Source organism: Pararhodobacter sp. CCB-MM2, from assembly GCF_001691415.1.
Lineage (GTDB): Bacteria > Pseudomonadota > Alphaproteobacteria > Rhodobacterales > Rhodobacteraceae > Pararhodobacter.
The window spans coordinates 109,395-164,256 of sequence record NZ_LRRR01000008.1 but is presented as its reverse complement, the minus strand read 5'-3'; the positions used below and the strand labels follow the sequence as shown (position 1 = coordinate 164,256).

Annotated in this window: 56 protein-coding genes, 1 tRNA gene and 1 riboswitch (2 of these 58 only partly in view); of the genes, 38 read left to right on the top strand and 19 right to left on the bottom strand. The window is 67.5% G+C overall.

What is annotated here, in order from left to right; translation table 11 throughout:
• A protein-coding gene (locus BCY78_RS11125) for an AI-2E family transporter (RefSeq protein WP_068301461.1) crosses the window boundary here: on the top strand, positions 1–344 show its 3' end. Its footprint begins 697 nt before the window's first position; only the last 344 of its 1,041 coding nucleotides appear in the window; the start codon falls outside the window, past its left edge; its stop codon occupies positions 342–344.
• Between the two features lie 77 nt (positions 345–421).
• On the opposite strand, the gene BCY78_RS11120 is transcribed toward BCY78_RS11125, so the two are convergent.
• Genes BCY78_RS11120 through BCY78_RS25560 form a run of 3 tightly spaced genes read right to left on the bottom strand, consistent with a single transcriptional unit; the run spans position 422 to position 2,869 of the window.
• Positions 422–2,095: a sensor histidine kinase gene (locus BCY78_RS11120; RefSeq protein WP_158515921.1), complete on the bottom strand. Its 1,674-nt coding sequence runs from the start codon at positions 2,093–2,095 to the stop codon at positions 422–424.
• A 53-nt stretch (positions 2,096–2,148) separates the two neighbouring features.
• On the bottom strand, positions 2,149–2,724 hold the full coding sequence (locus BCY78_RS11115; RefSeq protein WP_068301456.1) for an RNA polymerase sigma factor: 576 nt from the start codon (positions 2,722–2,724) through the stop codon (positions 2,149–2,151).
• Positions 2,714–2,869: a NepR family anti-sigma factor gene (locus BCY78_RS25560; protein ID WP_158515920.1), complete on the bottom strand. Its 156-nt coding sequence runs from the start codon at positions 2,867–2,869 to the stop codon at positions 2,714–2,716. Before BCY78_RS25560 ends, BCY78_RS11115 begins: the two co-directional genes overlap by 11 nt.
• Before the next feature lie 114 nt (positions 2,870–2,983).
• Here BCY78_RS25560 and BCY78_RS11110 point away from each other — a divergent pair, with 114 nt between their 5' ends.
• Positions 2,984–3,796: a response regulator gene (locus BCY78_RS11110; RefSeq protein WP_068301453.1), complete on the top strand. Its 813-nt coding sequence runs from the start codon at positions 2,984–2,986 to the stop codon at positions 3,794–3,796.
• Positions 3,797–3,948: 152 nt separating this feature from the next.
• Here BCY78_RS11110 and BCY78_RS11105 read toward each other — a convergent pair whose 3' ends face one another.
• Entirely contained in the window at positions 3,949–4,449 is a 501-nt protein-coding gene (locus BCY78_RS11105; RefSeq protein WP_068301530.1) for a Dps family protein, read from the bottom strand.
• An 89-nt stretch (positions 4,450–4,538) separates the two neighbouring features.
• Entirely contained in the window at positions 4,539–4,712 is a 174-nt protein-coding gene (locus BCY78_RS24605; protein ID WP_083194970.1) for a DUF1328 domain-containing protein, read from the bottom strand.
• A gap of 173 nt (positions 4,713–4,885) precedes the next feature.
• Between BCY78_RS24605 and BCY78_RS11100 the strand changes: the two genes are divergently transcribed.
• Complete coding sequence (locus BCY78_RS11100) at positions 4,886–5,233, top strand: DUF883 family protein (RefSeq protein ID WP_068301450.1); 348 nt, start codon at positions 4,886–4,888, stop codon at positions 5,231–5,233.
• Positions 5,233–5,550 (top strand): hypothetical protein, encoded by a 318-nt coding sequence (locus BCY78_RS11095; RefSeq protein WP_068301447.1) that lies wholly within the window; start codon positions 5,233–5,235, stop codon positions 5,548–5,550. The genes BCY78_RS11100 and BCY78_RS11095 overlap by 1 nt, the downstream gene beginning before the upstream one ends.
• Positions 5,551–5,610: 60 nt before the next feature.
• Here the strand turns inward: BCY78_RS11095 and BCY78_RS11090 are convergent, their stop codons facing one another.
• A complete protein-coding gene (locus BCY78_RS11090; protein ID WP_068301444.1) occupies positions 5,611–6,639 on the bottom strand; it encodes a zinc-binding dehydrogenase in 1,029 nt (342 codons plus the stop codon).
• A gap of 186 nt (positions 6,640–6,825) precedes the next feature.
• On the opposite strand from BCY78_RS11090, the gene pobA reads away from it, so the two are divergent.
• Both pobA and BCY78_RS11080 read left to right on the top strand, forming a co-directional pair.
• Entirely contained in the window at positions 6,826–7,995 is a 1,170-nt protein-coding gene (pobA, locus tag BCY78_RS11085) for a 4-hydroxybenzoate 3-monooxygenase (protein WP_068301441.1), read from the top strand.
• Positions 7,996–8,060: 65 nt separating this feature from the next.
• Positions 8,061–8,777, top strand: coding sequence for an alpha/beta fold hydrolase (locus tag BCY78_RS11080; protein WP_068301438.1), 717 nt, complete (start codon positions 8,061–8,063; stop codon positions 8,775–8,777).
• Here the strand turns inward: BCY78_RS11080 and BCY78_RS11075 are convergent, their stop codons facing one another.
• Positions 8,778–9,749, bottom strand: a complete 972-nt coding sequence (locus BCY78_RS11075) for a threonine dehydratase (protein WP_068301436.1) — start codon at positions 9,747–9,749, stop codon at positions 8,778–8,780.
• Between the two features lie 63 nt (positions 9,750–9,812).
• Between BCY78_RS11075 and BCY78_RS11070 the strand changes: the two genes are divergently transcribed.
• Positions 9,813–10,187: a lysozyme inhibitor LprI family protein gene (locus BCY78_RS11070; protein WP_068301434.1), complete on the top strand. Its 375-nt coding sequence runs from the start codon at positions 9,813–9,815 to the stop codon at positions 10,185–10,187.
• Here the strand turns inward: BCY78_RS11070 and BCY78_RS11065 are convergent.
• Both BCY78_RS11065 and BCY78_RS11060 read right to left on the bottom strand, forming a co-directional pair.
• Positions 10,184–10,912, bottom strand: coding sequence for an NAD(P)-binding domain-containing protein (locus BCY78_RS11065; RefSeq protein WP_068301431.1), 729 nt, complete (start codon positions 10,910–10,912; stop codon positions 10,184–10,186). The two genes, BCY78_RS11070 and BCY78_RS11065, sit on opposite strands and share 4 nt — an antisense overlap.
• On the bottom strand, positions 10,912–11,409 hold the full coding sequence (locus BCY78_RS11060; protein WP_083194969.1) for a cytochrome b: 498 nt from the start codon (positions 11,407–11,409) through the stop codon (positions 10,912–10,914). Before BCY78_RS11060 ends, BCY78_RS11065 begins: the two co-directional genes overlap by 1 nt.
• 103 nt (positions 11,410–11,512) lie before the next feature.
• Here BCY78_RS11060 and BCY78_RS11055 point away from each other — a divergent pair, with 103 nt between their 5' ends.
• Positions 11,513–12,052: a GNAT family N-acetyltransferase gene (locus BCY78_RS11055; protein WP_083194968.1), complete on the top strand. Its 540-nt coding sequence runs from the start codon at positions 11,513–11,515 to the stop codon at positions 12,050–12,052.
• 65 nt (positions 12,053–12,117) lie between these two features.
• Here the strand turns inward: BCY78_RS11055 and BCY78_RS11050 are convergent, their stop codons facing one another.
• Positions 12,118–12,465, bottom strand: a complete 348-nt coding sequence (locus BCY78_RS11050) for a RidA family protein (RefSeq protein ID WP_068301425.1) — start codon at positions 12,463–12,465, stop codon at positions 12,118–12,120.
• A 114-nt stretch (positions 12,466–12,579) separates the two neighbouring features.
• Here BCY78_RS11050 and BCY78_RS11045 point away from each other — a divergent pair, with 114 nt between their 5' ends.
• The 3 genes from BCY78_RS11045 to BCY78_RS11035 all read left to right on the top strand — a co-directional run bounded on the left by BCY78_RS11045 (position 12,580) and on the right by BCY78_RS11035 (position 14,668).
• Positions 12,580–13,311 carry a glycosyltransferase family 25 protein gene (locus BCY78_RS11045; RefSeq protein ID WP_068301524.1) on the top strand — a complete coding sequence of 244 codons (732 nt, stop codon included), beginning with the start codon at positions 12,580–12,582 and terminating at the stop codon, positions 13,309–13,311.
• Positions 13,312–13,335: 24 nt separating this feature from the next.
• A complete protein-coding gene (locus BCY78_RS11040) occupies positions 13,336–13,998 on the top strand; it encodes a nitroreductase (protein WP_068301422.1) in 663 nt (220 codons plus the stop codon).
• Positions 13,999–14,062: 64 nt separating this feature from the next.
• Positions 14,063–14,668, top strand: a complete 606-nt coding sequence (locus tag BCY78_RS11035) for an inner membrane-spanning protein YciB (protein ID WP_083194966.1) — start codon at positions 14,063–14,065, stop codon at positions 14,666–14,668.
• On the opposite strand, the gene BCY78_RS11030 is transcribed toward BCY78_RS11035, so the two are convergent.
• Complete coding sequence (locus BCY78_RS11030) at positions 14,637–15,755, bottom strand: hypothetical protein (protein WP_068301420.1); 1,119 nt, start codon at positions 15,753–15,755, stop codon at positions 14,637–14,639. The two genes, BCY78_RS11035 and BCY78_RS11030, sit on opposite strands and share 32 nt — an antisense overlap.
• A 327-nt stretch (positions 15,756–16,082) precedes the next feature.
• The gene (locus BCY78_RS11025) at positions 16,083–16,523 is read right to left on the bottom strand and encodes a hypothetical protein (RefSeq protein ID WP_158515919.1); all 441 of its coding nucleotides are present in this window, start codon (positions 16,521–16,523) and stop codon (positions 16,083–16,085) included.
• 175 nt (positions 16,524–16,698) lie between these two features.
• A riboswitch (SAM riboswitch) is annotated at positions 16,699–16,775 on the top strand.
• Between the two features lie 74 nt (positions 16,776–16,849).
• Here BCY78_RS11025 and metZ point away from each other — a divergent pair.
• The 5 genes from metZ to BCY78_RS11000 all read left to right on the top strand — a co-directional run bounded on the left by metZ (position 16,850) and on the right by BCY78_RS11000 (position 22,358).
• Positions 16,850–18,037, top strand: a complete 1,188-nt coding sequence (gene metZ, locus BCY78_RS11020; RefSeq protein WP_068301414.1) for an O-succinylhomoserine sulfhydrylase — start codon at positions 16,850–16,852, stop codon at positions 18,035–18,037.
• A 122-nt stretch (positions 18,038–18,159) separates the two neighbouring features.
• Positions 18,160–19,260, top strand: coding sequence for a GTP cyclohydrolase FolE2 (folE2, locus tag BCY78_RS11015; protein WP_068301411.1), 1,101 nt, complete (start codon positions 18,160–18,162; stop codon positions 19,258–19,260).
• A 93-nt stretch (positions 19,261–19,353) separates the two neighbouring features.
• Positions 19,354–20,316, top strand: coding sequence for a 1-phosphofructokinase family hexose kinase (locus tag BCY78_RS11010; protein ID WP_068301409.1), 963 nt, complete (start codon positions 19,354–19,356; stop codon positions 20,314–20,316).
• A 54-nt stretch (positions 20,317–20,370) separates the two neighbouring features.
• Positions 20,371–21,819: a TrkH family potassium uptake protein gene (locus BCY78_RS11005; RefSeq protein WP_068301406.1), complete on the top strand. Its 1,449-nt coding sequence runs from the start codon at positions 20,371–20,373 to the stop codon at positions 21,817–21,819.
• A gap of 71 nt (positions 21,820–21,890) precedes the next feature.
• Positions 21,891–22,358, top strand: a complete 468-nt coding sequence (locus BCY78_RS11000; protein WP_068301519.1) for a DUF1203 domain-containing protein — start codon at positions 21,891–21,893, stop codon at positions 22,356–22,358.
• 202 nt (positions 22,359–22,560) lie between these two features.
• Here BCY78_RS11000 and BCY78_RS10995 read toward each other — a convergent pair whose 3' ends face one another.
• Positions 22,561–24,471 carry a serine protease gene (locus BCY78_RS10995; protein ID WP_068301516.1) on the bottom strand — a complete coding sequence of 637 codons (1,911 nt, stop codon included), beginning with the start codon at positions 24,469–24,471 and terminating at the stop codon, positions 22,561–22,563.
• 315 nt (positions 24,472–24,786) lie between these two features.
• Between BCY78_RS10995 and BCY78_RS10990 the strand changes: the two genes are divergently transcribed.
• From BCY78_RS10990 to glyS, 3 genes are read left to right on the top strand one after another with little or no spacing between them, the layout of a single operon-like run.
• Positions 24,787–25,740: a glycine--tRNA ligase subunit alpha gene (locus BCY78_RS10990; RefSeq protein WP_068301403.1), complete on the top strand. Its 954-nt coding sequence runs from the start codon at positions 24,787–24,789 to the stop codon at positions 25,738–25,740.
• Entirely contained in the window at positions 25,737–26,243 is a 507-nt protein-coding gene (locus tag BCY78_RS10985; RefSeq protein ID WP_068301401.1) for a DUF6446 family protein, read from the top strand. Before BCY78_RS10990 ends, BCY78_RS10985 begins: the two co-directional genes overlap by 4 nt.
• A gap of 48 nt (positions 26,244–26,291) precedes the next feature.
• On the top strand, positions 26,292–28,349 hold the full coding sequence (gene glyS / locus BCY78_RS10980) for a glycine--tRNA ligase subunit beta (protein WP_068301398.1): 2,058 nt from the start codon (positions 26,292–26,294) through the stop codon (positions 28,347–28,349).
• 99 nt (positions 28,350–28,448) lie between these two features.
• On the opposite strand, the gene rnpA is transcribed toward glyS, so the two are convergent.
• Complete coding sequence (rnpA, locus tag BCY78_RS10975) at positions 28,449–28,790, bottom strand: ribonuclease P protein component (RefSeq protein ID WP_068301395.1); 342 nt, start codon at positions 28,788–28,790, stop codon at positions 28,449–28,451.
• Between the two features lie 134 nt (positions 28,791–28,924).
• A complete protein-coding gene (gene rpmH / locus BCY78_RS10970) occupies positions 28,925–29,059 on the bottom strand; it encodes a 50S ribosomal protein L34 (protein WP_068301392.1) in 135 nt (44 codons plus the stop codon).
• Between the two features lie 228 nt (positions 29,060–29,287).
• Between rpmH and BCY78_RS10965 the strand changes: the two genes are divergently transcribed.
• The 5 genes from BCY78_RS10965 to BCY78_RS10945 all read left to right on the top strand — a co-directional run bounded on the left by BCY78_RS10965 (position 29,288) and on the right by BCY78_RS10945 (position 33,948).
• Positions 29,288–30,001 (top strand): TVP38/TMEM64 family protein, encoded by a 714-nt coding sequence (locus BCY78_RS10965; protein ID WP_139103142.1) that lies wholly within the window; start codon positions 29,288–29,290, stop codon positions 29,999–30,001.
• A gap of 1 nt (position 30,002) precedes the next feature.
• The gene (locus tag BCY78_RS10960) at positions 30,003–31,424 is read left to right on the top strand and encodes an NAD(P)/FAD-dependent oxidoreductase (RefSeq protein WP_068301386.1); all 1,422 of its coding nucleotides are present in this window, start codon (positions 30,003–30,005) and stop codon (positions 31,422–31,424) included.
• A 23-nt stretch (positions 31,425–31,447) separates the two neighbouring features.
• Entirely contained in the window at positions 31,448–32,836 is a 1,389-nt protein-coding gene (locus tag BCY78_RS10955) for a HAMP domain-containing sensor histidine kinase (protein ID WP_068301383.1), read from the top strand.
• 130 nt (positions 32,837–32,966) lie between these two features.
• Positions 32,967–33,043 (top strand) — tRNA-Arg (locus tag BCY78_RS10950).
• A 161-nt stretch (positions 33,044–33,204) separates the two neighbouring features.
• A complete protein-coding gene (locus BCY78_RS10945; RefSeq protein ID WP_068301380.1) occupies positions 33,205–33,948 on the top strand; it encodes a heparan-alpha-glucosaminide N-acetyltransferase in 744 nt (247 codons plus the stop codon).
• Here the strand turns inward: BCY78_RS10945 and modC are convergent.
• The 4 genes from modC to BCY78_RS10925 all read right to left on the bottom strand — a co-directional run bounded on the left by modC (position 33,945) and on the right by BCY78_RS10925 (position 36,892).
• Positions 33,945–35,021, bottom strand: a complete 1,077-nt coding sequence (gene modC, locus BCY78_RS10940) for a molybdenum ABC transporter ATP-binding protein (protein ID WP_068301377.1) — start codon at positions 35,019–35,021, stop codon at positions 33,945–33,947. The genes BCY78_RS10945 and modC overlap by 4 nt on opposite strands.
• On the bottom strand, positions 35,018–35,710 hold the full coding sequence (gene modB / locus BCY78_RS10935; RefSeq protein ID WP_068301373.1) for a molybdate ABC transporter permease subunit: 693 nt from the start codon (positions 35,708–35,710) through the stop codon (positions 35,018–35,020). Before modB ends, modC begins: the two co-directional genes overlap by 4 nt.
• On the bottom strand, positions 35,711–36,463 hold the full coding sequence (modA, locus tag BCY78_RS10930; RefSeq protein WP_068301370.1) for a molybdate ABC transporter substrate-binding protein: 753 nt from the start codon (positions 36,461–36,463) through the stop codon (positions 35,711–35,713).
• 63 nt (positions 36,464–36,526) lie between these two features.
• Entirely contained in the window at positions 36,527–36,892 is a 366-nt protein-coding gene (locus BCY78_RS10925) for a winged helix-turn-helix domain-containing protein (protein WP_068301514.1), read from the bottom strand.
• A 197-nt stretch (positions 36,893–37,089) separates the two neighbouring features.
• Here BCY78_RS10925 and BCY78_RS10920 point away from each other — a divergent pair, with 197 nt between their 5' ends.
• The 14 genes from BCY78_RS10920 to rnd all read left to right on the top strand — a co-directional run.
• Positions 37,090–37,695, top strand: coding sequence for an ANTAR domain-containing response regulator (locus tag BCY78_RS10920; protein WP_068301367.1), 606 nt, complete (start codon positions 37,090–37,092; stop codon positions 37,693–37,695).
• Entirely contained in the window at positions 37,692–38,864 is a 1,173-nt protein-coding gene (locus tag BCY78_RS10915) for an ABC transporter substrate-binding protein (protein ID WP_068301364.1), read from the top strand. The genes BCY78_RS10920 and BCY78_RS10915 overlap by 4 nt, the downstream gene beginning before the upstream one ends.
• A 276-nt stretch (positions 38,865–39,140) precedes the next feature.
• Positions 39,141–40,493: a CmpA/NrtA family ABC transporter substrate-binding protein gene (locus BCY78_RS10910; protein ID WP_068301362.1), complete on the top strand. Its 1,353-nt coding sequence runs from the start codon at positions 39,141–39,143 to the stop codon at positions 40,491–40,493.
• Between the two features lie 86 nt (positions 40,494–40,579).
• Positions 40,580–41,656, top strand: coding sequence for an ABC transporter permease (locus BCY78_RS10905; RefSeq protein ID WP_068301508.1), 1,077 nt, complete (start codon positions 40,580–40,582; stop codon positions 41,654–41,656).
• Between the two features lie 5 nt (positions 41,657–41,661).
• The gene (locus tag BCY78_RS10900; RefSeq protein WP_068301511.1) at positions 41,662–43,389 is read left to right on the top strand and encodes an ABC transporter ATP-binding protein; all 1,728 of its coding nucleotides are present in this window, start codon (positions 41,662–41,664) and stop codon (positions 43,387–43,389) included.
• A complete protein-coding gene (locus BCY78_RS10895; RefSeq protein WP_068301359.1) occupies positions 43,389–44,321 on the top strand; it encodes a GAF domain-containing protein in 933 nt (310 codons plus the stop codon). The genes BCY78_RS10900 and BCY78_RS10895 overlap by 1 nt, the downstream gene beginning before the upstream one ends.
• 9 nt (positions 44,322–44,330) lie before the next feature.
• Positions 44,331–46,763 carry a nitrite reductase large subunit NirB gene (gene nirB, locus BCY78_RS10890; RefSeq protein ID WP_068301357.1) on the top strand — a complete coding sequence of 811 codons (2,433 nt, stop codon included), beginning with the start codon at positions 44,331–44,333 and terminating at the stop codon, positions 46,761–46,763.
• Between the two features lie 10 nt (positions 46,764–46,773).
• Positions 46,774–47,112, top strand: coding sequence for a nitrite reductase small subunit NirD (gene nirD, locus BCY78_RS10885; RefSeq protein ID WP_068301354.1), 339 nt, complete (start codon positions 46,774–46,776; stop codon positions 47,110–47,112).
• Between the two features lies 1 nt (position 47,113).
• Positions 47,114–49,744 (top strand): nitrate reductase, encoded by a 2,631-nt coding sequence (locus BCY78_RS10880; RefSeq protein ID WP_068301351.1) that lies wholly within the window; start codon positions 47,114–47,116, stop codon positions 49,742–49,744.
• Positions 49,741–50,724, top strand: coding sequence for a glycosyl transferase family protein (locus BCY78_RS10875; RefSeq protein WP_068301348.1), 984 nt, complete (start codon positions 49,741–49,743; stop codon positions 50,722–50,724). The genes BCY78_RS10880 and BCY78_RS10875 overlap by 4 nt, the downstream gene beginning before the upstream one ends.
• A 24-nt stretch (positions 50,725–50,748) precedes the next feature.
• Positions 50,749–52,134, top strand: a complete 1,386-nt coding sequence (cysG, locus tag BCY78_RS10870; protein ID WP_068301346.1) for a siroheme synthase CysG — start codon at positions 50,749–50,751, stop codon at positions 52,132–52,134.
• A 39-nt stretch (positions 52,135–52,173) separates the two neighbouring features.
• Complete coding sequence (locus tag BCY78_RS10865; RefSeq protein ID WP_068301343.1) at positions 52,174–54,294, top strand: RND family transporter; 2,121 nt, start codon at positions 52,174–52,176, stop codon at positions 54,292–54,294.
• A complete protein-coding gene (locus tag BCY78_RS10860; RefSeq protein WP_068301339.1) occupies positions 54,291–54,758 on the top strand; it encodes a hypothetical protein in 468 nt (155 codons plus the stop codon). Before BCY78_RS10865 ends, BCY78_RS10860 begins: the two co-directional genes overlap by 4 nt.
• A gap of 93 nt (positions 54,759–54,851) precedes the next feature.
• Positions 54,852–54,862: the 5' end (the start) of a ribonuclease D gene (gene rnd / locus BCY78_RS10855; protein ID WP_068301336.1), read on the top strand. The gene runs 1,153 nt beyond the window's last position; only the first 11 of its 1,164 coding nucleotides appear in the window; its start codon is at positions 54,852–54,854; its stop codon lies off the right edge, out of view.

Sequence of the window (54,862 nt, the reverse complement as noted above, 5' to 3'; positions counted from 1 at the left end):
TTGCGAATTTCGTCATCTACCTTGGCCCGGCAGTCACGGCCGGTGCCTTGGTGCTGGCCGGGACGGTGGCCTTCGATGGCGTTGCGGTGATCGGTCCGGCGGCGATCTATCTGACCATCAACCTGATGGAGGCTCAGTTCGTCACGCCGATGCTGATCGGCCAACGCATGCGCCTCGACCCGCTGCTGGTGTTCCTTTCGCTGACGATCTGGCTGTGGCTCTGGGGCCCGGTCGGCGGCATCGTCGCTATTCCTCTGGTGCTGTGGGCGCAATCGCTCTGGGCGGATTCCCGAGCCCATGCCGAGGGCAAGGATCTGGTCCTGACGGATGCGCCCCGGAAATAGGCGCGCCCCTCAGGCGGGATAGGAAACGGCGCGCCCCAACCGGGACGCGCCGTTTTCTAATGCTCGTGGCGATGGGATCAGCCCAGTGACAGCTCACCACCCGCGGTGCTGGGATCGAAGACCGCCGCCTCGAAGGTCAGGTGGAAGTCGTAGTAATCGTCGGTGACATCCAGCTCGACCGTGCCCCCAACCTGCGTCGCGAAGCCGGCGATCAGCGAGCGGCCCAGACCCGAACCCAGCACCTGATCCGGCGGCAGGAACGGCGTCCCGCGCGTGTTGACGATGCGCAGCATTGCCTTGTTCTCACCCTCGATGGTCAGCGAGATGGTCAGCGACGCATCGCCATTGTCCAACCGGCCCATGTATTTCAGCGCGTTGGTCACGGCTTCGGACGCCATCAACAACAGGGGAACGGCCTGATCCGGGTACAGCAGCACGGGCGAATAGCTTTGCTGCAGGTCGATGGTGCGGTCATCGGTCAGCCCAGCGGAAATTGTCGAGTCGATGACGGATTGGAGCAGCTCATCCGCCCGCACCCGTCCACTGGTCGGCTCGGAATAAAGCGCGCGATGCACGGCGGCGATGGACATCACCCGCATCTGCACTTCCTTCAACGACCGGCGGGCCTCGGGCGAGGTCGCGCGGCGGATCTTCAGGTTCACGATCGAGGCGATGAGCTGAAGGTTGTTCTTCACCCGGTGGTGGACCTCCTTCAGCAGCACGTTCTTCTCGTGCACCATGTTCTCCAGCTCGGCCTCTTCCTGCACCAGATGCGTGGCGAGGTCGGTCCAGGTCTCGTCGATCTCGACCAGTTCCTGCGCGAGGCCGGGCTTGGTGGACAGCGGCACGATCCGGCGTGAGCGCGCGAATTCGTTCAGGTTATCCTTGAGCTTGCGGATATAGCGGATGACCAGCGCGTTCACGGCCCCGAAGGCCACGATCAAGCCGACTGCCAGCATCAGAACCGGGAAGATCACCGGCGACAAACGGTCCCAGCCAAGCGTGTCGACGGGCCGCGAGCCCAGCGCATGCACCACGCCCGGGATAATCGGCACCACGGCAAAGACGCGCTCCTCGCCATCCTCGGAATACGAGGTGAACGAGAATTGGCGCGTGCTGACCAGCGTCGGCAACGGACGTCCGACGGGTAAGACACCCTCGATCTCGGCAAACTCGCGGTCGGACGACAGCACCGAGCCGTCCGTGTTGAAGGTGACGATGTTGAGGTCCTGCTCCATGCCCGCGGCACCGGGGATCCCGAAAATCCGCGAATGCGGGACCGAAACCGCGACGAAACCGATATATTCGGTCCCGACATGCACCGGCGCGGCCGAGACGATCACCGACGTGCCGCTGATCGACCCGAACCCTGAGGCCAGCACCATCGGCGTGCGGTCGCGGTCCATCACCGGGTACAGCAGCCCGCCCGTCAGGTCGCGCCCCACGTCGGACGAGGCACAACGCAAGACGCCGGCCTCATCCACGAAGCCGGCGAAGGAAAACTGAGGGGTGTCGCGCACCACGTTGCGGAACATGTCGGAGCAATCCGCGACCGGCCCGCCATCCGCCGCCACATGCGCAGCCAGCGTCGCCACGGCCCCCGAGGCCGAGGCAATCGCCAACGCCTCGCCCGAGGCAGCCTCGGCCGTGGCGGTCAGGAGGGCGGTTTCGGCATTTGCCTGCTGCTCGGCGGCGATCTGCACCGCCTGCCAGACGGCAATGGCGCCGATCGGCATAAGGGCAACCGCCAAGGTCCCGGCGACCCTGGCGGCAAGCCCCCGGAAAGGCCACGACATCTTCAAGCTCACGCGGTCAGGCGTCCTTGGGCCCCTGCGTTCACGATCGCCGAGGTCACCCGGTCGGTCATGTCAGCATAGCCTTCCTCACCCGCGTGCAGCAATTCCACCAGACGCGCGCGGCCACGGTTGGCCCGGCTCTTGATGGTGCCGACGGCAACACCGCACATGTTCGCAGCCTCCTCGTAGGAAAATCCCGATGCACCGACGAGGGCCAGCGCTTCACGCTGCTCCACAGGCAGTTTGGCAAAAGCATCAAGAAATTCCGACAATTGCAAGCGGCCATCATGCGCGGGCTTCACCGCCAGCTGCCCCGCGGCAATGCCATCCGGATCCGCCACTTCGCGCGAACGCTTGCGCCGGATCGAGTAGAACGTATTGCGCAGGATGGTAAACAACCACGCCTGCATGTTGGTCCCGACCTGGAAGCTGTCGATATTCTTCCACGCCTTGACGAGCGATTCCTGCACGAGGTCGTCCGCTTCGGCCCCGTTTCGGGTCAGCGACAACGCGAAGGCGCGCATCGGCCCGAGGTGATTGACCAGATCGTCGCGCGGATCGACGGCGGCTTCTTCATTCGTCATCGTCGCCGTCTTCCTGATCGCGCAATTGGCGAAGCAGATCGAGGAAACGGTCCGGAACTTTCTCTTCAGCGCGTTCAGAAAACGCACGCCGGAGGTTGTCCGCGATCTGGTCTTCCAGCGCGTTTGATGTTGTTTCGTTTTGCATGGCCTTCTTTGGCAACCTGCCTTCCACCTGACAAAATTTTCGCAGTCTTTTGGAACCGAACGCCCTCCGGCGCGTTTGGTTCCAAGATTTTTCGCGAAAAGGACTGAAAAAAAGATGCCCACCGCACAGAAGGAACAGTTCCTGTCTACCATCGTTGCGGACCTTCTGCCCTACCTGCGTCGTTACGCCCGGGCCCTGAGCGGAAGCCAGTCCACGGGGGACAAATACGCGGCCGCCACGCTTGAGGCGCTGCTCATCGACCGTTCGGTCTTCGAGACGGGGCTGTCGCACAAGGCTGCGCTGTTCAAGGCCTTTCACGCGATCTGGTCGACCTCGGGCGCTTTGACCGAGGGCAGCGACGTCGGCATTTCCGCCCGCGCCCTGCGCCATCTGTCGAAACTCGCCGCCAACACGCGCGAGGTTCTGCTGCTGCGCACGATCGAGGAATTCTCCGACGAAGAGATCGCCGCGATCACCGACATGGAGGTTTCGGAGGTCAAGGAACTCTACAAGATCGCGCTGCGCGACATGGAAGACAGTGTCTCGGGCCGAGTTCTGGTCATCGAGGACGAGGCGATCATCGCGCTCGATCTGCAATCCATCGTCGCCGACATGGGCCACCGCATCACCGGCGTGGCGCCGACGCACAAGGCCGCCATCGACCTCTTCAACCGCGAGAAGCCGGATCTGATCCTCTCGGACATCCAGCTGGCCGATGGCTCGTCGGGCATCGATGCCGTGAACGAGATCCTGAAGACCGCGAAGGACACGCCGGTGATCTTCATCACCGCCTTCCCCGAGCGCCTGCTGACCGGCGAGCGTCCGGAACCGGCCTTCGTCATCACCAAGCCCTACACCGAAGAACAGGTTCGCTCGGCCGTGAGCCAGGCGATGTTCTTCTCCTCGACCGAAACGCTGCGCGCCTGATCGCCGCGGATCGGTCCTGACAACGTTCCCTCGACTGGGCGTCCCTCACGGGGCGCCCATTTTGCTATCCGGGCCGCGAAGGCCTCAGCCGCAGGCGCAAAAAAGCCCCGCACCCGGAAGGCACAGGGCTTTCGTCTTCGTCGGTCGGTGACTTACGACGCCATCGCGCGCAGCATCCACGCGGCCTTTTCATGCACGGCCGAACGGCCATTGCACAGGTCGGCGGTCACCGGGTCGTTGACATCGTCGCTCTCGCACATCTCGGTAATCTCGTGGCACAGGCGGGCCAGAGCCTCGTGGCGCTCCTTGAGCATGGTGATCATCTGCACCGCGCTCGACGTCGCCTTCTTGTCATTCTCGCCCGAGGTATCGACCAGCGCCTTGGGGCTGGCGGGGGCCAGATGGCCAAGGGCGCGCATGCGCTCGGCCAGAACGTCGGTGGCGGCGAACAGCTCGTTGTACTGGCCTTCGGTCAGCATATGGACGCTGTAGAACATCGGACCTTCGATGTTCCAATGCACTTCATGGGTGCGGATCAGCAATTCGTAGGTGCCGGTCAGCAGCTCGCCGAGCTTCTCGGACACGGCGCCGGGGGCTTTGACGCCGGTGTTCACTTCGGCGGTCTCAGGGGTCACGTTGCGCAGGTCTTTCATCATCTCTCTCCAATCTCGAATGCGGTCATCTGGCGGAAGGAACGGGGCATGCGTCCATGGGGAGACGGCATGCCCCGATCAGGCTCCGATCAGACGGGGGGCGAGCCGCGCAGGGCACGCGCCAGAAGCGCAATCACGAAGAGGGCCAGGAAGACGACGAACAGGATCTTGGCGATCCCGGCCGAAGCCGTGGCGATGCCGCCGAAGCCGAAGACAGCGGCGATAATGGCGATGACAAAGAACGTCAGGGCCCATCCAAGCATGGTAGGTCTCCTTTGTTTACAGGACAGTAGCGGGCGGGATCGCCGCGCCTTTGGACAAACAACCGGAGTCCCTGACGCTTGGTTCCGAAAAAATTTCGACTCGGATTTCGGGAACCCCGGCCGGGGCTGGGACGTTCTTCCCGCGACGAACAACCCCATGACAGGAGGCCCCGATGGCCCGTGCCAGCCAAACCAGCACCGCCGACCTGAAGCGTGAATTCGACAGCCTGAAAGCCGATTTCTCGGCCCTGACGAAGGAACTTCGCGCCTTCGCCCAATCGCAGGAGCAGACGCTGTCCGCCCGCGCCTCGAACACCGCCCATGCCGCGGCCGAGAGCATGCGCGACGCCGCCGGTTCCGTCCGTGACAGCGGCGCCCAGCATCTTGAGACGATCCGCCAGTTCGCCGAAACCGCCGGTGCCGGCGCCGAGGATCTGGTGCGTGAGCGTCCCGCCGCCACCGTCGCCGGTGCCGCCGCGATCGGCTTCCTCGTGGGTGCCTTGGCCGCGGCGCGCCGCTGATGGCTTATCTGACCCGACAGATCGCGATCCGCGCGGCGGTCGGGCTGATCGGCCTGTCGCTTCTAGGCGCGGGGCTGGTGTTCCTGCTGCGCGCCCTGTGGCTGACCCTGCTGCCGATTTGGGGCCCGATGGCGACCGCCCTGTGGATGGGCGGCGGCATGGCTCTGGTCGGGCTGTTGACCGTCTATCTGGCCTTCCGTCGCCCGCGCGTGGCCGTTCCCCCGCCGGTGCCGCAGACGAACAGCCCGTTGACCACCTTGGTCGGGGCCTTCGCACAGGGCTATGGCGTGGCCCAAGCGATGAAGAGCCAGCGTTGAACAGAAAAAGGGCCCGGGGGCATCATGCTCCGGGCCCTTTTTGAGTGCGTCGGATTTGCGTCAGGGCCGGATCATCACCTTGCCCGCGCTTTTCAGATAGGCCGGGATCACGCCGTCGATCGCCTTATCGAGCGAAAATTCCGCCGCCACCCGCGTCGACCATTTGCCGGTCGCGAACCGTTCCTGCACCAGTTTGATCACCGCCATCGCCTTTTCTGGCGGGGCCGAGGGCAGCCAGCGGCTGAGCCAGAAGCCTTCGATATGCTTGTCCATGAAGATGAACTGGCCCATCGCGTTGAGGCTCGGCGCCTCGTCCGACATCTTGCCGTAAGACACCCAGCGTGCGCCGGTGGGCATGGCGAAGAACAGATCCGCCGTCGCCTGATCGCCCACCGCATCCAGCAGCACGCGCGGTTTGTGCGCCTTGATCACCGCGCGGGCCTTGGAGAGGAAATCGGGGTCCGAGGTGACCAGAACCTCGCTCGCACCCATCTCCTTCAGCGCCGCTTCATCGCCCGAGCGCCGGATCACCGCCAGCGCCTCCAGCCCCTCGTCGCGCGCCAGTCCCAGCATTAGCCGCCCCAGCTGCGAGCCGGCGGCGTTGAGGAAGAAGGCCTTGCCCCCCTCGCGCCCCTTCTCGACCAGCGCGACGGCGGTCAGCGGGTTGACGATCAGCGCCGCGCCATCGGCCTCGGGCACCGCGTCATGCAGCGGGATGCACAGCGCCGCATCCGCGACCGCGTGCTTCGCCCAAGCCCCCGTCCCGGTGCCGAGGAACGACACCCGCGCGCCGATCAGTTTCTCGCCCGCAGCGCCGCCGGCGGCGATCACCCGGCCCACGCCCTCGAACCCCGCGGCATTGCCCTGCACGCGCGGCTGGCCATAGCCGCCTTGGACGAAGAACAGATCGGACGGGTTCACCGGGCTGAGCGAAACCTCGACCAGCACCTGACCGGGGCCCAGCGCGGGCAAGGTCACCTCGCGCAGTTCCAGATGCGGCGCGAGGCTCTCGGGCACCTGCGGCGTGGGGGCCGAGGCAAATCCGCCCTCGCGCAGGGCAAGGGCCATCGTTGTGTTCGGTGTGCTCATGTCTTCCTCCCGTTTGGCGCCATGCTAACGCCCGCGCCAAGTCCGGCCCAGCCCCAGATCGGCGCGGGGATGCCACGTCACATCGCGCGGATAAACAGGTTCGAATCGTCCAAGTCTTCGCAGGCTCCGTCCCTGTGAAAGCCGCATCCCTCGCTTATGATTTCCGGCAACCAAAGGGAGGTTTCCATGCGTGTTCAAGTCGCCATCATCGGCGGCGGCCCGTCGGGGCTGCTGTTGTCGCAACTGCTGATGCGCGCCGGCATCTCGACCGTCGTGCTGGAGCGTCAGACCCGTGATTACGTGCTGTCGCGCATCAGGGCCGGTGTTCTGGAGCAAGGCATGGCCGACATGATGCGCCGCGCCGGCGTCGCCGAGCGGATGGAGCGCGAGGGCCATGTCCACGACGGCACCATGTTGTCGACGCAGAACGGCCTGTTCCGCATCGACTTCAAGGAGCGCTGCGGGCAGTCGGTCATCGTCTATGGCCAGACCGAGGTGACGCAGGATCTTTATGCCGCGCAGGACGCGATGGGCGCACAGATCGTGCATGAGGCGAAGAATGTCGCGCTGCATGACGTGACCAGTGACAAGCCCTGGGTCACCTATGAGAAGGACGGCCAGACCCACCGCGTCGATTGCGACTACATCGCCGGCTGTGACGGCTTCCACGGTGTGAGCCGCCCGACGATCCCCACCTCGGTCCGTGCCGAGTTCGAGCGGGTCTATCCCTTCGGCTGGCTGGGCATCCTGTCGCGCACCAAGCCCGCCGCGGACGAGCTGATCTACGCCAACCACCCGCGCGGCTTCGCGCTGGCCTCGATGCGCAACGAGAAGCTGTCGCGCTATTATGTGCAGGTGCCGCTGACCGACACGGTCGAGCAATGGTCGGACGAGGCCTTCTGGGACGAGTTCCGCCGCCGCATCCCCGCGCAGGTCGCGGACACGATGGAAATCGGGCCGTCGATCGAGAAGAGCATCGCGCCGCTGCGCTCCTTCGTGACCGAACCGATGAAATACGGCCGTCTATTCCTCGTGGGCGATGCCGCGCATATCGTGCCGCCGACGGGCGCGAAGGGTCTGAACCTCGCGGCGTCCGATGTGCATTACCTCGTCGAGGCGCTGACCGCGGCGATCCTCGACAAGGATGCCGCCGCGCTCGACCAATACGGTCCCAAGGCGCTGGCGCGGATCTGGTCGGCGATGCGCTTCAGCTGGTGGATGACCACGCTGATGCACCGCTTCCCCGATCAGACCGAGTTCGACCAGAAGATCCAGGAAGCCGAGCTGACGCAGCTGGAGACGATGGAATCGGCGCAGGTCACCATGGCCCGGAATTACGTCGGCCTGCCGTACTGAGAGCTGCCCTTGCCCTGCCCCGCGCACCGGGGCAGGATGCCTCTGACGACGGACCGGAGGCCCTGATGGCGCGCATTCTTCTCATCCATGGCGCTTGGGGCAATGCCACCAGCTGGACCGCCATCACGCCCATGCTGACCCGCGCGGGCCATCAGGTCGAGGCGCTGAACCTGCCCGGGCATGGCAAGGACGCCCAGCCCTCGGGCGAGATCGGGCAGGCGGACTACGTCAATTATGTCGAGGAACGGCTCATGGACGGCCCGCCGGCGATGCTGGTCGGGCATTCCATGGGCGGCATCGTCATCGCGCAGGTGGCTGCGCGCCAGCCGGCGCAGACCAAGGCCGCGATCTTCGTCACCGCGCTGCTGCCGCGTGATGGCGAGAGCCTTCTGGACCTTGTGAAACGGCAAGACGCGCCCGGCGTGCAGCCCTATGTCACCCACGGCCCCGTCCCCGGCACGACCCTGCTGACCGAGGGCGCGGCGGAGGCCCTGTTCCCCGAAGCCTCGCCCGCGATGGCGGCGAAGGCCCTGGCGGCGATGAGCCCGCAATCGAACAAGGCGCAGAAGGACAAGGCGCTGGTCGGGCCGGGCCTGTCGCGGGTGCCCAAGGCCTATGTCCATTGCGCGCAGGACCGGGTGGTCACGCCCGATCTGCAGAACGCCATGGTCGCGGCCACGCCCTGCGACGCCAGCTTCCTGATCGACGGCGGGCATGTGCCCATGCTGACCCATCCTCACGAGCTGGCCGAGATCCTGCTCGGCCTCGCGGCTCAGGTCTGATCAGACCTCGGGCGTGCGGCCGTTGAGGATCTCGGCATACCACGCGCGGTCGATGTTCCCACCGGACAGGATCAGCCCGACCTTGCGGCCCTTCAGCTCCTCGCGCTCGGCCATTGCCAGCGCCAGAGCCGCCGCACCCGCCCCTTCGGCGAGGTTGTGGGTCGCGGTGAAATAGAGGCGGATCGCCTCGGCAATCGCTTCGTCGGGCACCGCGCCCAAGTGATGCGCACCGGCGCCGTAGATCGCCAGAGCCTCGGCCACCGGGACGCGCACCGCCATGCCATCAGCGAAAGTCCGGGCGCTGTCGGTCGCGATGGGCATCCCCTCGGCCACCGAGCGCAAGGCGCCATCGGCCCCCGTCGAGACAACGCCGACCACCTCGCATTTGAGCCCCAGCGCATCACGCGCGGCGATGGTGCCGCAGATGCCCGAGCCGCAGCCGATCGGCACATAGACCCGCTCCAGATCCGGATGGGCGCGGAACAGCTCCAGCCCGTAGGTCGCGACACCGCGCACCAGCTCGCGATGGAAGGGCGGCACGGGGAACAGCGGCAGGGTGGCGGCGATGCGCATCGCCTCGTCCTTGGCCTCGTCGAAATCGTTGCCGTATTCGACCAGATCGGCACCGTAAGCGCGCATGGCGGCGTTCTTCTCGACCGAATTGCCCTTCGGCACGTAGATCTTCGCCTTCAGGCCCAAGGCCGTCGCCGCGCGGGCCTGCGACTGGCCGTGATTGCCGCGCGTGGCGGTGATCACGCCCTCCATATCCGGGTGTTCGCGCTTCAGCCAATCCATGAAGGTGACGCCGCCGCGCACCTTGAAGGCGCCGGTGGGGGCGTGGTTCTCGTGCTTGACGATGACCTGCCGCGCGCCCAGCGCCTCGGCCAGAAGGGGCCAGTCCAGCGCAGGCGTCGGCGGAACCAGCTTGGAAACGAGCGAATGGGCGGTGTCGAGTTCGTGTTCGGTAAACATGCCGCGACGCTGGCCCGGATCGCGCCCGCGTGCAAGACTGGATCGCAGACAGAGGAGATCCCCATGCGCTCACTCGCCCTGCTGCTTGTCCTTGCCACGCCCGCCTTGGCGGACCCGTCGATGGAATGCCCCGGTTCCAGCCAGATCGAGATCGGCGCCTGCGTGACCGAGACCTTGGCCCGCGTCGACGCGGCGATGGAGACGGCCTATGGCTTCGCGCTCAATGCCGCCGGCGCGCTGGATACGGAGACCGGGCGACCTGGCGCCCTGCCCGCGCTGGAAGCGGCGCAGACGGCGTGGCTGGCATGGCGAGAGGCGCAATGCGCATTCGCGGGCGCACAATTCGCGGGGGGCTCTGGCACCGGGATCGCCATCACCTCGTGCCGGATTGAGCTGGGGCGTGACCGCGTCACCGCCCTGCTGGACGCCGCGCGTTAGGGTTTGGACAGCGCGTCCAGCCCTTCGCCCAGCGCGTCCGCCATGCCCGCGCGCTCCATATGCTGGCGCAGACGCTGGTTGTAACCGCCGGGGGTATTCAGCGCCTCGATCATCGGGGCGCATTCGGAGGCCAGCAGGCTGGAGCCGACCAAGGCGCGCAGAAAGGCCTCGCCGGCCTGCGGATCGACACCTTTCGCGGCCATCCATTGTCCGGCGGCACCGACCATCGCCACGGCAGGCGACAGCACGGCCTGCGCGCAGACATAAGCGTCCAGCTCCTCGGGCGAGGAGACCGGGAAAACGGCGTTCTCCGGCGAGAACAGGCTCGCCACCAGTGCGACGTCGCCCATCGCCAAAATCGGCGAGCCGCCCTGCGCGATGCCCGGGAACGGCAGCATCAGGGCCGAAGCCGTCGCCGGAGCGACCAGCCCGGACAATTCGCCCATCGTGACCCCGGCCATGAACGAGATGACCTGCTGCCCCTCGCGGAACTTCAACGGCGACAGGATCGCCGGCGCGGCCTCGGGCAGAAGCCCGAGGAACACGATGTCGCTGGCATCGACCACCGACTGATTGTCGGCCACGACCACGTCGGGAAATTCGGCCGCGAGGGCCGAGGAATGCGCGGCACTCCGCTCGGACACGGCGATGCGGTGACCGGCACCTGCCAGCCCCCGCACCACCGCCGAAGCAATCGTGCCGGTCCCGACGAAGCCCAGCCGCATCAGCGCATCCTCGCCAGAAGCCGGTCCTTCAGCACGAACTGGTGGAACAGCGCGGCGCCGATATGGGCCAGCAGCAACACGAGGCCGAGGTTGAACAGCACCTCATGCACCTCGCCCGCGTCGGTGATGCCGCCAAACCATGCGGCCAGCCCCGAAGCCGGGATCGCCAGCAGTACGACATAGAGCAGCCCATGCACGATGGCGGCCAGCACGGTCAGCAGGCGGCTTTGCCCCTCGACGGGCGGCGGGGCGCCCTTGGTGAAGCGCACGACCACCCGAATCGCGGTCAGTGCCAGCACGAGGATCCCGACGATCACATGGACCTGCGTTCCGATCGCGGGCTCGAACCCTTCGGTGCCTTGGCGCAGCGCCCGCCAGGCATCCTTCATCGCCTCATGGCTGAAGAAGCTGATCAACAGAAGGACGACCGTGGTCCAGTGGAGAAGCACTTGAATTCGTGCGTATTTCGGCATGCTACCGGAGGCTTGGCTGGACATTGGCTACCCTTTCGTCAACCCGACACATGAATCTTGCACGATTCCGCCGACGGGTTCCGTCGCCAGTCTTGCATGACGGCCGGCAGCGCGGCAAGGATGTGCCATGCCCAAGGATATGACCGCCCCTCTGTTCCGCCGTGCCACCGAGGCCGATGCCCCGGCGCTGGCCCGTCTGCATCTGGATGTGTGGCGCGATACCTATGCGACGCTGGCCCCGCCCGAAGCGATCGAGAAACTGGATCTGGCCCACCGGCTGAACGCCTGGCAGATCTCGCTCGCCGATCCCGCGCGCGACTGCTTCCTGTCCGAGGATGCCGACGGTGTCACCGGGCTGATCGCCTTGGGGCCGGCGCAGGGCGAGCCCTTCGACGCGCTGGCTGCGCCGGGCGAGATCAAGCATCTCTACGTCGCCTCCAGCGCCCGCCGGCAGGGGCTGGGCGGGCGGCTGCTGTGGCAGGGTTTCGACCGGCTGCGCGAACGCGGGTGCCGGACGGCGGCGCTGGGTGTGGTGCGCCAGAATTACTCCGCGCGGATGTTCTACGCCGATATCGGCGGGCGCGAGGTGGCGAATTACACCGATGCCGGGCCGCTCTGGCGCTCGCTCATGGTGCTGGTCGCCTGGGATCTGCCCGAACTGTCCTGACCCGGCACGAAAAAGGCCCGCCCCCGTGAGGGCGAGCCGGCAGCGTCAGTCGTCAGCACCGTCGCTCAGCGCGCGGCGACGACGATGATTTCCACGCGGTATTGCGGGGTGGCCAGCTTGGCCTCGCCCGTGGCGCGGGCCGGCGGGTTGGCGGTGTCGACCCAGGCATCCCAGACGCTGTTCATCTCGGCGAAATCGGCCATGTCGGCCAGCCAGATCGTGGTCTGCAGGATGCGCGACTTGTCGCTGCCGGCCAGCGCCAGCAGACGCTCGACCTCGGACAGCGCGTCGCGGGTCTGGTCGGCAACGGTCTCGCCTTCGCCCACCTGGCCGGCCAGGTAGATCGTGTCGCCGTGGATGACGACCTCGCTCATGCGCGATCCGGATTCGAGGCGGGTGATTTCCTTGGTCATGTCACTCTCCGATTTGGACAATCGAGCCTTTTCACAGCCCCTCGCCCCCCGCAAGAGGAGTTGAAACCGAACCCCGACCGGGGCAAGAAGGAACGGAACGACGCGGAAGCGACCATGACAGACAGTCCCGCTGCCCGGGCGCTGCTCGACACTTTCGGGCATATCCTGGTGATCAACCTGCCCTCGCGCGCCGACCGTCGGCGGGGTCTCGACGCCGAGCTGCACAAGCTGGGCCTGTCGCTGGACCATCCGCAGGTGCGTCTGTTCCCCGCCGTCCGCCCTGACACACTGGCCGGCTTCCCCTCGATCGGGGCGCATGGGGCCTTTCGCAGCCATATGGGCGTGATGCAGCACATGCTGGATCAAGGCTGGGACCGGGTTCTGGTGCTGGAGGACGACATGGCCTTCGCGCCGGGCGCCATCGAGCGTCTGCCGGCTCTCGCCCGCGCGCTGCAGGGCCGCGACTGGCGCCTCCTCTACGGCCATCCCGGCGACCTGCCGGACGAGACCCCGCCGGCCGATGCAGACGGGATCATCGCCCTGCCGCCCGAGCTGGGCCTGATCCAGCTGCATTTCCTCGGCGTGACGGCCGAGGCCGCGCGCTTCCTGCTACCGCATCTGCAGGCCATGATGACCCGCCCCGAGGGCAGCCCCGACGGTGGCCCGATGCATGTCGACGGCGCGCTGAACTGGCTGCGGATGCGCCACCCCGAGCTGGTCTCGCTGGCGGTGGACCCCGCCGTCGCCACCCAGCGCTCGTCGCGCTCGGACATCGCGCCGCCCGCTTGGTTCGACCGGCTGCCGGTGCTGCGCAACCTGGCCGGCCTTGCCCGGCGGTTCCGCTGAGCCCTCTCCCTGAAAGGACCCGCCATGACCCCTGAGGATTTCGACCGGCTCGTCCGTGCCCGCCGTTCGGTCCGGGGCTACAAGCCCGACCCGGTCGCGCCCGAGGTGATCGACCGCGCGCTGGAAGCTGCCCTTTGGGCCCCGTCCAATTGCAATGTGCAGCCGTGGTCGGTGCATCTGGTCTCGGGCGAGACTCTGCGCAGCCTTGGGGCCAAGATGCTGGCACAGGCCGGCGCGCCCAAGCCCGACGTGCCGATGGACACCGCCTATACCGGGGTTTTCCGCGAGCGGCAGATCGGCTCGGCCGTGGCGCTCTACGGCGCGATGGGCATTGCCCGCGATGACCGCGAGGGGCGGACCGCCGCCTTCCAGCGCAACCTTGATGCCTTCGGCGCGCCGCATGCCGCCTTCATCTTCCTGCCCGAGAATTTCGGCACCCGCGAGGCCGCCGATCTGGGCGGCTTCGTGCAGACCTTCCTGCTGGCACTCACCGCGCAGGGGCTCGGCAGCTGCGCGCAAGGGGCCCTGTCCCTCTATCCCGATGTGGTGCGCGATCACCTTGGCCTGCCCGCGGGCGCGCAGCTGATGGTCGGCATCGCCTTCGGCCATGAGGACCCCGATCACCCCGCCAATGCCGCCCGCACCGTGCGCGAGGAGCTGGAAGGCATGGTCCGCCGCCACGGCTGAGGCCCTGCTTGCCAACCCAAGTCCGATGCGTGATATGGCGCGCAACCCAATGCCGGAGTCCCCGATGACCCAGACGCCCCGCAAGAAACCCTCGGCCCTGACCAAGCAATTGCTGGAATTCGGGCCGCTGTTGGTGTTCCTCGCCGTCTATCTTTACATGCGGGATGCCACCGTCACCGTCGCAGGCACCGAATACGCCGGCTTCGTCGTGGCCGTGGTGGCCTTCGTGCCGTTGCAGATCCTCTCGACCATCGTGCTGAAGCTGCTGACCGGCGAACTGAGCCGGATGCAGATCGCCACCCTGATCCTTGTGATCGTGCTGGGCGTTGCCACGGTGCTGTTCAACGACGAGCGGCTGTTCAAGATGAAGTCGACCTTCATCTTCGGCCTGTTCGGCATCCTGCTGTTCATCGGCCTGTGGCGCGGGCAATCGTGGCTGGCCTTCGTGCTGGGTCAGGCCCTACCTCTGGATCAAGAGGGCTGGATGATCCTCACCAAGCGCATGGCGTGGTTCTTCCTGATCTTCGCCGCGATGAACGAGGTCGTCTGGCGGAACTTCTCGACCGATGTCTACGTGTTCTGGGACACGTTCGGGCAGATGGGCGTGATGTTCGTGTTCCTGATGGCGAATTACAAACTCATCGAGAAGCACTGGATCGGCGAACGCTGAGCGCCGCCAGCGCGCGCTCGGGCAGCCACCCTTCGGCGATGCGGCTCCAGCGGGGCTGCGGCGCCGTCTCCAGCGCGGCCTGAAGCTGCGGCAGGGTCAGCCGGTCGCGATCATGGATCAGCCGGCGGTACAGGCGGAACACGCCCGGCCGCAGGTAGACCGACCAATGACAGATGCGCGCGCGGGGCGGGGCCAGCGGCAGCCCCAGCGCCCTGAGCGCCAGCGCGGTCTGCGGGTGATCGAGCTGAATATCCAGCCAGTTGCGCGCCGCGCCAAGGCCCTCTGCCATCCCGCGCCCAAGCGCCAGATTGCGACCCAGCGGCGAGAAGGCCCGCTCGAACAGGAAATCGTAGAGGTCGTTCTCGCGCGTAGTGATGTTGAGGAACTCGGCCTGTTGTCCGGCCGGGCTGGTCAGCGCCTGTGCAGCGCGATGGGTGAAATCGGCCCCCGCCAGCAGGATGACGCGGCCCAGCGTGCCTTCCGGAACCAGCGGCACGGCACCGAGGATCACACGGGCGCCCAGCGAATGGCCGATCAGGTCGATGCGTCGCGCCGGGTCCAGCGCCCGTATCAGCCGGACCAGCAGGGCCAGACGCGGGGCCGTGGCATCCGCCCCCTCGGTCGCGCGCCACAGCCGGCCACGCGCATCCCAGCCGAAGCCGATGCACAGGCCGAGCGGATCGCGCGGCCCCGGCAGCGCAAAGCCCAGACGGCGCGGCCACGAGACGTGACGGCTGCGCCCATGCCCGGCGCGCGAGGCGAAGATGAGGCGATGGGGATCGAGCTCGGGGCGTGTCGGGCAATAGCCCTTGCCGTGCACCATGATCACCACCGGAGCCCCCGGCGGCAGCGCCGACAGCACGGCGGCAAGCGCCACCAGCAGATCGGCGGAGACAGCGGTTGCCTGCCGGCTCGGGACAGTGCCCTCTCCGTTTCCAACGTCTTTCCCCGCAGCGCTGGCTGGCGGACCCCAGGACAGCGCGGATGTCAGCCCCGCCTCGGTCACGCCCTGAGACAAGACCCCTTCCAGACCGGACCCGGCCAGGAACAAGCCTGAGCGCAATGCGGTGACGGAAAGCAGGGTCATGAGAGCACCTCCGATACGGGAAAGGGAACAGGGTCAGATCAGATCAAGGGCAGGTCCGGGTTGGGATCGGTTCAGGAGTAAGTCGTTTGATGTTGGACAAGGTTCATATTGCTCACGAATTCTCTGCAAATCGTGAACGCCACGCGCCTTGGGCCACAACATCGTGTGGTTTGCGCACTCGCCATCGCTCCGTTGCCGAAGGGCAACAGTCGGGTCGGTCTGCGCTGTCGTGAAGGTCCACCCTGACGCCTTTCTGGCGACGGCGCTTTGCGCCACGGGCGGCAAGAATTTGGGCGGGAAGCCCGTCTCTGGCCCCGAAAACCGGGATCAGAGGATCAGTTCATAGGTCGTCAGCATGGCCTGCGCGCTCTCGGTGCCCGAGGGGCGGCGCAATCCACGGCTGCCAAGCTCGGCCTCGGCCAGCGTGGCATAATCGACCAGGGCCCGGGCCACCGACAGATCGTCACGCCCGATATAATCCCGGAACGTGGCGTGCAGGCGGGCATAGGTCAGGCCCAGCTCGGCATTGTTCATGCTGCGCAGCGCGGCGACGATCTCGGCACGGGCCGGGTGCGTCATCTGCAATTGCTGCAGCGGCATGGGCATGGCCAACGCGATCTCGGTGGGTCGCGCGGTTTGGGCATCGGCCTCGCGTACAAGGCGGCCGAAGCCGAAGGCCGCAGCGCTAAACACGGAAACGCCCAGTGCAAGCGCGCGTACGGATACTCCAACATACTCGTCCAGAACAGGGTCCAGCATCGTGATCATGTGTTCTGTGTCCGACATCAACATCATGGTCACACATTCACCGGAGACTCAGGCGAATCAGAGGCAGGGTTCTGGCCATAGCCGGGCGATGTCTCGTTCGGATAGGGGCCACTGTGTCGATTACGGCAACAATCTGGCCCCATGGATTGACCTGTGGCGAGTTCTGGGCGTATTGCCGGCGGAATGTGGGGGTTTGTGCCGGCTTGCGGCCCACAATAAAGAATCCGCTAAAGAGGTGTCGCGTTAACCACTATCCGAATGGATAGCCCGCGCGGACGCCTCCTGCCGGTATTGACAGCGCGGCGAGACCGCAAAGGGGGCCGGGAATGAACCCGAAGAACAATTGGAATGCGCGGACGATCGCGGTGCATGGCGGCGCGCGCCGCAGCCAGTACGGCGAAATGGCCGAGGCGATGTACCTGACGCAGGGCTTCGCCTATCCGACCGCTGAATCGGCCGAGGCCCGTTTCGTCAAGACGGCCGAGGACGAGTTCATCTATGCCCGCTACGGCAACCCGACCGTCGCCGTCTTCGAAGACCGCATCGCGGCGCTGGAAGGGACCGAGGATGCCTTTGCCGCGGCCTCGGGCATGGCGGCCGTCTCCGGCGCGCTGACGGCCCTGCTGAAAGGCGGGGACCGGGTCGTGGCCAGCCGCGCGCTGTTCGGCTCGTGCCTCTATGTGCTGGAAGAGGTGTTGGGCCGCTACGGCGTCCATGTCGATTTCGTCGACGGCACCGACCTGTCGCAATGGGAGGCCGCGCTGGCCAGCCCCGCGCAGGTGGTTTTCCTTGAAAGCGTGTCGAACCCGACGCTGGAAGTCATCGACCTGCCCAAGGTCTGCAAACTGGCGCACGAAGCCGGCGCGATCGTCGTGGTCGACAACGCCTTCGCCACCCCGGTGTTCAGCCAGGCGGTGCAGCATGGCGCGGACATCATCGTCTACTCGGCCACCAAGCATATCGACGGTCAGGGCCGCTGCCTTGGCGGTGTGATCTGTGGCCCGCGTGAGCTGATCCGCGGCAAGATCGAGGCCTACATGAAGCACACCGGCGGGGCGATCAGCCCGTTCAACGCCTGGGTGATGATGAACGGCCTGACCACGCTGGAGCTGCGCGTGAAGGCGCAGGCCGAGTCGGCACAGAAGATCGCCGAGGCGCTGGAAGGCCATGCCGCGATCTCGAAGGTGCTGTTCCCGGGGCTGGCCAGCCACCCGCAGCATGACCTCGCCCGCGCCACGATGGCGGGTCCGGGCACCGTGCTGACCTTCGATCTGAAGGGCGGCAAGGAGGCTGCGTTCAAGTTCATGAACGCGCTGAAGGTTGTGCTGATCTCGAACAACCTCGGCGATGCGCGCACCATCGCGACGCATCCGGCGACCACGACGCACCAGCGCCTGCCCGCCGACCAGAAGGTCACGCTGGGCATCACGCCCGGCCTGATCCGCCTCTCGGTGGGTCTGGAAGCGAGTGACGACCTGCTGGCGGACCTGCTGGCCGCGCTGGACGCGATCTGAGGCGCGATAATGAGACCGGCGGCGGCGACGTGATCCAAAGCGTCGCCCTCGTCGTAGAACCGTTGATTACGCCGGCTAACGCCTTAAGTTACGCCTGCGCGCCAACGGAGGGGGCGAAGCCGATGAACATTCATATGCCGCTTGAGGATCGCGATCCTACCCAGACCGAGGCCGAGGCCGCGCTCGACATCCTGCGCGCTTTCGCCAAACGGGCCAGCGATGCAGAGATCGAGGCGCTCGATCCCCGCCTGAAGCGCCTGATCCCCGGCCTGCCGGATCCGGCCTATCCGGAGATGAGCCGCGAGTATCCGGCGGATTTCGCACCCGACGCCGCCTACAAGCGGTCGATGCCGGATCTGCAGAACGGCCCGTCCAGCCTGATCAAGGGCGCGAAGACGGCGATCCAGCATGTCGGGATCTCGAATTTCCGCCTGCCCGTGCGCTTCCATGCGCGCAACGGCTTCGACGTGACCCTTCAGGCCTCGGTGACCGGTACGGTCAGCCTTGAGGCCGACAAGAAGGGCATCAACATGTCGCGTATCATGCGCAGCTTCTATCAACACGCCGAGAAACGCTTCTCGGTGAAGGTGATCGAAGCGGCGCTGGATGACTACAAGGCCGATCTCGAAAGCTTCGACGCGCGCATCCAGATGCGCTTCTCGTTCCCGATCAAGGTCGAGAGCCTGCGCTCGGGGCTGAACGGCTGGCAATATTACGACATCGCCCTTGAGGTCGTGGACCAAGGCGGCGTGCGTCGCCAGTACATGCATCTCGACTATGTCTACTCGTCGACCTGCCCCTGCTCCCTGGAGCTGTCCGAGCATGCCCGCGCCGGTCGCGGCCAGCTGGCCACGCCGCATTCGCAGCGCTCGGTCGCCCGGCTGTCGGTCGAGGTGATGCCCGGCAAGGTGCTGTGGTTCGAGGATCTGATCGACCTCTGCCGTCAGGCCGTCCCGACCGAGACGCAGGTGATGGTCAAGCGCGAGGACGAACAGGCCTTCGCCGAACTCAACGCCGCCAACCCGATCTTCGTCGAGGATGCGGCGCGGCTGTTCTGCGAGGCGCTGGAAGGCGACGCGCGGATCGGCGATTTCCGCGTGGTGGCCAGCCATCAGGAAAGCCTGCACAGCCATGACGCCGTGTCGGTGCTGACCCGGGGCGAGACCTTCGCCGCCGAGAGCCTCGATCCGAAGCTGTTCTCAACGCTGATCCACGTCGGCTGACGTTTCACGTCGCCGGACCGGGCGGTTGAAACACTTCCGGCTGTTACCGACAGCGGCTAGGGTGGTGGTGACAACACCCTGCCGGTGGCTCCGATGACCAAGATCCTGACCGTGACCCTGAACCCGGCGCTGGATGTTTCCAGCGCCGCCGACCGCGTGACGCCCGGCCCCAAGATTCGCCTCGACCCGCCCGTGGCCGAGCCCGGCGGCGGCGGCATCAATGTCGCCCGCGCGGCGGCCAAACTGGGCGCCAGCCCCCGCGCCATCGCGGCATTGGGGGGCGCGACAGGCCAGCGCATCGCCGGGCTGATGGCCGGATCGGGGGTCCGCCTCATCCCCTTCGACCTGCCGGGCGAAACGCGCGAGAACCTCGCGGTGACCGACCGCGAGACCGGCGAGCAGTACCGCCTGCAGCGCCCCGGCCCCGACTGGACCCCGGCCTTAGAGCAGGCGATCACCGCCCTCATCGCCACGGAAGCCGCCCAGATCGGCCCCGATGCCGTCGTGGTCCTGAGCGGCAGCCAGCCCCCCGGTATCAGCGACAGCTTCCCACAAGACCTGAGCCGCGCGCTGCCCCCCAAGGCGCGGCTGATCATCGACACCTCCGGCCCCGCCTTGGAACGCTTGGTGGGCCAGCCTGAGCCCACGGCAAAACCGCTGGTCCTGCGCATGGACCAGTCCGAGTCCGAAGGCCTCGCGGGTCGCCCGCTGACGGACATCAAGGCCAGTCTAGATTTCGCCGCAAGCCTCGTGGCACGCGGGGTTGCGGATTGCGTGGTCGTGGCGCGCGGGGCCTCGGGCTCGGTGCTGGCAACCGACCGGCTGCGGCTTCATGCCCGCCCGCCCGTCGTGCAGGTCGCCTCGAAGATCGGCGCGGGCGACAGCTTCACCGCCGCCTTCGCGCTGGCCCTGGCCGAGGGCGAGGATTGGCCCAGCGCCCTGATGCGTGGCACCGCCGCCGCCGCGGCCGCCGTGATGACGCCCGGAACCGAGCTGTGCCGGGCCACGGATGCTGCCGAATTGCTCGGCCGTTGCACGCTCGCCGCGCCTGCCTGATCGCGTTCCGCCGGGCGCTTGACAGTTTCAGGCCCCGCCCCCAAGGCTGTGCGCATGATCGATTTCCGTCCCGTCGCGAACATCATCGGCTGGCTGCTCGTGGCGCTGGGAAGCATCATGCTGGTGCCGATGTGCGTCGACCTCGCCTATAACAATCCCGACTGGAAGGTCTTCCTGATCTCGTCCTTCCTGACGGTGACGGCGGGCGGCCTTCTGGTCATGGCGACGTCCAACGCCCAAAGCGCGGGCCTGACCCTGCGGCAATCCTTCCTCGTCACCACCCTCAGCTGGAGCGTGCTGCCGGTCTTCGGGGCGATCCCGCTGGAGATGGCGCTGGATCACGTCAACTGGACCGACGCGATCTTCGAGGCCATGTCCGGCATCACGACCACCGGCGCCACGGTCTTCGCCGGGCTGGATACCATGCCGCCGGGCATCCTGCTGTGGCGCTCGACGCTGCAATGGCTGGGGGGCTTGGGCATCGTGCTGGTCGCGCTGATCTTCCTGCCGGTGATGAAGGTCGGCGGGATGCAGCACTTCCGGTCCGAGGGTTTCGACACGATGGGCAAGGTGCTGCCCCGCGCCGCCGACATCAGCTGGATGCTGCTGCAGATCTATACCGGCCTGACGATCCTCTGCGCCGCCGCCTACCTCGTCAGCGGCATGAATGCCTTCGACGCCGTGAACCACGCGCTGAGCACGCTTTCGACCGGCGGTTTCTCGACCCGCGACACCTCCTTCACCAATTACAACGCCTCGGCGCATTGGGTCTCGGTCGCCTTCATGTGGCTCGCGGGCCTGCCGTTCATCCGCTTCCTGCAGCTGATCAACGGCGCGTGGCAGCCGCTGTTTCGCGACATTCAGATCCGCGCCTATTTCCGCTGGACCCTCTACGCGATCGGCGCGGTACTGGCCTACCGCCTGCTGAACGAGGAAGGCGATATCGAAGGCATCGTGCGCGAGACCGTGTTCAACGTGGTCTCCATGTTCTCGGGCACGGGCTTCGGTAGCGCGGACGTCACTGCCTGGGGCGATTTCCCGATCCTCGTGCTGATCGTCACCGGCTTCATCGGCGCCTGCACGGCCTCGACCGGCTGCTCGATCAAGGTCTTCCGCTACCTCGTGCTGTTCGAGGCGATCAAGGCGCAGCTGAAGCAACTGGTCTACCCCAACCGCGTCATCCCCCTGCATCTCGACGGCCGCCGGCTGGACGAGGAGGTCGTGGTCTCGGTCGTGGTGATGTTCACCGCCTTCGTCGTGGGCTTCGGCGTGCTGACGGTGCTGCTGTCGCTCTCGGGGCTGGAAATGCGCACCGCCGTCACCGCCGCCTGGACCTCGATCTGCAACGTGGGCCCGGCCTACGGCGCCGAGGTCGGCCCGACCGGCGCGATGCATGATTTCCCGACCTTCGCGAAATGGCTGATGATCCTCGCCATGCTGATGGGCCGGCTCGAGATGGTCGCCGTGCTGGTGCTGGTCCTGCCCCGCTTCTGGCGCGGCTGAATACGCAACTTCCGGGTCGAGCGCCCGCGCCCGCTTCGTCATTCTCCCCCCAGAACCCAATGGAGAATGCCATGCAACCCGTCTTCCTCCCCCTGCCCGAGGCCGCCACGGCCCGCTACCGCGCCGGCCTCCCCGATGCCTATGGCCTGACGCCCGAGCGCCGCGTGGTCGGCCCCGGCGACGGCGTGCCCTGCCGCAACAGCCTGCAACGCCTGCCCGAGGGCGCCGAATACCTGATCGTCGCCCATCGCCCCTTCGACGGTCTGAACCCCTATACGGAAACCGGCCCGATCTTCCTCGCAGCCGAGGGCGCCGCAGCCGCCCCCTCATCCGACCTGCCGCCCTTCCTGACCGCGCCCAGCTACATCACCCGCGCCTATGGCCGCGACGAGCGCATCCTCTACGGTACCGGCTCGGTCACAAGGACCGAAGACATCATCGCGCGGTGCACCGAGCTCCTGAGCGACCCGCAGGTGGCCTTCGTGCATATCCGCTCGGCCTCGAACAACTGCTTCCATTGCCGGGTGGAGCGCGGTTGACCGCCCCCCTCACCTTGTTGAAAATACTCAACGAAAAAGGCCGCCCCCGAACCGGGAGCGGCCTCTCTCATTCACTCTACCCGAAATACGCAACCCGGCTGACCGCCCGCCCATCCGCCGGGCAAAGGCCGAGGCGCGCGCTCGAGCGGGGTGGGTGGGTGGGAGCGACGCGCGCGCGCCGCCCCTCATCCCAAGCGCAGGCTCAGTTCCAGCAGGAGACCAGAACCGTCAGGTCCCCCGACATGCGGGTCAGCATCTCCGGCGACATCGGCGTCGAGATGCGGCTCACGCTCGGGTTCAGACCCGCGCCCGAGATCGCATTGCGGATCGCCTCGCCCGAGACGGCGAAGTTCACATCCTCCGGCAGCATCCGGCCCGGGGTTTCCGGACGCGGCAGCAGCATGCCGATCACCGCCCCATTGCCGTCGAACACCGGACCGCCGGAATCGCCCGGCTGGGCCTCCAGCGTCAGCACGCGCAGATCGGCTTCACCGTTCAGACCGGCCATCTCGTTGAGCTGGCCGAAGCTGACAATCGGACGGGTCAGCGTGTCTTGGTAGCTGAAGCCCGACACGCGGATTTCCGAACCGACGCTCGGCGACGCGGGGGCGAACTGTGCGAAGGCCAGCGGGACCAGCGGGTCCTGCGGGGTCAGCACGGCGATGCCCAGACCCTCGTCCACGGCGCGCACATCGGCGGTATAGGCCTCGTCAATGGTCACGCGGTCACACATCGCCACGGCCTCGGCCGAGGTCACGACGGTGCCGACCGAGTCGACGAAGAAGCCGGTGCGCGACCGCTCGGGACGGCGCACTTCCAGACCGGCGATCAGGTCGCGGCGCGAGACGGTCGAGGCCGTGGCCCCCAGCGTCGACGGCAGCACACCCGCGATCGAGCGGAAGCTGTCACGCATGGTCGCCATGATCACCTCGGCATCCTCGTCGGCCGAGGGTTCCCACAGCAGCATCCAGCCCTTGATCTGACCGTTGTCGAGGCGGGCCTCGACATGGGCGCGGGCATTGGCGCTGCGGCCGTTGATAGTGAAGCTGTTGCGGCCGCGCTCACGCTCGCCCTCCAGCGGGATCACTTCCAGCGTCTGCAGGATCTCGTAGAGACCGTAGAAGGTGCTCTGCGAGCCCTCTTGGCTGATCAGCAGCACACGCATGCCCGAGTTGTTGATCTCGTTGAAATGCGCGAAGGGGGCCTCGTGACGATCGAAAGCGACCATGCCCAGCGGCAGGGTCATCTCGATGCCGGCCGCCTCGTCACGGAAGGGACCGAAGGCATAGCGCGCGACGGCGTCGTTATAGCCACGGATCAGCGTGGCACGGGCACGGGTCGACAGGATGCCGGTGCCCTCGAAGCCGTTGGCCTGCTGCCAGTTGGCGATGGCGCCGCGGGTGCCGGGACCGAAAGCCGCGTCGATACCGCCGCGATAGAAACCGAACCATTGCAGCGCGATCTGGATTTCCATCAGCTCTTCGCGGCTCAGTTGCGCTTCGAGACGACGGGCCTCGTTGGCAGGCTCGTCGGGCAGATCCGCCAGCGCGGGCACGGCAGGGGCGGCGGGCTCGGCCTGAACGACGGGCTGCTCGGCCACCGGTTGCTCGGCGACAGGCTCTTGCGCGGCGGGCTGCTCTTCGACCACCGGGGCCGCAGGCTCTTCCGCCGGGGCATTCTCGGCCAACGCCTGCGCCAGCTGCTCTTCCGTCACCGGCGCTTCGGCTACCGGGGCTTCGGCGACAGGTGCTTCGACCACGGGCTCTTCCACGACAGGCTCTTCGACGACCGGCTCGACCGGGGTCACCGGCGCCTGCGCGGCCTGACCACCCACCGGCCAGAATTGCTGGCCATAGATCGCGTTGTCCGTGACATAGGCATCCTCGCGGATCTCACGCGCGGCGATCAGCGCGGCGCGGCGCGCTTCGGCCTCGTCCGCGGTCGCATAGGGGCCGACGGCCAGCGCGTACCAGCCCCCGGCAATCCGGAAGCCCGAGATATTGCCGATCCGTTGTTCATAGCGGGTGGCGAATTCCTCGGCGGTGCGCAGGGTCGCATGCGCTTCGATCTGCACCCAATGCGTCACCTGTGCCAGCGCCGCCAAGGGCGCCATAATCACGGCGAAAAGGGTTGCGAAAAGGACTTTGACAATTCGTTCGGTCACGGTCGTTCCACGATCAGTTGTTCATTATGATTCCCGGCGACCCTAGCAGGGTCGTCAAGCGAGTGCCGATAAAAATTAGGTTAGGAAAGCCCCCTGACCACAAGCCGTGGCATTTTTTCCGCGCCTTTCTCCGCAGATGCGACATCTCCCCGCGGCCAGCCAGCCGCCCTGCTCTGCCACGACGGGGGCGCAGCGTTGACCCCGGACCGGCGCGCGCCTATTGAAGCGCTGAACAACGCATCCGCAGCCGTCCCGAGGCAAGCCATGACCACCGCCGTCGACAAGCCGCGCAGCTTCCAGGAGATCATCCTCCGCCTTCAGGCCTATTGGGCCTCGAAGGGCTGCGCCGTCCTGCAGCCCTATGACATGGAAGTGGGCGCGGGGACCTTCCACCCGGCCACCACGCTGCGCTCGCTCGGCTCGCAGCCCTGGGCCGCGGCCTACGTGCAGCCCTCGCGCCGCCCGACCGACGGCCGCTACGGCGAGAACCCGAACCGCCTGCAACACTATTATCAGTACCAAGTGCTGATCAAACCGTCGCCGCCCGATCTGCAGGAGCTGTATCTCGGCTCGCTCGATGCCATCGGCATCGACACCTCGCTGCATGACGTCCGCTTCGTCGAGGACGACTGGGAGAGCCCCACCCTCGGCGCCTGGGGTCTGGGCTGGGAAGTCTGGTGCGACGGCATGGAAGTGTCGCAGTTCACCTATTTCCAGCAGGTCGGCGGCCACGATTGCAAACCCGTCTCGGGCGAGCTGACCTATGGCCTGGAGCGTCTCGCGATGTACGTCCTCGGCGTCGACCATGTCATGGAGATGCCGTTCAACGACCCGCAATCGCCGATCGCGCTCAGCTATGGCGACATCTTCCGCCAGACCGAGCAGGAATACTCGCGCCACAATTTCGACGGTGCGACGACCGAGATGCTGCTGCGCCACTTCGAGGATGCCGAGGCCGAATGCCAACGCCTCCTCGCCTTCGAACCCGCCGACCCCAACAGCGGCAAGCGCATCATCATGGCCCATCCGGCCTATGACCAGTGCATCAAGGCCAGCCACCTGTTCAACCTGCTCGACGCGCGCGGCGTGATCTCGGTGACCGAGCGTCAGGCCTATATCGGCCGCGTCCGCGCGCTGGCCAAGAAATGCGCCGATGCCTTCGTGCAGACCGAGGCCGGTGGCTGGACGCCCGACACCGCCGAGGGAGCCTCCGCGTGACCGGCCGCATCGCCGCGCTGGCCATCGTGATCTGCGCCGCCGTCGCGGGCATCGCGATGTATTACCTGCAGGTCTACGCCTATTACGACGAGCTGGAGATGCAGATCGGCTATCAGGTCGCCACGCCCGACGGTGGTTCGGCCCGGCTGGAAATCGCAGATTTCCGCGGCATCGACAGCACCTCGTCGCCGATCCGCTACCGCGCCTGCTTCACCATCGTGGGCGAGCTGCCACCGATGGTCGAGCGCCCCGGCGCCGAGCCCCTCAACGCGCCCGGCTGGTTCGACTGCTTCAACGCCCAGCAGATCGGCGAGGACCTGATCGCCGGCGAGGCCCGCACCGTGCTGGTCGAGGAGAACGCGCCTTGGGGTTTCGACCGCGTGATGGCGCTTTATCCCGACGGCCGGGCCTTTGTCTGGCCCAGCGAGAACCATTGCGGCGAAGCCGTGTACGACGGGCGTCCCAACCCCGCCGATTCCCCGCCGCCGCCCGCCACGAACTGACATTGAACCGGCGCCCCGCCCGCCGAGCCGTGTAACCGGAGCCCTCCGATGCCCGATATCCTGATCGAACTCTTCTCCGAGGAAATCCCCGCGCGCATGCAGACCCGCGCGGCCGAGGACCTGCGCAAGCTGGTCACCGACGGCCTCGTCGAGGGGGGCCTTACCTATGCCCATGCCCGCAGCTTCTCGACCCCGCGCCGTCTGGTGCTGGCGATCGAAGGCCTGACCGCCGAGAGCCCGACCCAGCATGAGGACCGCAAGGGCCCCAAGGTCGGCGCCCCGCAACAGGCGCTCGACGGTTTCCTGCGCTCCACCGGCCTGACGATGGAGCAGCTGCATGTGCATGAGGACAAGAAGGGCGCCTTCTACGTCGCCCATCTGTCGAAGCCGGGCCGCCAAGCCGCCGAGATCCTGTCCGAGGTTCTGGAAAAGACCATCCGCAATTTCCCCTGGCCCAAGTCGATGCGCTGGGGTTCGGGCACCCTGCGCTGGGTCCGTCCCCTGCATTCGATCATCGCGCTGATGGTGACCGAGGCCGGCGCCGAGGTGGTGCCGCTCGACATCGATGGCATTAAGGCGGGCAACACCACGCGCGGCCACCGCTTCATGGCCCCCGCCGCCTTCGAGGTCTCCTCCTTCGAGGATTACGCCGCCAAGCTGAAACGCGCCTTCGTGGTACTCGACGCCACCGAGCGCGCCGATGCCATCGAGCATGAGACCCGCAATCAGGCCTTCGCTCTGGGGCTGGAACTGGTCGAGGACAAGGCCCTTCTGGCCGAGGTCGCGGGCCTCGTCGAATGGCCCGTCGTGCTGGTCGGCGAGATCGGTGCGCAGTTCCTGTCGCTGCCGCCCGAGGTGCTGATCACCTCGATGCGCGAGCATCAGAAGTTCTTTTCGCTGAAGGACCGCGAGGGGCGGATTGTTCGCTTTGTGACGGTCGCCAACCGCGAGACCGCCGACAACGGCGCCACCATCCTGAAGGGCAACCAGAAGGTGCTGACCGCCCGTCTGTCGGACGCGAAATTCTTCTGGGAGAACGACTTGCGCGTGGTGGCGAATGTCGGGCTTTCGGGCATGGCCGAGGGGCTGGCGAATGTCACCTTCCACAACAAGCTGGGCTCGCAGAAAGCACGGATAGATCGCATTTCTGCCCTCGCCCGCGAGATCGCGCCCTTGGTCGGCGCCTCGCCGGACCTCGCCGAGGAAGCCGCCCGCGTGGCCAAGGCCGACCTGCAATCCGCCATGGTCGGCGAATTCCCCGAGCTGCAGGGCACGATGGGCGTCTATTACGCCAAGGCCGCCGGCCTGCCGGAAGCGGTGGCCAATGCCTGCAAGGCCCATTACCAGCCGCTCGGCCCCTCGGATGACGTCCCCTCCGAGCCCGTCTCGGTCGCCGTCGCCTTGGCCGACAAGATCGACACGCTGACCGGCTTCTGGGCCATCGACGAGAAGCCCACCGGCTCCAAAGACCCCTTCGCCCTGCGCCGCGCCGCGCTGGGGGTGATCCGGCTGGTGCTGGTCAACGGGCTGCGCCTCAACCTCGCCGAGGTCTTCGCTCAGGGCTACCCGGGCGTTGACGCCGCCGACCTCCTCGCCTTCTTCCACGACCGCCTGAAGGTCTTCCTGAAGGACCAGGGCATCCGCCACGACGTGATCGACGCCTGCCTGGCCATGCCCGGCAATGACGACCTGACGCTGCTGGTGAACCGCGCACAGGCGCTGTCTGACTTCCTGAAGACCGACGATGGCGAGAACCTCGTGCAGGGCTTCAAGCGCGCCAACAACATCCTCAGCCAAGCCGAGGCCAAGGACGGTGTGGAATACAGCTACGGCGCCGATCCGAAATTCGCGGAAAGCGACGAGGAGAAAGCCCTCTTCGCCGCCCTCGACATGGCCGAGGCCCAGATCGCCCCCGCGATGCAGGCCGAGGATTTCGCCGCCGCCATGTCCGCCATGGCCGCCCTGCGTGCCCCGATCGACGCCTTCTTCACCGCAGTACAGATCAACACCGACAACCAGATCGTGCGCCGCAACCGCCTGAACCTGTTGCACCGCATCCGTGCCACCACGGCCGGCGTCGCGGACCTCACCAAGCTCGAGGGCTGAGAATAGGAAAGGGGCGCCCTCAACCGGCGCCCCTTTCTTTGTGCTCTAAATATCCTGGGGGTGAGCCCGAAGGGCGAGGGGGCAAAGCCCCCTACCCTCTTACCCGTGGATCCGCGCCAAAGCCTTCACCAGATCCTCGCGCAGCAGCGCATAGTCCCGGCTCACCGTCGCCTCGGGCTTGCCCACCAGCACGTAATCCCAGCCCATCAGCCCCCGCGCCAGCAGCTCCTCGCGCGCGATGGCCCGCAACCGCCGCTTGGCGCGGTTGCGCATCACGGCGTTGCCGACCTTCTTGGAACAGGTGAACCCGACGCGCAGGCCCTCGGCCCGCTCGCCCTCGGCCCGCTCGCGGGCTTGCAGCAGGAAACCCGCCGCGGGGGCGCGACGGGCTTTGGCAGCGGCGAGGAACTCGCTCCGCTTCTTCAAGACTTGCATCGGCATGCCGCGCCCCTCTTCTGCCTGCAGGCATGAGGAAACTGCCGGGGCCTCCTGCAGACCGTCGTCACGACGGGACAGGGACTCGTCCGGCGGTGTCAAGCTCGTCACCGAAGCCAAGTGTCGCTGAGGCGAAAGCCTCAGGCCGACAGCTTCTTGCGACCGCGCAGGCGACGCGCGTTCAGGATCTTCTGGCCGCTTTTGGTGGCCATGCGCGAACGGAAACCATGGCGCTTTTTGCGAACCAGGTTCGAGGGCTGGTAGGTGCGTTTCATCGCTCCGGTCCTTTGTCTGGGCCCGAATCCAAGGTTCGGGATTCGAGGGCTGCGTGTTCTGAGGGCCGGGCAATAGCCGGGGCCGCGCGCCAAGTCAACAAAGCCCGGGCCATTGCAGCGAAAAAAGACGCCGATCGCGGCGTCCGGGCCCTTTCCCGACGTCCGGACAGGTTGCACATCGACCATCGGACTGCCACCTAACAGCAAGTTGTGATGCCAAGAGTTCCGATGCAAGCCCCTCAGACCCCTGTTTGGCGCCGCTGGCTGCCCCTCGTGCTGATCCTGCTGGGGGCGGGGCTGGGCTTTGTCTTCCTGCGCGACCGGCTGGGGTTCGAGGCGCTCGCCGAGAATCGCGAGGCCCTGCTGGCCTGGCGCGAGGCGCATCCGCTGCTGACTCCTGCCCTCTTCACGCTGGCCTATGCGCTGATCGTCGCCTTCTCGGTGCCCGGCGCGATCTGGGTGACGCTGACCGGCGGCTTCCTGTTCGGCCTGTTCCCCGGCGTCCTCTATAACGTGACCGGCGCGACGCTGGGCGCGCTGGCCCTGTTCCTCGCCGTGCGGGCGGGGCTGGGTGCGCGGCTGCGGGCGCGGATCGATGCCTCGGATGGGGCGGTGCGGCGGCTCAGTGAAGGCATCCGCGCCAACGAGGTGCCGGTCCTGCTGTCGATGCGGCTGATCCCGGTCGTGCCGTTCTTCGTGGCGAATCTGATCCCCGCCTTCCTCGGCGTCTCGGCGCTGCGGTTCTTTTGGACCACGGCCCTCGGGATCATCCCCGGCGGTTTGGTCTACACTTGGGTCGGCGCCGGGCTGGGCGAGGTTTTCGCGCGCGGCGAGAGGCCCAATCTCTCTGTCATCTTCGAGCCCTATATCCTGGGGCCGATCCTGGGCCTGGCCGCGTTGTCGCTGTTGCCGGTCCTTCTAAAACGCATGCGGAGGGGCTGAGATGGCCAAAACGCTGATCAAGACGGATCTCTGCGTCATCGGCGCGGGATCGGGCGGGCTGTCGGTCGCCGCAGGGGCCGCACAGATGGGCGCCAAGGTCGTGCTGATCGAGGGGCACCGTATGGGCGGCGATTGCCTGAACTACGGCTGCGTCCCCTCGAAGGCGCTGCTGGCGGCGGGCAAGGCGGCCGAGGCGCATCGCTGCGAGGGCTTGGGCGTCACGCCGACCACGCCGCAGGTGGATTACGCCAAGGCCAAGGCCCATGTCGCGGCCACCATCGCCGCCATCGCCCCCCATGATTCGCAGGATCGGTTCGAGGGGTTGGGTGTGACGGTGATCCGCGACTGGGCCCGCTTCACCTCCCCGCGCGAGGTCGAGGCCGGGGACCAGCGCATCCGCGCCCGGCGGTTCATCATTGCCACCGGCTCGCGCCCCATCGTGCCGCCCTTCCCCGGCCTCGATGCCGCGCCCTATCTGACCAACGAGACGATCTTCGACCTGCGCGAGGCCCCCGGTCATCTGCTGATCATCGGCGCGGGCCCCATCGGCCTGGAACTGGCGCAGGCGCATCGGCGGCTGGGTTGCGCGGTCACGGTGATCGAAGCCGGGCAGGCCTTGGGTCGCGAGGATCCGGAAGGCGCGGCGCTGGTCGTGAAGACCCTGCGCGCCGAGGGGGTCGAGATCGTCGAGAACGCCCGTGTCGAGCGGGTCGGCGGGAAGGTCGGTGGCATCGAGGTGCAGGTCAGCGGCGGCACCATCTTCGTCGGCACCCATCTGCTGCTGGCCGTCGGTCGCGCTCCGGCGCTTGAGCGGCTGAACCTCGGGGCGGCCGGCGTGGCCCATACCAAGGCGGGCGTGACCGTGGACGACCATCTGCGCAGCACCAACCGCCGGATCTATGCCATCGGCGACGCCGCCGGACGGGGCCAGTTCACCCATCTGGCGGGCTACCACGCCGGTCAGGTCGTGCGCGAGACGCTGTTCGGCCTCAGCGCCAAGCTGCGCGACGACCACATCCCGCGCGTCACCTACACCTCGCCCGAGCTGGCCCATGTCGGCCTGACCGAGGCCGAGGCACGCCAGAAACACGGCGAGGCGCTGCAGGTCCTGCGGGTCGATTTCGCGCAAGGCGACCGCGCGCAGGCCGAGAAACAGACGGAGGGATTCGTGAAAGTGATGGCCGTCAAAGGACGCCCGGTCGGGGCCACGATCACCGGCGCTGGGGCCGGCGAGCAGATCGCGCTGTGGTCGATGATGCTGGCCAACCGGATGAAGCTGGGCGCATTGGCCGCAACCGTTCTTCCCTATCCGACCATGGCGGAACTTTCCAAACGCGCCGCCTCTGCGTATTTTGGTCCGAAATTGTTTGATAATGCCTTGATCAAAAGAGTCGTCGGGTCAGTTCAGCGCTGGTTACCCTGACGGACCGGATCGCGGGACGCGTAATGTTCTTTCGGACGCTTTCGGGCCGATTCCTTTTACTGACCTTGCTCTTCGTGCTGCTGGCCGAGGTGCTCATTTTCGTGCCCTACGTCGCGCGCTTCCGGGAAGACTATCTTCTGACCCGCGTGGAACGGGCGCAGATCGCCTCGCTGGCGCTGCTGGCCTCGGACGGACAGATCTCGGACAAGCTGGCCGAGGAACTTCTGAACACCGCTGGCGTCTACAACGTCGTCCTTCGGCGCGATGCGGTGCGCGAATTGGTGCTGTCCTCGCCTGTGCCGGGGCCGGTCACCGCGACCTATGACCTGCGCGAATCCAGCATCTGGGGCCTGATGCGCGACGGCATGGCCGGGCTGTTCACCCCGGACGGCACGGTGATCCGGCTGATCGGTGATCCGGTGCAGGAAGCCGGCCTGCTGATCGAAGTCACGATGAACGCCGATCCGTTGCGCGAATCGATGCGGGAATACGCCCTGCGCATCCTGTTCCTGTCGCTGATCATCACCTTGGCCACGGCCGCGCTGCTGTTCCTCTCGGTGCAGCGGCTGATCGTGGCGCCGATCAAGCGGGTGGTGGCTTCGATGGCGACCTATGCGAAGGCGCCCGAGGACGCGCGCTCGCAGATCGTCCCCGATGCCGAGGTCTTGGAGCTGCGTGAGGCCGAGGAAGCTCTGCTGCACCTGCAGGAGGATCTGACCCAAGCCCTGCGCCAGAAAGAGCGTCTGGCCCAGCTGGGTGGCGCCGTGGCCCGCATCAGTCATGACCTGCGCAACATCCTGTCCACGGCCTCGCTGCTGGCCGACCGGATCGAGACGTCGAACGACCCCGCTGTCGCGCGGGCCGCCCCGAAGCTGCTGAACTCGCTCAACCGGGCGATCAACCTGTGCGAATCGACGCTGGCCTTCGGCAAGGCCGAGGAACCGCCGCCCCGTCTGGCCCAGTTTCCGCTGCGTCCCATGGTCGAGGACCTGATCGACGCCGAACGCATGGCCGGGGGCGAGGCCTCGTGTCAGGTCGAATTCCTGCTCGACGTGCCGGCGACACTGAGCCTGCGCGCCGATGCCGAGCAGATCCTGCGGGTGCTGACCAACCTCGTGCGGAACGCGCGTCAGGCGATCGAGGCCACCGGCAAGCCCGGTTCGATCGAGGTGACGGCGCGTGAGGGCGATGAGGGGACGATGATTCGCGTCATCGACACCGGCCCCGGCCTGCCGGCAAGGGCGCGCGACAATCTGTTTGCCGCCTTCCAGGGCGGGGCGCGCAAGGGCGGTACCGGCCTCGGGCTGGTGATCGCCGCCGAGCTGGTGCGCGGCCATGGCGGGCGGCTGGAGCTGGTGCGCAGCGATGCAGAGGGCACCGAGTTCCGCCTCTGCCTGCCGTTCGAGGGCTGAAGCACCGCCGCCGCGCGTCGATTTCCTGAGGTTTTCGCGGGTTGCGAAAAAACTGTCATCGAGGGGTGAGAAAAGTTGCGCCCTCCCCCTTGCGCTACCCGACACAGGGCGGTACATGCAGCCCCACAGCGCACCCGTAGCTCAGCTGGATAGAGCACCAGACTACGAATCTGGGGGTCAGGAGTTCGAATCTCTTCGGGTGCGCCATTTTCCTTCTCTTCGCAGAACCGACTGAAAAGGCGCGATAATCTCGCGCCTTTCGTCGTTTCAGGTCCCTGCCCTGCAGCCGGCCCGAGGCTTGACTTGCCCCGCCCCGGCCGCATTCTCTGCCCCGACGGCCCGGCTGGCGGCCAGCAGCGGAGAGCGACGTGACCGACACACCCCCGAGCGCCCTTCAGGCCGCGCGCCCCGCCCGTCTGCCCGCCATCGACATCGCCCGCGGCGTGGCGCTGATCGGCATGGTGATCTTCCACTTCACCTTCGATCTTGAGTACTTCGGCTTCGTCCAGCCCGGCACCATCGTCTCGCTGCCGTGGCGAACCTTCGCGCGGCTGGTCGCCGGTAGTTTCGTGTTCCTCGCCGGAGTCTCGCTGGTGTTGGCAGCCCGTGGCGGCCTCAGGATGCCCGCCTTCTGGCGCGATACGGCCAAGGTCGCGGCTGCCGCCCTGCTGGTCAGCGTGGCGACCTATTTCGCGCTTGGCGAGGCCTGGGTCTTCTTCGGCATCCTGCATCTGATCGTGGTCGCCCGGCTGATCGGCCTGCCTGCCCTGCGCCTGCCCACGGCGGCGCTGCTGGTGCTGGGCATCGCGGTCTGGGCCCTGCCCTATCTGGTGCAATTCCCGGCCTTCAACCCGCGTGCGCTGGCATGGATCGGCTTTGCCGAGCTGCAGCCGCTGTCGATGGATCTGGAGCCTGTCTTCCCGTGGGTCGGCCCGTTCCTGCTGGGGATGGCCTTCGCGCGTTTGGCCTTGCTGGATCGCCAACCGGGCGGCGACGGCGGCCCCGTCGGGCGCGCGCTGGCTTGGGCCGGGCGGCACAGCCTGACGATCTACCTGCTGCACCAGCCGGTGCTGATGGGCAGCCTCTATGTGCTGGTCGTCTATATCCTCTAGCCGCCGACGTCTTCCGGCGCGACGGCGACCGACTTGATCACCGCATGGCAGGCGACCCCGGCCTCCAGCCCAAGCGCCTGCGTCGAGCGTTGCGTGACCCGCGCCAGCATCCGCCCGGCCGGCGTATCGAGCGACACGATGGCGCCCGGGCCCTCACCGGGCCGAACCTCGTGCACCACGCCCGGCAGGATGTTCAGCGCCGACAGCCCCTCGGGCCGTGCGCGAGAGAGCAATACGTCATGCGCCGCGATCCGGATGCGAAGCCGTGCGCCGGGCGCCTGCCGCAACAGGGGCAGGAACAGCGGCTGGCCACCGGCATCAAGCTCGGTCAGGCCATCGGCATGGTGGCGCGCCACCACGGCTTCCAGCAGCGCCCCGGCGGCCCGCGCCCCCACCGGCGTGACCGAGGGATCGGCCAGCACCTCGGCCGCCGGGCCCTGCCGGACGACGCGGCCCTTGTCCAGCACGACGACCGTGGTCGCCAGCCGCGCCACCTCGGCGGCGGAATGGCTGACGTAAAGGATCGGCACCTCGCCGCGCAGGCGTTCGAAATAGGGCAGGATCTCGGACTTCCGCGCCTCGTCGAGCGCCGCCAAGGGCTCATCCGCAAGGATCAAACCGGGCGAGGCCAGCAACGCCCGACCGATGGCCACGCGCTGCTTCTCACCGCCGGAGAGGGCGGCGGGGCGGCGATCCAGCAGCGGACCGATGCCCAGCATCTCGACGACCCGCGACAGATCCTCGCGCCGCGCGCCCTTGGGGGCGAACCAGCGGCCATAGAGCAGGTTCTGACGGACAGAGAGATGCGGGAACAACCGCCCTTCTTGGAAGACATAGCCCAGCCGGCGTTTATGGGGCGGCAGGAACAGGCCGCGCGCCGCGTCAAAGACCGGTCTGCCGTCAATTTCGATCCGCCCCGCCTGCGGGCGCAGCAGGCCCGCCACGGCATTGACCAGCGTGGTCTTGCCAGAGCCCGACCGGCCAAACAGCACGGTGATCCCCGGTGGCGCGTCAAAGGCGCAATCGAGGGTGAAATCGCCTTGCGCATGGGTGATCTGCAACGACAGGCTCATGCGCCGGTGACCCTTTGCTGGACGCGCCGCGCGAGGACTTCGGAGGCGATGAGCGCCCCCATGGCCAGCACGACCGAGACCGCGACCAACCGTAGGGCCGAGGCCTCGCCTCCCGGCACCTGCAGGAAGGCATAGATCGCGGAGGGCAGGGTCTGGGTCTGGCCGGGGATGTTGGAGACGAAGGTGATCGTCGCGCCGAACTCGCCCATCGCCTTGGCGAAGGCCAGCACCGCGCCGGCCAGCACGCCGGGCAGGATCAGCGGCAGAGTCACGGTCAGGAAGACCCAGAGGCGCGAGGCACCCAAGGTCGCGGCGGCCTGTTCCAGCTTGGGGTCCACGGCCTCGAAGGACAGCCTTATCGCGCGGACCATCAGCGGGAAGCCCATCACAGCCGCCGCCAGCGCCGCGCCGGTCCAACGGAAGGCGAAGACGATGCCCAAGGGTTGCAGCAGGCTGCCGACCGGGCCGCGCACGCCGAAGGTCACCAGCAAAAGGTAGCCCGTGACGACCGGCGGCAAGATCAGCGGCAGATGGATCAGCCCGTTGAGCAGCGCCTTGCCGGGGAAGTCCCGCCGCGCCAGCGCATGAGCGGCCAGCACTCCGAAAGGCAGCGACAGCAGCGTGGCCCAGAAGGCGACCTTCAGGGACAGCGCGACCGCTTGCCATTCCTCGGGGCCGAGCCAGTCCATCTACTCTCCGGGTTGGGTGAAGCCGTGCCGGGTGAAGATCGCCCGCGCCTCGTCGCTTTGCAACCAGTCGAGGAAGGCCCCGGCGGCCTCGGGCTGGCTGGCCTCCGACGTGACGGCGGCGGGATAGGTGATCGGGGGATGGCTGCCCTCAGGGAAGGTGTAGACCACGCTTACGCCGGTGTCGGCCGCGGCATCGGTCGCATAGACCACACCGAAGGGCGCCTCGCCCGTGGCCACCAGCGCCAGCGCGGCGCGGACGTTGTCGGCCTGTGCGACCTGCCCCTCGACCGCCGACCACAGGCCCAGCGATTCGAAGGCGGTCTTGCCATAGATCCCGGCAGGCACCGCTTCGATCAGCGCCATGGCCAGACGACCCTCGCCCAGCGCGCCGGGCAAGGCGGCCGGATCGGGCATAACGGCGGCCTCGCCATGGCCGATCAGAACCAGCGCGTTGCCCAGAAGGTCCAAACGGCTATCGGCCACGATAAGGCTGTCGCCCTCCAGCGCATCCATCCAGCTTTGGTTGGCCGAGATGAACAGATCCGCCGGAGCGCCCGCCTGAATCTGCCGTGCCAGTGCCGAGGAACCGGCGAACACCAGCGTCGCATGATCCCCCGTCGCGCCTTCGTAGACCTCGGCGGCCTCGCCCAGCGCGTCGGCCAGGCTGGCGGCTGCGAAGACGTTGAAATCCTCGGCCAGGGCCGGGGTGGTCAGCAAGGCGCTGAGCAGGACCAATGGAAATTGGCGGATCATCGGGTTCCTCCCTCGGATATGTTCCGCCGAACATATCGCAGCGCAAACCCGACAGGGCAAGCGTTATTTCCCACCAGACATATCGACAAGCATCGCCTCCAGCGCGGCGATCTCCGGCCCGGCAGCCTGAAGCGCGATCTCCTCGATCCGGCGGTAACCGGCCAGCACGGCCTCGCCCGTCTCGGTCAGCCGGGCACCGCCACCGCTGGCCCCGCCGCGCGCGGACAGGACCAGCGGCTCGCGATAGGCGGCGTTCATCTCTTCGACCAACGACCAGGCGCGCTTGTAGCTCATGCTCATGGCCCGCCCGGCGGCGGCGATGGAGCCCGTGTCGCGGATATGGCCCAGAAGATCGGCCTTGCCCGGCCCCAGCATGGCGGCCTGACCGAAAACGAGGCGAAGGCGGAGGGTCGTGGTGCTCTCTGTCATGCCCCCAAGGGAGGGCAGCCCGCGCCCCGGCGCAAGAGGGGCAAAACGCGACACGCCCGTTTCCTGCGCGAGAGGGCGGCATATTGCCCTAAATTCAGGCAGCCTACGCCGCGCGATTGATCAGTCCTTGCGCGGACTCGTCATCGCTGCAACGCGGCGCTACCGCTGAGGGGACTTCCAAGGGCTCGCCTCCTGCCATGCCAGACCGCTCCCCCCCTGCTTCGGGCCGCCTCTCCATCGTGGTGGTCGAGAAAGACCGTGACCGCGCGATCCAGATCGTCGACGCGCTGTCGGCGGGCAACGATTACGACATCGCGGTGATCGGCAGTGAGACCGGCCTTGCCCGGCAGATCGCCCAGCGCGCACCGGATATCGTGCTGATCGACATCGACAACCCCTCGCGCGACACGCTGGAGGAGCTGACGCTGGCCTCGGGCCCCTTGGAGCGGCCCGTGGCCATGTTCGTCTCGGGCGCCGCCGGGGGCTTGGCGAAGCAGGCGATCGAGGCCGGTGTCTCGGCCTATGTCGTCGACGGCTTGCAGCCCGAGCGCCTGAAACCCGTGCTCGACGCCGCCATCGCCCGCTTCCAGATGTTCCGCCGGATGCGCACAGAACTGGCCGAGACCCGCAAGGCCTTGGAGGAACGCAAGGTCATCGACCGCGCCAAGGGCATGCTGATGAAAGCGCGGGGCTTGGGCGAGGAAGAGGCCTATGCCCTCCTGCGCAAGGCCGCGATGGATCAGGGCAAGAAGGTGGTCGAGGTCGCCGAGGCGCTGGTCACCGCAGCGAGGCTTCTGGGATGAAGACCGTCACGCTCTCCGCCGCCTATATCCCGCTGGTCGATGCGGCCCCCCTCATTGTCGCTCAGGAGATGGGCTTTGCCGAGGCCGAGGGCCTGTCGCTCGATCTGGTCAAGGCGCCGTCGTGGTCCTCGGTCCGCGACATGCTGGCCTTTGGCCGCGTCGATGCCGCGCATCTGCTTTCGCCCGTGCCCGTCGCCATGGCCTTGGGGCTGGGCGGGGTGACCACGCGCCTCGCCGCCGTCTCGGTCCTGTCCGTGAATGGTGACGTGATCGGCGTATCGAACGCGCTGGCGGACCGGCTGTCGGCCGCGGGCTTCAGCTTCGACTTCGCCGACGCCAAAGCCGCGGGCGAGGCGCTCTGCCGGGTCGTCGACAAGCCCCTGCGCATCGGCGTGCCCTTCCCCTTCTCCATGCATGTGGAGCTGCTGACCTATTGGCTGGGTGCTTTGGGCATGCCGCCCGACCGCATGTCCGTGCGCACCATCCCGCCGCCCCTGATGGCGCAGGCCTTGGCGGACGGCGAGGTCGATGCCTTCTGCGTCGGCGAGCCCTGGGGCTCGATTGCCGTGGAACAGGGCGTCGGAACCCTGCTGCTGCCGGGCTCGGCGATCTGGGCCTTCTCGCCGGAAAAGGTGCTGGCCGTGCGCGAGGATTGGGCCGAGACCGAGCCGCATCTGACCGACCGGCTGGTGCGCGCGCTCTGGCAGGCGAGCCATTGGCTCTCGCGCCCCGACAGCCTGATCACCACCGCCGAGATCCTCTCGCGCCGCGCCTATCTGGACGTGCCGACCGAGATCATCGACCGCGCACTGGAAGGCCGGCTGGTCATATCGGCGCGTGGCGACCAGCGTCAGGTGCCGCATTTCCTCGAGTTCCACGCAGGCCTCGCAACTTTCCCGTGGCGTTCGCAGGCGGCGTGGATCGCCGACCGGATGGCGGCGCGGGCGGGCCTCAATCGCGGGCTCGCTGTACAGGCCGGACGGGCCGTGTTCCGCTCGGACCTTTACCGCCGGGCGCTGAAGCCGCTGGGTGCCGAGATGCCCGCCGCCTCCGAGAAGCTGGAAGGCGCGATTCGCGAACCGATGACCCAAGCGGCGGTCGAAGGGGCCGTGCAGCTGCTGCCGGATCTGTTTTTCGATGGCCGCATCTTTGACCCCTCGGCGTCCTGACGCCCGCATTTTGCACAAGTTTGATGCATCCCGCTGCATCGCGGCAGCCCGGATGCACCCGCAGCAACGAGAGTGTTGTAAAGTGGGATCGGGATCTGCAAGGCTGAGAGTGTGGAGACAACGATGTCTCCGAAGAGACCTCTTCCCGACGATTGGGAAACCTGAGCACAGCCGCTCGACGCCCTTGCCCCTCCCGCAAGGCTCGTCAGCGGCTGTTTTTCGTTTGTCCACCCATTTGCACCAAACTGACGCAAATGCCCGGAAAGGATCTGCCCAGTGAAACGCCTTCTTGCTGCCCTCGCGGCCTCGACGCTTCTCACCAACCCCGCCTTCGCGCAGGATCTCGAACTCGACGAACTGACTTTCGGCTTCATCAAGCTGACCGACATGGCCCCGCTCGCCATCGCTTATGAGCGTGGCTATTTCGAAGACGAGGGCCTGTTCGTCACGCTGGAAGCCCAAGCCAACTGGCGTGTCCTTCTGGACGGCGTCATCTCGGGCACGCTGCAGGGCGCCCATATGCTGGCCGGCCAGCCCCTGGCCGCGACCATCGGCTACGGCACCGAAGCCCATATCGTCACGCCCTTCTCGATGGACCTGAACGGCAACGGCATCACCGTGTCGAACGAGGTCTGGGACATGATGCGCCCGAACATCCCCTCGATGGATGACGGCCGCCCGCAACACCCGATCAGCGCCGCCGCGCTGGCCCCGGTCGTCGAAGAATTCCGCGACGAGGGTCGCCGCTTCGATATGGGCATGGTGTTCCCGGTCTCGACCCACAATTACGAGCTGCGCTACTGGCTGGCCGCCGGCGGTCTGCATCCGGGCCTCTATTCGCCGCAGGACATCACCGGCCAGATCAATGCCGATGTGTTCCTCTCGGTCACCCCGCCGCCGCAGATGCCCGCCACGCTCGAAGCCGGCACGATCTATGGCTATTGCGTGGGTGAGCCGTGGAACCAGGCTGCCGTGCAGCGCGGGATCGGCGTCGCCGTCATCACCGACTATGAGATCTGGCCGAACAACCCCGAGAAAGTCTTCGGTCTGCGCGCCGATTTCGTTGAGGATTACCCGAACACCACCCGCGCCATCGTCCGCGCCCTGATCCGCGCCGCGATGTGGCTCGATGAGAACGACAACGCCAACCGTCCTGAGGCCGTCGAGATCCTGAGCCGCCCGAACTATGTCGGCGCCGATGCCGCGACGATCTCGGCCTCGATGACCGGCACGTTTGAATACGAGCCCGGCGACGTGCGCGAAGTCCCCGACTTCAACGTCTTCTTCCGCCACAACGCGACCTACCCCTACTACTCGGACGCCATCTGGTACCTGACCCAGATGCGCCGCTGGGGCCAGATCGCCGAAGCCCATGACGACCAGTGGTACCATGACGTTGCCGCCTCGGTGTATCGCCCGGACCTCTACATGGAAGCCGCGCAAAGCCTGATCGACGAGGGTCTCGCCTCGGCCGAGGACTTCCCGATGGGCTCGGACGGCTACCGCGCGCCGGCCACGCTGATGGATGGCATCGCCTATGACGGCCATACGCCCAACGCCTATATCGACAGCCTGCCCATCGGCCTGACCGGCGCGCAGCGCATCGAAGACGGCGCGGTGGTCAACTGACCCAGAAGGGGCCGATCCCAGCGATTGGCCCCACCCCCTGCTCCCTGACGACACGACTTCCGCCGGACCTCATGAAAGGCACCGACATGACGACGCTCGACCCGAATTTCGAAGCCGACGCCGCCCGTGAGGCCCGGCGCGCGCGCCTCTTCACCCGCATCAACAAGGCCGATGGCTGGTTCAAGGTGCTCGGCATGTCCTGGATGACGCCGATCCTGCGTGCCGCCGCCGGTGACAACCCGAAGGCCCAGATCAAGGAAGTTTGGAAGCTGCTGGGCGTGCCGCTTCTGGCCATCGCGATCTTCCTCTTCGCTTGGTCGCAGCTGGCCCCGCGCGTGCAGACCTCGCTCGGCGCGATCCCCGGGCCGATGGCGGTCTGGGAGCAGGTCGAGAACCTGCATGCCGACCATGTCCGCACCATGGAAGACGCCGCCGACTTCTACGCCCGTCAGGACGAGCGCAACGCGACCCGCATCGCCAATGGCGAGGAGCCGCGCTTCCGCAGCTACACGGGTGCGCCGACCTATTACCAGCAGATCTGGACCTCGATCAAAACCGTGTTCTTCGGCTTCCTCCTGGGCACCGTGATCGCCGTCCCGCTGGGCATCGCCGCCGGCCTGTCGCAGACCGCCAATGCCGCGATGAACCCGCTGATCCAGATCTTCAAGCCGGTCTCGCCGCTGGCCTGGCTGCCCATCGTCTCCATCGTCGTCTCGGCCCTCTACACCGTGGATGACGGCTGGTTCTCGAAGTCCTTCCTGATCTCGGCGATCACCGTGACGCTGTGCTCGCTCTGGCCGACGATCATCAACACCGCGCTCGGCGTGGCCTCGATCGACAAGGACCTCGTCAACGTCTCGAAGGTCCTGAAGATGTCGACCTGGACGAAGATCACCAAGCTGGTGCTGCCCTCCTCGCTGCCGCTGATCTTCACCGGCCTGCGTCTGTCGCTGGGTGTGGGCTGGATGGTGCTGATCGCCGCCGAGATGCTGGCGCAGAACCCCGGCCTTGGAAAATTCGTCTGGGACGAGTTCCAGAACGGCTCGCAGAGCTCGCTCGCCAAGATCATGGTCGCGGTCTTCACCATCGGCATCATCGGCTTCCTGCTCGACCGCCTGATGTTCGCGATCCAGTCGATGTTCACCTTCACGAACAACCGGTGATCCCCATGGCCATCCTTGAATTCCAGAACGTCTCCAAGGGCTTCGGCGAAGGCACCCACCGCACCGAGGTGCTGCCTGAAGTCAACCTCGCCATCGAGGACGGCGAATTCGTCGCCATCCTCGGCTTCTCGGGCACCGGCAAGTCGACGCTGATGAACCTGATGGCCGGGCTGATCCTGCCGGACGCGGGCAAGGTCCTGTTCAAGGGCCAGCCCATCGAGGGCCCCGGCCCCGAGCGCGGCCTCGTCTTCCAGTCGTATTCGCTGATGCCCTGGCTCACCGTGCGCGGCAATGTCGGCCTCGCCGTCGACTCGGTCTTCCCGAAGCTGTCGAAAGCCGAGCGCGCCAAAAAGGTCGAGCATTACGTCAAGATGGTGGGTCTGGGCCACGCGATGGAGCGTCGTCCGGCCGAGCTGTCGGGCGGCATGCGCCAGCGCGTCTCGGTCGCCCGCGCACTGGCGATGAACCCCGAGATCCTGTTGCTGGACGAGCCGCTGTCCGCCCTGGACGCCCTGACCCGCGCCAAGCTCGCCGACGAGATCGAGCGCATCTGGGCCGAGGACCGCAAGACCTGCGTGTTGATCACCAACGATGTGGACGAGGCGATCCTGCTCGCAGACCGCATCATCCCGCTCAATCCCGATGGGACGCTGGGCGAGGAATTCCGCGTCTCGATCCCGCGTCCGCGCGACCGGGGCGAGATGAACCATGACGAGACCTTCAAGGCCCTGCGCGCGACCATCACCAATTACCTGATGGATGTCGGCATCGAGGGCCGCATCGAGGGCTCGCGCATCCTGCCCAATGTGAAGCCGATCCATGCGGGCTCCACCGATCCCGAGATCCCCGCCGTCGTCGCCGAGGCCGCGCATTCGCCGCTGACCGACCGCTATCTGGAATTCTCGCAGCTCCACAAGATCTACCCGACGCCGAAGGGCCCGCTGACCGTGGTCGAGGACTTCAACCTCAAGGTCAACAAGGGCGAATTCATCTCGCTGATCGGCCATTCCGGCTGCGGCAAGTCCACCGTGCTGACCATGGCCGCCGGCCTCAACGAGATCAGCCAGGGCGTCATCAAGCTGGACAATCGCGGCGTGCTGGGGGCCGATCCCGAACGCGCCGTGGTCTTCCAGTCGCCCTCGCTCTTCCCCTGGCTCACCGCCAAGGAAAACGTCGCGGTGGGTGTCGACCGGGTCTATCCCCGCGCCACCGCCAAGGAGCGGCAGGAGGTGGTGGAATACTATCTCGAGCGCGTCGGCCTTGGTGACAGCATGGACAAGCCCGCCTCGGACATGTCGAACGGCATGCGCCAGCGCGTCGGCATCGCCCGCGCCTTCGCCCTCTCGCCGAAGCTTCTGCTTCTGGATGAGCCCTTCGGCATGCTCGACAGCCTCACCCGCTGGGAGCTGCAGGAGGTGCTGATGGAGGTCTGGTCGCGCACCAAGGTGACCGCGATCTGCGTCACGCATGACGTCGACGAGGCGATCATGCTCGCCGACCGCGTGGTGATGATGACCAACGGCCCCCGCGCCACGATCGGCAAAATCATGGAGGTGGACCTGCCGCGCCCGCGCACCCGCAAGGCACTGCTGGAACACCCCGATTACTATTCCTACCGCGAGCAGGTGCTCGGCTTCCTCGAAGAATACGAGGGCGGTGCACGCCCCAATGAGAAGAAAGCCGAGCCCGAGGCAGCAGCCCCCGCAGCAGCGGGCAAGCAGGAGGCAGCGTGATGGACGTAACCCTTGACCCGCAAGCCCGGACCTTCATCGAGGTCTCGGAGGTCTGGGTGCCCCGTGATGGTGTCCTCGTCCACGCCCAGGGCAACTATGGCGACCGCGAGGCCTTCGCGGCCGTCTCGGGCCGCGAGAGCTTTGCCTTGGGCGAGGGCCTGCCGGGCCGGGCCTGGGCCGAAGGCAAGCCTGTGGTGCTGAAGGAATTCGACGGCAGCTATTTCAAGCGCACCGAGGCGGCCAAGGAAGCTGGCCTCACCAGCGCCGTGGCGATCCCGGTCTTCGACGGCAAGACGCTGAAAGCGGTGCTGGTGGTGCTCTGCTCGGACGACACTGAGCGCACCGGCGCCATCGAGCTTTGGGCCGAGACCGACGGGCTGATGATGCTCTCAGACGGCTATTACGGCGCCGCCAAGCATTTCGAATGGGTCAGCCAGCACACGCATTTCCCGCGTGGTCAGGGCCTGCCCGGCGGTGTGTGGTCCGCCCGCACGCCGATCCTGATGCGCGATCTGGGTTCGGGCTACCGCTTCATCCGCGCCGACAGCGCGGGCAAGGCAGGGCTGACCACGGGCCTCGGCCTGCCGGTCCCCTCGCCGGTCGGTGAGACCTTTGTGCTGACGCTGCTTTCCGCGCGCGGCACGCCCCTCGCCCGCCGGTTCGAGATCTGGGACAGCCGCGCGGCCAAGGTCGGCACCACGGGCGGCGCGGTCCTGATCGACGGCATCTGCGCCCGCGACGGCCGCCTTTGGGACGAGGACAATCCCCGTACCGCCAAGGCCTGGGAAGGCCCCATCGGCACCGTGCTCGGCAGCGGCCTGCCGCTGGTCATGGGCGGCAATCCGGCGCTGACCGCGGGCTATGCCTCGATGGTCGCGCTCCCCATCCATCTGGACGGCGAACATGCGTTCACCGTCGCCTGGTATTGCTGAGGTCACACCATGCAGAAACTTGTGGTCATCGGAGCAGGCATGGCCTCCGGCCGCGCGCTGGAGCATCTGTTCGACACCCAGCCCGGCGAATGGGACGTCACCCTGTTCAACGCCGAGCCGCGCGGCAATTACAACCGCATCATGCTTTCGCCGGTGCTGTCGGGTGAGAAGTCCTATGCCGAGATCGTCACCCATGACGAGGATTGGTACGCAGCCCAGGGCGTCCATTGCCGCTTTGGCGAAAAGGTCGTGGCCATCGACCGCGCGGCCAAGACCGTCACCGGCGAGAACGGCACCGTGGCTTACGACAAGCTGCTGATCGCGACGGGCTCGAACCCCTTCATCATCCCGCTGCCGGGCCACCAGCTGCCGGGCGTCGTGGCCTACCGCGATCTGGAAGACACCAATGTGATGATCGAGGCCTCGGCCATTCCCGGCGCCCATGCCGTGGTGATCGGCGGTGGTCTGCTGGGTCTGGAAGCGGCGGCGGGTCTGCGTCTGCGCGGCATGGAAGTGACCGTGCTGCACATCGCCACGCATCTCATGGAGCGCCAGCTCGACGCGGCGGCGGGCTTCTTGCTGCAAAAGGATCTGGAGCGTCGCGGCATCAACTGCATCCTGCAAGCGAACACCAAACAGATCACCGGCGACGGCAAGGTCGAGGCGGTGGAGCTGGCCGATGGCACGGTGCTGCCCGCGAGCCTCGTGGTGATGGCCGTCGGCATCCGCCCGAATGTGCAACTGGCCAAGGAGGCCGGGCTGGCCGTCGGCAAGGCGATTCATGTCGATGACCAGATGGTCACCTCGGACGCGGATATCCTCGCGGTCGGCGAATGCGTCGAGCATCAGGGCGCGATCTTCGGCCTCGTCGCCCCGCTCTACGACCAAGCCAAGGTCGTCGCCGCCACCCTGCGCGGCGAAGAGGCGACCTTCGTCCAGAAGCAGCTGTCGACCAAGCTGAAGGTCACCGGCTGCGACCTGTTCAGCGCCGGCGACTTCGCCGAAGGCCCGAACCGCGAGGACATCGTGTTCCGCGACCCCGCGCGCGGCGTCTACAAGCGGCTGGTGATCGAGGGCGAGAAGCTCGTGGGCGCGGTGTTCTACGGCGACACGGCGGACAGCAACTGGTTCTTCGGCCAGATCCGCGACGGCGCCGATATCTCGGCCAATCGTGACACGCTGATCTTCGGCCCGGCCTTCCAGGGGGGCGCCCCCGTGGACCCTATGGCGGCCGTTGCAGCCTTACCGCCTGAAGCGGAAATCTGCGGCTGCAACGGCGTGTGCAAGGGCGCGATCGTCGACGCCATCAAGGGCGGCGCGGTCGATCTGGGCGCCGTGCGCGCGACGACCAAGGCCTCGGCCTCCTGCGGGACCTGCACGGGTCTCGTCGAGCAGGTGCTGGCCTCGACCCTCGGCGGCGCCTTCGAGCGCAACGCGCCGCAGCCGATGTGCAAATGCACCGATCTGACGCATGAGGACGTCCGCCGCCTGATCAAGTCGCAGGAGCTGAAGTCGATGCCCGCCGTCTGGCAGGCAGGTGCGTGGAAGACGCCCGATGGCTGCCATTCCTGCCGTCCGGCGCTGAACTTCTACCTGCTGGCCGACTGGCCGCTCGAGTACACCGACGATTTGCAGAGCCGGTTCATCAACGAGCGCAAGCACGCCAACATCCAGAAGGACGGCACTTTCTCGGTCATGCCGCGCATGTGGGGCGGGATCACCACCCCCGACGAGCTGCGCGCCATCGCCGATGCCGCCGACAAGTTCAAGGTGCCGACCGTCAAGGTCACCGGCGGCCAGCGCATCGACCTTCTGGGCGTGAAGGGCGAGGATCTGCCGGCGATCTGGGCCGATCTCAACGCCGCCGGCATGGTCTCGGGCCATGCCTATTCCAAGGGGCTGCGCACGGTGAAGACGTGTGTCGGCACCGACCATTGCCGCTTCGGCACACAGGACTCCACCGGGTTGGGGATCGCGCTGGAGAAGGCCTTGTGGGGCTCCTGGACGCCCCACAAGGTCAAGCTCGCGGTCTCGGGCTGCCCGCGCAACTGTGCCGAGGCGACCTGCAAGGATGTGGGCGTGATCTGCGTCGACTCGGGCTACCAGATCGGCGTCGCCGGGGCGGCCGGGATGGACGTGAAGGAGACCGAGCGTCTGGCCGATGTGAAGACCGAGGAAGAGGTCCTCGACTACACGATGGCCTTCATCCAGCTCTACCGCGAGAACGCCAAGTATCTGGACCGGCCCTATAAATGGGTCGCCAAGGTGGGGCTCGACTGGGTCAAGGAGCAGGTGCTCGACGCTGGGATCCGTGCCCAGCTGGTCGAGCGCTTCCAGATCTCGCAATCGGTCTACCAGAAGGACCCCTGGGCCGAGCACGTCAAGGAGCGCGCCGAGCAATATGTGCCCGTCGCCGACCTCACCAAATTCGCCGCCGAGTAAGGAGCAAGCCATGAGTGACTGGATCGATATCGGGCCCCTCGACGCCATCCCGCCGCGCGGCGCGCGCAAGGTGGAGACGCCTTTGGGCTGCGTCGCGGTCTTCCGCACCGGCGACGACCGGGTCTTCGCGGTGAACAATCGCTGCCCGCACAAGGGGGGCCCGCTGAACGAGGGGATCGTGCACGGCCAATCTGTCACCTGCCCGCTGCACAACTGGGTGTTCGACCTGTCGACCGGCCTTGCGCAGGGCGCGGATGAGGGGCGGATCGACACCTTCCCCGCGAAGCTGGAGGGCGGTCGCGTTCTGCTGGCCGCCAGCGCGCTCCGCGCCCGTCCGGTGGCCGCCTGAGATGGGCGCCCCGACCCGCACCACCTGTCCCTATTGCGGCGTCGGCTGTGGCGTCAGCGCCTTGCCCGACGGCAAGGGCGGGGCCGCGATCATCGGGGACAAGGCGCATCCGGCCAACAAGGGCAAGCTCTGCTCCAAGGGCTCGGCTCTGGGCGAGACCCTGTCGCTGGACGACCGCCTGCTGCGCCCGCAGGTTTGCGGGCAGGACAGCGGCTGGGACGAGGCCCTGCAGCTGGTGGCGGACAAGTTCCGCACCACGGCGGCGGAATACGGCCCCGATGCGGTGGCCTTCTACGTCTCGGGCCAGTTACTGACCGAGGATTACTACGTCGCCAACAAGCTGATGAAGGGCTATATCGGCTCGGGCAATATCGACACGAATTCAAGGCTCTGCATGGCCTCGTCGGTGGCGGGTCATAGGCGGGCCTTCGGCACCGACACCGTGCCCGGCCTCTATGACGATATCGAACTGGCGGACACCGTGGTGCTGGTGGGCTCGAACCTCGCCTGGTGTCACCCGGTCCTCTACCAGCGCCTCGCCGCCGCCAAATCCGCCCGGCCCGAGATGCGCGTCGTCACCGTGGACCCGCGCCGCACCGCGACCTCGGACCTGTCGGACCTGCATCTGGCGCTGCGCCCCGGCTCGGATGTGGCGCTGTTCAACGCGCTGCTCACCCGGATCGTCGACGAGGACGCGCTGGACCATGCCTTCCTCGGCGCGCATGTCGAGGGCTTCGTCGCCGCCCTCGCCGCCGCCCGCGCTGATGATCCCGAGGCCACCGGCCTCAGCGCCGAGGAGATCGACGCCTTCTGCCGCCTCTGGATGCGGCGCGAGAAGGTGGTGACGATCTATTCGCAGGGCGTGAACCAATCCTCGCAAGGGTCGGACAAGGTCAACGCGATCCTGAACTGCCACCTTGCTACCGGCCGGATCGGCAAGCCCGGCATGGGCCCGTTCAGCGTGACCGGCCAGCCCAATGCCATGGGCGGGCGAGAGGTCGGCGGTCTTGCGAACATGCTCGCCTGCCATCTCGATATCGAGAACGCCACCCACCGCACTGCCGTGCACGAATTCTGGGATTCGCCGGTCATCGCCGACAAGCCGGGCCTCAAGGCCGTCGACATGTTCAAGGCGGTGGGCGAGGGCCGGATCAAGGCGCTCTGGATCATCCACACCAACCCCGCCGTCTCGATGCCCGACGCCGATGCCGTGCGCGACGCGATTGCCAGCTGTGACTTCGTCGTCGTCTCGGATGTGACCGGCCGCACGGATACTGCCCGCCTCGCGCATGTGCTGCTGCCTGCCACGGCCTGGGGCGAGAAGGACGGCACCGTCACCAATTCCGAACGCTGCATCTCGCGCCAGCGCGCCTTCCTGCCCGCCCCGGGCGAGGCCCGCGCCGATTGGGACATTCTGGCCGAGGTCGCCCGCCGCATGGGCCATGTCGCCGCCTTTGATTATGCAAACCCGGCCGAGATCTTCCGCGAATACGCCGCCCTCTCGGGGGTCGCGGGCAAGTTCGGGCGGGATTTCGACATCTCGGCCCTCGCCGATTGCTCGGACGCCGATTACGACGCGCTCGAGCCCTTCCACTGGCCGCGCTCGGGCACCCGCAGCGGCGGGCGCTTCTTTGGCGACGGGCGGTTCTTCACTTCGGACGGGCGCGGGCGGATGCTGGCGGTCAGCACGCAGGCCCCGGTCGCGCGCCCCTCGGCCGACTGGCCGCTGGTGCTGAACACCGGACGGCTGCGCGACCAATGGCACACGATGACCCGCAGCGCGAAGTCGCCGCGCCTCAACGCCCATATGGCCGAGCCCTATCTGGAGATCCATCCGGTCGACGCGGCGCTGGCCGGCTTGTCCCCGGCCTCGCTCGCCCGGGTGGAAAGCCCGGTCGGGGCGGCGATCCTGCGGGTCTTGGTCTCGGACAAGGTGCAGCAGGGGCAGGTCTTCGCGCCGATGCACTGGACCGGCGAGACCGCCTCGGCCGGGCGCATCGACGCGCTGGTCCCGGCGGTCACCGATCCCGTCTCGGGCCAGCCCGAGAGCAAGGCCGCCACCTGCCGCGTCACCGCCTTCGCCGCCGGGGCCTATGGCTTCGCGCTGTCGCTGGAAGAACCCGTCCCCGACGCCCCCTATTGGGCGAAGGCCCGCGCGCGGGGCGGCTGGCGTTGCGAATTGGCGTGGGAGACCGCGCCGCAGGACTGGACCGAGGCCGCCCGCGCCCTGTTCGGCCTCTCGCCCGATGCCGAGCCGCTGGTCGTCGCGGACCCCGCGCGCGGCCTGCACCGGCTGGCCTTTCTGCAGGACGGCCGCCTTGCCGCCGCGCTGTTCGTCGCCCGCGACCCCGTCGCCGTCTCGCGCCAGCATCTGATCGGGCTGCTGGGCGCCGAGGATGCGCTGGGCGTGCTGGCCGGCCAACCCGGCGCCGACCGCCCGGACCCCGGCGCGACGATCTGCGCCTGTTTCGACGTGGGCGTGAACACGATCCGCGCCGCGATCAGCGCGCAGAACCTCACCTCGGTCGAGGCGATCGGTCAGGCCTTGCGCGCCGGCACGAATTGCGGATCCTGCAAGCCTGAACTCAAGGCCTTGCTGGAGGCGGCCGCCCCGCGGCTGGCAGCGGAATGACATTAGCCCCCTATGTGCAAATCCTCGCGCGCGGTCCCGGCCGCTCGCGCAACCTGACGCGCGACGAGGCACGCGACGCGCTGGGCTTGATCCTGCGCGGCGAAGGCGCCCCCGAGGCGGCCGGCGCGATCCTGATGCTGATGCGCTTCCGCTCGGAAAACGCCGAGGAAATCGCCGGCTTCGTCGAGGCGATCCGCGCCTCGGCCCAGGTCTGGGAGGGGCCTGCCCCGGCCCTCGACTGGCCGAGCTACGCCGCCGGGCGCTCGCGCGGGTTGCCGTGGTTCCTGCTTTCGGCGCGGCTGGTGGCGCAGGCGGGTCATCCGGTGCTGCTGCACGGCTGGAACGCCGCCGATGGCGCGGGCTCGGTGCGGGGCGCGCTGGCCTCGGTCGGCATCGCGGCGGCGCAGGGCATGGCCGATGCGGGCGCGCTGCTGCAGCGGCAGGGCATCGCCTATCTGCCTCTGGAAGCCGCCGCGCCCGAGGCTCTGCGCGTGTTGCGCCTGCGCGAGGTGCTGGGCCTGCGCTCGCCCATCAACACCGCGCTGAGGCTGTTCAACCCGGGCGGCGCGCGCACCTCGGTGCAGGGCGTCTTCCACCCGCCCTACCGGGGCCTGCAGACCGATTCCTCGGCCCTTCTGGGCCAGCCGAACCAGATGGTGCTGAAAGGCGCGGGCGGCGAGTTCGAGCGCGCGCCCTCGAAGGACATCGCCCTGATGGGCCTTCGCGACGGCCAGCCCTTCGAGGCCAATGCGCCCGCGCTGATCGATGACACCGGCCGTCTGGCCGAGGGGCCCGAGCATACCGCCCCCGAGGCGCTGGCCGCCCTCTGGCAGGGGCTGATCTACGACCCCTATGCCGAGGCGATCGTCTTGGGCACCGCCGCCGTCGCGCTGATGGCGCTGGGTGTCGCATCCGATCCCGACGCCGGGCTGAAACTGGCGCAAGACCTGTGGACCGCCCGCCTCAAACGCGCCGCCTGACCCTCTGAAACACCGGAGCCGACGATGAAGACCTTCCCGATGTTCCTGCAAATGGCCGACCGTCTCGTGGTGATCGCGGGGGGTGGCGAACAGGCGGCGCAGAAGGCGCGGTTGATGCTGAAGGCCGAGGCCCGCCTGCGCCTGATCGCGGCCGCGCTGGACCCGGAACTGGCGGGTCTCGTCGCCTCGGGCCGGGCTGAGCAGGTGACGGAGGCCAGCGCCGAGGCCTTCACCGGCGCCGCTTTGGTGTTCATCGCCACGGGCGACGAGGAACAGGACGTGGCCCTGCATGCCGTGGCGAAGGCGGCGGGCTGCGTGGTGAATGTCGTCGACCGGCCCGAGCTCTGCGATGCCGTGACGCCCTCGATCGTCGACCGCGACCCGGTCGTGGTGGCGATCGGCACCGAGGGCACGGCCCCGGTGCTCGGCCGCCAGATTAAGACCCAGATCGAGCAGATGCTGGAACCCAACCTCGGCGCGCTGGCCGCGCTGGCCGGTCGCCTGCGCTCGGCCGTGGCCGAGGCCGTGCCCCATGCCCGTCGCCGCGCGCTGTGGGATTGGGTGTTCGCAGGCCCCATCCGCGACGCCCATGCGCGCGGCAAGGAGCGTGAGGCCGCGAGCCTGCTGAAAGCCGCCATCGCTGAGGGTCAGGCCCCCGGCGATCAGGCCCGCGGCCATATCTCGCTGGTCGGTGCCGGCCCCGGTGCGCGCGATCTGATGACCCTGCGGGCGGTGAAGCGGCTGCAGGAGGCCGACGTGATCTTCTACGACCGTCTGGTGGACCCCGAAGTGCTGGAACTCGCCCGCCGCGACGCGCAGCGCATCTATGTCGGCAAGACCGTCGGCGCGCATGAATGGCCGCAGGAGAAGATCGACGCGCTGATCGTCTCGGCCGCGCGGCAGGGGCAGCGGGTGGTGCGGCTGAAATCCGGCGATCCCTCGCTGTTCGGCCGGGCCGAGGAGGAACTCCGCGCCGCGCGCGAAGCCGGGATCGAGACCGAGATCGTCCCCGGTGTCACCGCCGCCAGCGCCGCCGCCGCCAGCCTCAACCGCGCCCTCACCGAGCGCGGCGCGACTGATCACCTGATCCTTGCCACCGCGACGAAGCGCGACGACGCCGATGCGCCCGACATCGCCGCATTGGCCCGCCCCGGTGCGACGCTGGCTTTGTACATGGCGACCCGCCAGATCCCGCGCATCGAGGCCGATCTCATGGCTGCCGGCTGGCCCCATGACACCGAGGTCGAGGCCGTCGCCAACGCCAGCCAAGCCAGCGAGAAGATCGTCACCGGGCGTCTGGGGACCATGAGCCGAGATCTGGAGGGCGTCACGCATCCGGCGATCATCCTGATCCGCTTCCCGATGCACCCCGTTGCCGTGGCCGCACCGATCCCCGCGCTCACCGCCTGACACCTTGCCGCCATCTGGCCGGGCGCTATTCTCCGCCCGATGCAGAGCGACAAGTCCTCCCTTCTGACCCGGCTCTTTGCCGTCCTTCTGGCGCACCCGCTCTGGCCCGCGCTGGCGCTGGTGCTGATCACCGGCCTTGCGCTTTGGCAGGCGACGCAGATCCGCGTGGCGGTCAATCTGGCGGGCCTGATCGGGTCGCAGACGGAAGGCGCGCAGGCGCTCGACCGTTACGAGGCGCGCTTCACGCCCTTCCGCGCCGAAGAGGTGCTGCTGGTCCGCGCACCCGGCCTGCCCGGCGGCAGTTTCGCCAGTGACGAGGCGCTGACCGCGCTCGATGATCTGGTGTTCGAATTGCAGTTCACCGAGGGCGTTGAGCAGGTAATCTCGCTCCCCGGCCTGCCCGCTCCCGGTCGTCAGGGCGCGTGGCTGTCGGGGCCGGAACTGGCGGCCCTGCCCCCCGAAGCGCGCTTGCAGACCATGCGGGCCGAGAACCCGTTGGCGGCGCAGCTGATCTCCGAAGACCTGACCGAGACGCTGATTGCCGTCGCCCCTGGCGCGGGCCAAGGCGGCCCCGATTTCGCGGACCGCCTGCAGGAGGCCGCCGCCGTGGTGCCCGGGATCTCGGTTCAGCCGGTCGGCATCCTTGAAGTGCAACGCGCCATCGCGTCGGAACTGATCTACGACCTCTCGGTCCTCGTGCCGGCTGCGGTTCTGTTCTGCCTCGGCCTCTCGGCGCTGCTGTTCCGGGGCCTGCGCGCGACCATCGTGATCGCGCTGCCGCCGATCACCGGGCTGGTGTGGTTTCTGGGCTTCCTCGGGCTCACCGACACGCCCATCGACCCGCTGATGGGCTCCTTGCCGGTGGTGCTGATCGTGCTGGCCTTCTCGGATGCGATCCATGTCTACCACGCGGCGATCCATGCCGTCCGGGGCGCGAGCGACCGTCCCGCCGCCCTCGCCCGCGCGCTGGCCCAGACCGCCCCCGCCGCCGCGCTGACCTCGCTCACGACCGTCATCGCCTTCTCCTCGCTCTCCCTGCCCGACTCGCCGTCGCTGAACACCATGGCCTGGACCGGCGGGGTCGGCATGGCGCTGTCGCTGGCCGCGGTGCTGCTCATGACCCCGGTGCTGATGTGGGCGCTGCGCGTTCCGGAACCCGAGGGCGCGCCGCCGCGCTTCTTCTCGGGCATCGTCGCCCCGGCGCAGCGCCTGTCGCGGTACACGCGGTCGGTGCCCATTGTCGCCGCCCTGCTGCTGGCGGGGGTCTGGGGCCTGCAAAGCCAATCCGAGGTCGGCTTCCGCTACGCCGATTACCTGCCGCGCGGCACCGAGGTGACCGAGGCGCTGACGGCCATGGATGAGGCCGGCCTCGGCTCGGATCGGATGCTGGTGGTGATCGAGGCCGATCCCGCCGACCCGCTCGCCCGTGTCCGCGCCGCAGCAACGGCGATCTATGGCCCTTCGGCCGACAATTTCACCGCGGGCGAGACCGGGGCGGCGATGCTGGCGCGCATGGCCTCGTCGGATGGCAACGCCCATGCCCTGCCCGTCCAGATGCCCATCGCCGCCCGCGACATCCGCGCGGATGAGGCCCTGACAGCCCTGACCGACCGACTGGCGGCGGCAGACCTCGGCCCCGTCACGCAGGTGATCGGCCCCGGACAGGCCCTGCTGACCGAGGGGCCGCGCATCGTGGAAAGTCTGCGCTGGGGCCTTTATTCGACGATCCTCGCCATCACGCTGCTGGTCGCGCTGGTGCATCGCTCCTGGCGGCTGTCGCTGGTCGCGCTGGTGGTAAACCTGATCCCGATCCTCGGCGTCGAGGCCTGGCTGGTGATCCTCGGGCGCGAGCTGACGATCATGAACATGATCGCGCTGACCGTGGCCTTCGGCATCGCCGTCGATGACACGCTGCATTTCCTCAACCGCTTCCGCCTCGCACAGGGCACGGTGGCCGAGCGCACCGACCAAGCCGTCGCTGAGGCCGGCCCGCCGATGGCCGCGACCACAGCGATCCTGCTGGTGGGGCTACTGGTGACGCTGTTTTCCTCGCTGTCCGGTCTCTCGGTCTTCGGTGGCCTCATCGCGCTGGCCGTGGCGCTGGCCTTGGTCGCCGACCTGTTCCTGCTGCCCGGCCTCATCCGACGGAGCCTCAAATGATCCGCCCCCTGCTGCTGATGCTCGCCTTCACCACGCCGCTCCACGCCCAGACCCTGCCCGCCTTCACCGGGCAATGGCAGGGCGAGGGCACTCTGACCCTCGGCACCGAGCCCGCGCAACGCTTCCAGTGCCGCTTGCGCTTCAACCCGCTCGATGCCCAAGGCGCCGCCGCGCGCAGCCAGTTCGTCGGCCGCTGCGCCACGGCGCAGGGCTCGCAGAGTGTGAACTACACCCTGATCGAGAGCCCCGACGGCACCCTGACCGCCGAGGCCCGCGGCGCAACGGAGGGGGACTTGCCGCCGACGCTTCAAGGCCGGGCCGAAGCCAATGCTTTGACCCTTCGCGGAGAAGACGACGCTCGCATGAGCCTCACGCGGGACGGGGCGGCGCTGGCTTTCACACTGGAAGGTCATGACACGCGCGGGCCGGCGCGGGGGCAAGCCCGGCTGCTGGCACGGGAATAATCAAGCACCGCAGGACGGAAACGCTTTCCAATCCCCGCCCCGGCCCTTAGAACCTTAGGACCAGCGGGACGCCCCCGCCACCAGCGAGGCCGAATGAACATCAT

Excerpts from the sequence above, each read along its gene's own strand:
- BCY78_RS11115 (WP_068301456.1), bottom strand. The coding sequence starts at position 2,724 with ATGACGAATGAAGAAGCCGCCGTCGATCCGCGCGACGATCTGGTCAAT.
- BCY78_RS25560 (WP_158515920.1), bottom strand. The coding sequence starts at position 2,869 with ATGCAAAACGAAACAACATCAAACGCGCTGGAAGACCAGATCGCGGAC.
- BCY78_RS11110 (WP_068301453.1), top strand. The coding sequence starts at position 2,984 with ATGCCCACCGCACAGAAGGAACAGTTCCTGTCTACCATCGTTGCGGAC.
- BCY78_RS11105 (WP_068301530.1), bottom strand. The coding sequence starts at position 4,449 with ATGAAAGACCTGCGCAACGTGACCCCTGAGACCGCCGAAGTGAACACC.
- BCY78_RS24605 (WP_083194970.1), bottom strand. The coding sequence starts at position 4,712 with ATGCTTGGATGGGCCCTGACGTTCTTTGTCATCGCCATTATCGCCGCT.
- BCY78_RS11100 (WP_068301450.1), top strand. The coding sequence starts at position 4,886 with ATGGCCCGTGCCAGCCAAACCAGCACCGCCGACCTGAAGCGTGAATTC.
- BCY78_RS11095 (WP_068301447.1), top strand. The coding sequence starts at position 5,233 with ATGGCTTATCTGACCCGACAGATCGCGATCCGCGCGGCGGTCGGGCTG.
- BCY78_RS11090 (WP_068301444.1), bottom strand. The coding sequence starts at position 6,639 with ATGAGCACACCGAACACAACGATGGCCCTTGCCCTGCGCGAGGGCGGA.
- pobA (WP_068301441.1), top strand. The coding sequence starts at position 6,826 with ATGCGTGTTCAAGTCGCCATCATCGGCGGCGGCCCGTCGGGGCTGCTG.
- BCY78_RS11080 (WP_068301438.1), top strand. The coding sequence starts at position 8,061 with ATGGCGCGCATTCTTCTCATCCATGGCGCTTGGGGCAATGCCACCAGC.
- BCY78_RS11075 (WP_068301436.1), bottom strand. The coding sequence starts at position 9,749 with ATGTTTACCGAACACGAACTCGACACCGCCCATTCGCTCGTTTCCAAG.
- BCY78_RS11070 (WP_068301434.1), top strand. The coding sequence starts at position 9,813 with ATGCGCTCACTCGCCCTGCTGCTTGTCCTTGCCACGCCCGCCTTGGCG.
- BCY78_RS11065 (WP_068301431.1), bottom strand. The coding sequence starts at position 10,912 with ATGCGGCTGGGCTTCGTCGGGACCGGCACGATTGCTTCGGCGGTGGTG.
- BCY78_RS11060 (WP_083194969.1), bottom strand. The coding sequence starts at position 11,409 with ATGTCCAGCCAAGCCTCCGGTAGCATGCCGAAATACGCACGAATTCAA.
- BCY78_RS11055 (WP_083194968.1), top strand. The coding sequence starts at position 11,513 with ATGCCCAAGGATATGACCGCCCCTCTGTTCCGCCGTGCCACCGAGGCC.
- BCY78_RS11050 (WP_068301425.1), bottom strand. The coding sequence starts at position 12,465 with ATGACCAAGGAAATCACCCGCCTCGAATCCGGATCGCGCATGAGCGAG.
- BCY78_RS11045 (WP_068301524.1), top strand. The coding sequence starts at position 12,580 with ATGACAGACAGTCCCGCTGCCCGGGCGCTGCTCGACACTTTCGGGCAT.
- BCY78_RS11040 (WP_068301422.1), top strand. The coding sequence starts at position 13,336 with ATGACCCCTGAGGATTTCGACCGGCTCGTCCGTGCCCGCCGTTCGGTC.
- BCY78_RS11035 (WP_083194966.1), top strand. The coding sequence starts at position 14,063 with ATGACCCAGACGCCCCGCAAGAAACCCTCGGCCCTGACCAAGCAATTG.
- BCY78_RS11030 (WP_068301420.1), bottom strand. The coding sequence starts at position 15,755 with ATGACCCTGCTTTCCGTCACCGCATTGCGCTCAGGCTTGTTCCTGGCC.
- BCY78_RS11025 (WP_158515919.1), bottom strand. The coding sequence starts at position 16,523 with ATGATCACGATGCTGGACCCTGTTCTGGACGAGTATGTTGGAGTATCC.
- metZ (WP_068301414.1), top strand. The coding sequence starts at position 16,850 with ATGAACCCGAAGAACAATTGGAATGCGCGGACGATCGCGGTGCATGGC.
- folE2 (WP_068301411.1), top strand. The coding sequence starts at position 18,160 with ATGAACATTCATATGCCGCTTGAGGATCGCGATCCTACCCAGACCGAG.
- BCY78_RS11010 (WP_068301409.1), top strand. The coding sequence starts at position 19,354 with ATGACCAAGATCCTGACCGTGACCCTGAACCCGGCGCTGGATGTTTCC.
- BCY78_RS11005 (WP_068301406.1), top strand. The coding sequence starts at position 20,371 with ATGATCGATTTCCGTCCCGTCGCGAACATCATCGGCTGGCTGCTCGTG.
- BCY78_RS11000 (WP_068301519.1), top strand. The coding sequence starts at position 21,891 with ATGCAACCCGTCTTCCTCCCCCTGCCCGAGGCCGCCACGGCCCGCTAC.
- BCY78_RS10995 (WP_068301516.1), bottom strand. The coding sequence starts at position 24,471 with ATGGCGCCCTTGGCGGCGCTGGCACAGGTGACGCATTGGGTGCAGATC.
- BCY78_RS10990 (WP_068301403.1), top strand. The coding sequence starts at position 24,787 with ATGACCACCGCCGTCGACAAGCCGCGCAGCTTCCAGGAGATCATCCTC.
- glyS (WP_068301398.1), top strand. The coding sequence starts at position 26,292 with ATGCCCGATATCCTGATCGAACTCTTCTCCGAGGAAATCCCCGCGCGC.
- rnpA (WP_068301395.1), bottom strand. The coding sequence starts at position 28,790 with ATGCCGATGCAAGTCTTGAAGAAGCGGAGCGAGTTCCTCGCCGCTGCC.
- rpmH (WP_068301392.1), bottom strand. The coding sequence starts at position 29,059 with ATGAAACGCACCTACCAGCCCTCGAACCTGGTTCGCAAAAAGCGCCAT.
- BCY78_RS10965 (WP_139103142.1), top strand. The coding sequence starts at position 29,288 with ATGCAAGCCCCTCAGACCCCTGTTTGGCGCCGCTGGCTGCCCCTCGTG.
- BCY78_RS10960 (WP_068301386.1), top strand. The coding sequence starts at position 30,003 with ATGGCCAAAACGCTGATCAAGACGGATCTCTGCGTCATCGGCGCGGGA.
- BCY78_RS10955 (WP_068301383.1), top strand. The coding sequence starts at position 31,448 with ATGTTCTTTCGGACGCTTTCGGGCCGATTCCTTTTACTGACCTTGCTC.
- modC (WP_068301377.1), bottom strand. The coding sequence starts at position 35,021 with ATGAGCCTGTCGTTGCAGATCACCCATGCGCAAGGCGATTTCACCCTC.
- modB (WP_068301373.1), bottom strand. The coding sequence starts at position 35,710 with ATGGACTGGCTCGGCCCCGAGGAATGGCAAGCGGTCGCGCTGTCCCTG.
- modA (WP_068301370.1), bottom strand. The coding sequence starts at position 36,463 with ATGATCCGCCAATTTCCATTGGTCCTGCTCAGCGCCTTGCTGACCACC.
- BCY78_RS10925 (WP_068301514.1), bottom strand. The coding sequence starts at position 36,892 with ATGACAGAGAGCACCACGACCCTCCGCCTTCGCCTCGTTTTCGGTCAG.
- BCY78_RS10920 (WP_068301367.1), top strand. The coding sequence starts at position 37,090 with ATGCCAGACCGCTCCCCCCCTGCTTCGGGCCGCCTCTCCATCGTGGTG.
- BCY78_RS10915 (WP_068301364.1), top strand. The coding sequence starts at position 37,692 with ATGAAGACCGTCACGCTCTCCGCCGCCTATATCCCGCTGGTCGATGCG.
- BCY78_RS10905 (WP_068301508.1), top strand. The coding sequence starts at position 40,580 with ATGACGACGCTCGACCCGAATTTCGAAGCCGACGCCGCCCGTGAGGCC.
- BCY78_RS10900 (WP_068301511.1), top strand. The coding sequence starts at position 41,662 with ATGGCCATCCTTGAATTCCAGAACGTCTCCAAGGGCTTCGGCGAAGGC.
- BCY78_RS10895 (WP_068301359.1), top strand. The coding sequence starts at position 43,389 with ATGGACGTAACCCTTGACCCGCAAGCCCGGACCTTCATCGAGGTCTCG.
- nirB (WP_068301357.1), top strand. The coding sequence starts at position 44,331 with ATGCAGAAACTTGTGGTCATCGGAGCAGGCATGGCCTCCGGCCGCGCG.
- nirD (WP_068301354.1), top strand. The coding sequence starts at position 46,774 with ATGAGTGACTGGATCGATATCGGGCCCCTCGACGCCATCCCGCCGCGC.
- BCY78_RS10880 (WP_068301351.1), top strand. The coding sequence starts at position 47,114 with ATGGGCGCCCCGACCCGCACCACCTGTCCCTATTGCGGCGTCGGCTGT.
- BCY78_RS10875 (WP_068301348.1), top strand. The coding sequence starts at position 49,741 with ATGACATTAGCCCCCTATGTGCAAATCCTCGCGCGCGGTCCCGGCCGC.
- cysG (WP_068301346.1), top strand. The coding sequence starts at position 50,749 with ATGAAGACCTTCCCGATGTTCCTGCAAATGGCCGACCGTCTCGTGGTG.
- BCY78_RS10865 (WP_068301343.1), top strand. The coding sequence starts at position 52,174 with ATGCAGAGCGACAAGTCCTCCCTTCTGACCCGGCTCTTTGCCGTCCTT.
- BCY78_RS10860 (WP_068301339.1), top strand. The coding sequence starts at position 54,291 with ATGATCCGCCCCCTGCTGCTGATGCTCGCCTTCACCACGCCGCTCCAC.